Origin of the sequence: Solidesulfovibrio aerotolerans (assembly GCF_009856865.1) — a bacterium.
GTDB classification, from domain to species: Bacteria; Desulfobacterota; Desulfovibrionia; order Desulfovibrionales; family Desulfovibrionaceae; genus Solidesulfovibrio; species Solidesulfovibrio aerotolerans.
Map to the genome: position 1 here is coordinate 1 of NZ_WVUD01000031.1, position 44,503 is coordinate 44,503.

42 protein-coding genes are annotated in these 44,503 nt (G+C 64.0%); 14 read left to right on the forward strand and 28 right to left on the reverse strand.

Annotated features, from left to right (window positions below):
- Positions 1-886: OmpA family protein (locus tag GTA51_RS14705; RefSeq protein WP_160962351.1), on the reverse strand; the 886-nt coding region annotated here is incomplete at its 3' end.
- 153 nt (positions 887-1,039) lie between these two features.
- Here GTA51_RS14705 and pabB point away from each other — a divergent pair.
- The 3 genes from pabB (at position 1,040) to GTA51_RS14720 (ending at position 4,378) form a co-directional block, all read left to right on the forward strand.
- Positions 1,040-2,794, forward strand: a complete 1,755-nt coding sequence (pabB, locus tag GTA51_RS14710) for an aminodeoxychorismate synthase component I (protein WP_160962353.1) — start codon at positions 1,040-1,042, stop codon at positions 2,792-2,794.
- 127 nt (positions 2,795-2,921) lie between these two features.
- On the forward strand, positions 2,922-3,779 hold the full coding sequence (gene dapF, locus GTA51_RS14715) for a diaminopimelate epimerase (RefSeq protein ID WP_160962355.1): 858 nt from the start codon (positions 2,922-2,924) through the stop codon (positions 3,777-3,779).
- Positions 3,780-3,799: 20 nt separating this feature from the next.
- Entirely contained in the window at positions 3,800-4,378 is a 579-nt protein-coding gene (locus GTA51_RS14720; protein WP_160962357.1) for a VOC family protein, read from the forward strand.
- Between the two features lie 8 nt (positions 4,379-4,386).
- Here the strand turns inward: GTA51_RS14720 and GTA51_RS14725 are convergent, their stop codons facing one another.
- The 7 genes from GTA51_RS14725 to GTA51_RS14755 form a co-directional block, all read right to left on the reverse strand.
- Positions 4,387-4,764 carry a hypothetical protein gene (locus GTA51_RS14725; RefSeq protein ID WP_160962359.1) on the reverse strand — a complete coding sequence of 126 codons (378 nt, stop codon included), beginning with the start codon at positions 4,762-4,764 and terminating at the stop codon, positions 4,387-4,389.
- A 662-nt stretch (positions 4,765-5,426) separates the two neighbouring features.
- Positions 5,427-6,620: a sulfate reduction electron transfer complex DsrMKJOP subunit DsrP gene (gene dsrP / locus GTA51_RS14730; protein ID WP_160962361.1), complete on the reverse strand. Its 1,194-nt coding sequence runs from the start codon at positions 6,618-6,620 to the stop codon at positions 5,427-5,429.
- A gap of 8 nt (positions 6,621-6,628) precedes the next feature.
- The gene (gene dsrO / locus GTA51_RS14735; RefSeq protein WP_160962363.1) at positions 6,629-7,405 is read right to left on the reverse strand and encodes a sulfate reduction electron transfer complex DsrMKJOP subunit DsrO; all 777 of its coding nucleotides are present in this window, start codon (positions 7,403-7,405) and stop codon (positions 6,629-6,631) included.
- A 42-nt stretch (positions 7,406-7,447) separates the two neighbouring features.
- On the reverse strand, positions 7,448-7,864 hold the full coding sequence (dsrJ, locus tag GTA51_RS14740; protein ID WP_160962366.1) for a sulfate reduction electron transfer complex DsrMKJOP subunit DsrJ: 417 nt from the start codon (positions 7,862-7,864) through the stop codon (positions 7,448-7,450).
- A gap of 3 nt (positions 7,865-7,867) precedes the next feature.
- Positions 7,868-9,481, reverse strand: a complete 1,614-nt coding sequence (dsrK, locus tag GTA51_RS14745; protein ID WP_160962368.1) for a sulfate reduction electron transfer complex DsrMKJOP subunit DsrK — start codon at positions 9,479-9,481, stop codon at positions 7,868-7,870.
- A gap of 44 nt (positions 9,482-9,525) precedes the next feature.
- Positions 9,526-10,527 (reverse strand): sulfate reduction electron transfer complex DsrMKJOP subunit DsrM, encoded by a 1,002-nt coding sequence (dsrM, locus tag GTA51_RS14750; protein WP_160962370.1) that lies wholly within the window; start codon positions 10,525-10,527, stop codon positions 9,526-9,528.
- A 36-nt stretch (positions 10,528-10,563) separates the two neighbouring features.
- Positions 10,564-11,106, reverse strand: a complete 543-nt coding sequence (locus GTA51_RS14755; RefSeq protein WP_160962372.1) for an RsbRD N-terminal domain-containing protein — start codon at positions 11,104-11,106, stop codon at positions 10,564-10,566.
- 168 nt (positions 11,107-11,274) lie between these two features.
- On the opposite strand from GTA51_RS14755, the gene GTA51_RS14760 reads away from it, so the two are divergent.
- Positions 11,275-11,787, forward strand: a complete 513-nt coding sequence (locus tag GTA51_RS14760) for a hypothetical protein (protein WP_160962374.1) — start codon at positions 11,275-11,277, stop codon at positions 11,785-11,787.
- On the opposite strand, the gene GTA51_RS14765 is transcribed toward GTA51_RS14760, so the two are convergent.
- Together GTA51_RS14765 and GTA51_RS14770 are read right to left on the reverse strand one after the other, a co-directional pair.
- Positions 11,784-12,041, reverse strand: a complete 258-nt coding sequence (locus tag GTA51_RS14765) for an amphi-Trp domain-containing protein (RefSeq protein WP_160962376.1) — start codon at positions 12,039-12,041, stop codon at positions 11,784-11,786. The two genes, GTA51_RS14760 and GTA51_RS14765, sit on opposite strands and share 4 nt — an antisense overlap.
- A 164-nt stretch (positions 12,042-12,205) precedes the next feature.
- Entirely contained in the window at positions 12,206-12,709 is a 504-nt protein-coding gene (locus tag GTA51_RS14770; RefSeq protein WP_160962378.1) for a CinA family protein, read from the reverse strand.
- A gap of 189 nt (positions 12,710-12,898) precedes the next feature.
- On the opposite strand from GTA51_RS14770, the gene serS reads away from it, so the two are divergent.
- Both serS and GTA51_RS14780 read left to right on the forward strand, forming a co-directional pair.
- Complete coding sequence (gene serS / locus GTA51_RS14775) at positions 12,899-14,188, forward strand: serine--tRNA ligase (RefSeq protein WP_160962380.1); 1,290 nt, start codon at positions 12,899-12,901, stop codon at positions 14,186-14,188.
- Entirely contained in the window at positions 14,185-14,373 is a 189-nt protein-coding gene (locus tag GTA51_RS14780; protein ID WP_160962382.1) for a hypothetical protein, read from the forward strand. Before serS ends, GTA51_RS14780 begins: the two co-directional genes overlap by 4 nt.
- Before the next feature lie 110 nt (positions 14,374-14,483).
- Here GTA51_RS14780 and GTA51_RS14785 read toward each other — a convergent pair whose 3' ends face one another.
- Positions 14,484-16,100: a TolC family protein gene (locus tag GTA51_RS14785; protein WP_160962384.1), complete on the reverse strand. Its 1,617-nt coding sequence runs from the start codon at positions 16,098-16,100 to the stop codon at positions 14,484-14,486.
- 244 nt (positions 16,101-16,344) lie between these two features.
- Between GTA51_RS14785 and polA the strand changes: the two genes are divergently transcribed.
- Entirely contained in the window at positions 16,345-18,987 is a 2,643-nt protein-coding gene (gene polA, locus GTA51_RS14790) for a DNA polymerase I (protein ID WP_160962386.1), read from the forward strand.
- 113 nt (positions 18,988-19,100) lie between these two features.
- Positions 19,101-19,913 carry a tetratricopeptide repeat protein gene (locus tag GTA51_RS14795; RefSeq protein WP_160962388.1) on the forward strand — a complete coding sequence of 271 codons (813 nt, stop codon included), beginning with the start codon at positions 19,101-19,103 and terminating at the stop codon, positions 19,911-19,913.
- Between the two features lie 120 nt (positions 19,914-20,033).
- Here the strand turns inward: GTA51_RS14795 and GTA51_RS14800 are convergent, their stop codons facing one another.
- The 3 genes from GTA51_RS14800 to GTA51_RS14810 are packed head-to-tail and all read right to left on the reverse strand — an operon-like array spanning position 20,034 to position 22,067.
- Positions 20,034-20,672 (reverse strand): class I SAM-dependent methyltransferase, encoded by a 639-nt coding sequence (locus tag GTA51_RS14800; RefSeq protein WP_160962390.1) that lies wholly within the window; start codon positions 20,670-20,672, stop codon positions 20,034-20,036.
- Positions 20,665-21,084, reverse strand: a complete 420-nt coding sequence (locus tag GTA51_RS14805; RefSeq protein WP_160962392.1) for a response regulator — start codon at positions 21,082-21,084, stop codon at positions 20,665-20,667. Before GTA51_RS14805 ends, GTA51_RS14800 begins: the two co-directional genes overlap by 8 nt.
- Positions 21,081-22,067, reverse strand: a complete 987-nt coding sequence (locus GTA51_RS14810) for a sensor histidine kinase (protein ID WP_246198158.1) — start codon at positions 22,065-22,067, stop codon at positions 21,081-21,083. The genes GTA51_RS14805 and GTA51_RS14810 overlap by 4 nt, the downstream gene beginning before the upstream one ends.
- A 128-nt stretch (positions 22,068-22,195) precedes the next feature.
- Between GTA51_RS14810 and GTA51_RS14815 the strand changes: the two genes are divergently transcribed.
- The 6 genes from GTA51_RS14815 (at position 22,196) to tsaB (ending at position 28,375) form a co-directional block, all read left to right on the forward strand.
- On the forward strand, positions 22,196-22,687 hold the full coding sequence (locus GTA51_RS14815; RefSeq protein WP_160962396.1) for a hypothetical protein: 492 nt from the start codon (positions 22,196-22,198) through the stop codon (positions 22,685-22,687).
- Positions 22,688-22,795: 108 nt separating this feature from the next.
- Positions 22,796-23,584, forward strand: a complete 789-nt coding sequence (locus GTA51_RS14820) for a phosphatidate cytidylyltransferase (RefSeq protein ID WP_160962398.1) — start codon at positions 22,796-22,798, stop codon at positions 23,582-23,584.
- Between the two features lie 14 nt (positions 23,585-23,598).
- Positions 23,599-25,113: a hypothetical protein gene (locus tag GTA51_RS14825; RefSeq protein ID WP_160962400.1), complete on the forward strand. Its 1,515-nt coding sequence runs from the start codon at positions 23,599-23,601 to the stop codon at positions 25,111-25,113.
- Positions 25,110-26,390 carry a 1-deoxy-D-xylulose-5-phosphate reductoisomerase gene (gene dxr, locus GTA51_RS14830; protein ID WP_160962402.1) on the forward strand — a complete coding sequence of 427 codons (1,281 nt, stop codon included), beginning with the start codon at positions 25,110-25,112 and terminating at the stop codon, positions 26,388-26,390. The genes GTA51_RS14825 and dxr overlap by 4 nt, the downstream gene beginning before the upstream one ends.
- 130 nt (positions 26,391-26,520) lie before the next feature.
- Positions 26,521-27,600: an RIP metalloprotease RseP gene (gene rseP / locus GTA51_RS14835; protein ID WP_160962404.1), complete on the forward strand. Its 1,080-nt coding sequence runs from the start codon at positions 26,521-26,523 to the stop codon at positions 27,598-27,600.
- Complete coding sequence (gene tsaB / locus GTA51_RS14840) at positions 27,593-28,375, forward strand: tRNA (adenosine(37)-N6)-threonylcarbamoyltransferase complex dimerization subunit type 1 TsaB (protein WP_160962406.1); 783 nt, start codon at positions 27,593-27,595, stop codon at positions 28,373-28,375. Before rseP ends, tsaB begins: the two co-directional genes overlap by 8 nt.
- 344 nt (positions 28,376-28,719) lie before the next feature.
- Here tsaB and GTA51_RS14845 read toward each other — a convergent pair whose 3' ends face one another.
- The 14 genes from GTA51_RS14845 to GTA51_RS14910 form a co-directional block, all read right to left on the reverse strand.
- A complete protein-coding gene (locus GTA51_RS14845; protein WP_160962408.1) occupies positions 28,720-29,418 on the reverse strand; it encodes a hypothetical protein in 699 nt (232 codons plus the stop codon).
- Between the two features lie 31 nt (positions 29,419-29,449).
- On the reverse strand, positions 29,450-29,785 hold the full coding sequence (locus tag GTA51_RS14850; protein ID WP_160962410.1) for a hypothetical protein: 336 nt from the start codon (positions 29,783-29,785) through the stop codon (positions 29,450-29,452).
- Positions 29,786-29,994: 209 nt separating this feature from the next.
- Positions 29,995-31,233, reverse strand: coding sequence for a glycosyltransferase family protein (locus tag GTA51_RS14855; protein WP_160962412.1), 1,239 nt, complete (start codon positions 31,231-31,233; stop codon positions 29,995-29,997).
- A gap of 177 nt (positions 31,234-31,410) precedes the next feature.
- Entirely contained in the window at positions 31,411-32,223 is an 813-nt protein-coding gene (gene fliS / locus GTA51_RS14860) for a flagellar export chaperone FliS (RefSeq protein WP_160962414.1), read from the reverse strand.
- Positions 32,224-32,313: 90 nt separating this feature from the next.
- Positions 32,314-34,008, reverse strand: coding sequence for a flagellar filament capping protein FliD (fliD, locus tag GTA51_RS14865; protein ID WP_160962416.1), 1,695 nt, complete (start codon positions 34,006-34,008; stop codon positions 32,314-32,316).
- A gap of 118 nt (positions 34,009-34,126) precedes the next feature.
- Positions 34,127-35,020, reverse strand: a complete 894-nt coding sequence (locus GTA51_RS14870; RefSeq protein ID WP_160962418.1) for a flagellin N-terminal helical domain-containing protein — start codon at positions 35,018-35,020, stop codon at positions 34,127-34,129.
- 274 nt (positions 35,021-35,294) lie between these two features.
- Complete coding sequence (locus GTA51_RS21425) at positions 35,295-36,428, reverse strand: SPOR domain-containing protein (RefSeq protein WP_160962420.1); 1,134 nt, start codon at positions 36,426-36,428, stop codon at positions 35,295-35,297.
- A gap of 30 nt (positions 36,429-36,458) precedes the next feature.
- Positions 36,459-37,826: a tetratricopeptide repeat protein gene (locus GTA51_RS14880; protein WP_160962422.1), complete on the reverse strand. Its 1,368-nt coding sequence runs from the start codon at positions 37,824-37,826 to the stop codon at positions 36,459-36,461.
- Between the two features lie 20 nt (positions 37,827-37,846).
- The gene (locus GTA51_RS14885; RefSeq protein WP_160962424.1) at positions 37,847-39,064 is read right to left on the reverse strand and encodes an HD domain-containing phosphohydrolase; all 1,218 of its coding nucleotides are present in this window, start codon (positions 39,062-39,064) and stop codon (positions 37,847-37,849) included.
- Between the two features lie 30 nt (positions 39,065-39,094).
- Entirely contained in the window at positions 39,095-40,738 is a 1,644-nt protein-coding gene (locus GTA51_RS14890) for a PAS domain-containing protein (RefSeq protein ID WP_160962426.1), read from the reverse strand.
- On the reverse strand, positions 40,735-41,535 hold the full coding sequence (locus GTA51_RS14895; protein ID WP_160962428.1) for a cyclic di-GMP-binding domain-containing protein, MshE-related: 801 nt from the start codon (positions 41,533-41,535) through the stop codon (positions 40,735-40,737). The genes GTA51_RS14890 and GTA51_RS14895 overlap by 4 nt, the downstream gene beginning before the upstream one ends.
- A gap of 8 nt (positions 41,536-41,543) precedes the next feature.
- Positions 41,544-42,383 carry a tetratricopeptide repeat protein gene (locus tag GTA51_RS14900; protein WP_160962430.1) on the reverse strand — a complete coding sequence of 280 codons (840 nt, stop codon included), beginning with the start codon at positions 42,381-42,383 and terminating at the stop codon, positions 41,544-41,546.
- A gap of 89 nt (positions 42,384-42,472) precedes the next feature.
- Positions 42,473-43,672: an HD domain-containing phosphohydrolase gene (locus GTA51_RS14905; protein ID WP_160962432.1), complete on the reverse strand. Its 1,200-nt coding sequence runs from the start codon at positions 43,670-43,672 to the stop codon at positions 42,473-42,475.
- Positions 43,673-43,737: 65 nt separating this feature from the next.
- On the reverse strand, positions 43,738-44,301 hold the full coding sequence (locus GTA51_RS14910; RefSeq protein ID WP_246198159.1) for a hypothetical protein: 564 nt from the start codon (positions 44,299-44,301) through the stop codon (positions 43,738-43,740).
- Positions 44,302-44,503 lie beyond the last annotated feature (202 nt).

The following is a 44,503-nucleotide window of genomic DNA, read 5'->3' on the forward strand; positions in this document are numbered from 1 at the left end:
CCGACGGGGCTGCCGGCGTCGCCACAGCCGGGGGGCTGGCCGCTGGCGGGGTCGTGCCGGGTTCGCCCGCCGGCGTCACGCCGGCGTCTGGCCCGCCCGAAAGCCCGGAACCGGCCGGTGGCGCGGTCTGGCGCAACGGCTCGCCGCTTGCTCCCTCTTCCTCTTCAGCGGCCTTGTCTGGATGGCCGGGCACCGTTCCCCGCATGGACTGGGACCCGGTTTCGCCGGCCAGAAGCGGCACGTCGGCCACAATGATGTCCACACGGCGATTTTCCTGCCGGCCTTCGGGTGTGGTGTTGCTGGCCACTGGCTGGTAAAAAGCCCGGCCCATGGCGGTGAAGCGTTCCGGCGACAGGCCCGTTGCCTCGGACAGAAGGCGGATGACCGAGGAGGCCCGGGCCGAGGACAGTTCCCAGTTGGACGGGTAGAGCGCCGAATGGATGGGCATGTTGTCGGTGTGCCCGACCACATAAATGCTTTTGCCCTTGACCTTGCCCAGCACCGCTCCGACCCGGCTTAAGATATCGCGGCCCTTGGGTGTGACCTCGGCGCTGCCCGAAGCGAACAGCACCTTGTCCACGAAATTGATTTCGAGCTTTTCCCGAAACTGGCGCACCCGAATATCGCGACTGTCGACTTCGCCGCGAAGATCCGCCACCAGGGCGTCGTAAGCGGTTTGCAGTTCCTCGGTTTTGCTTTCCAAGGCTTTGGCCCGGATTTCCGCCTTGCGCTCTTCCTCCTTGGAGCGAAACAACTGCTTGGTCAAATTCTCCAGGGCCTCGGGCACCCCCTTGCGGTTATACAGCGAATTGGCCAGATAGCCGGTCAGGCCCACAGGCAGCAATACAAGGAGCACCATGAAAATTTTGAGCACGCGTCCACGCATAAAGGCCTCCCGAAAAAGCCGTGTCGCCGCCGGTCCCACGCCGACGACGTCCGGACAAGGCCGGATCGGTTGCCCGCAGCTTTACCCGCAATCAAGCCAAAAGGCCACCGCACCGCGCTTTGCCCGCTGGCTGCGGCAGGAAACGCCGCGCCTGTGATCGGCGACGCCATCTTTTGCTCCACGGCCCGCCCCGGCAGCCGCCCCGGCCTGGACTGGTCCCGCGCCTTTGCCGGACCGTGCTGGACGCGCACGGCCCTTTGCCTGGACACGGTGCTCTCAACCATTAAAGACGCCCAGGAACAGCAGCGCCAGGGACGCTGGCTGGTGCTGGCCCTGGCCTATGAAGCGGCCGCCGCCTTTGACCCATGTCTCCCGGTCCATCCCCCAAACGGCGAACCGCTGGTTTTTGCCGCGGCCTACGACGCCCCCCTTGCGGCCCTGCCGCCCAACCCGGCCGGTCCGGCTACGGCCGCCCCCTGGACGCCGCTTGTTTCACGTGAGGCCTACGACCGGGCCATCGCCGCCATCCGTTGCCAGATAGTCCTTGGCGAATACTATCAGGTCAATTTCACCTTTCCTCTGGAAACCCGTTTTGCCGGCGACCACAACGCCTGGTTTGCCGCCCTGGCCGCCCGGCAGCAGGCCGCCCTGTGCTGCCGCCTGGATATGGGCGAGGCGTCGCTGTTGTCGTTTTCCCCGGAAATTTTTTTTATGCGACACGGCGAGCGCCTCACCGTGCGGCCCATGAAAGGCACCATGGCTCGGGGCAGCACGCCCGAAGCCGATGCCGGGGAGGCCGCGGCCCTGGCCGCCTGCCCGAAAAACCAGGCGGAAAATCGCATGATCACCGATCTCATGCGCAACGACCTGGGCCGTATCGCCCGGCCCGGCAGCGTGGCCGTCAGTGACCTTTTTGCCGTGGAGCCGCTTGGCGCAGCCTGGCAGATGACCACAACCGTCACCGCCGAGGTGTCCCGCAGCCAGGATCTGCTCGCCATCCTCACCGCTCTTTTTCCGTGCGGCTCGGTCACCGGTGCCCCCAAACGCCGGGCCATGGCCGCCATACGCGAGCTGGAACCCCATCCGCGGGGCTTTTACACCGGCACCATCGGCTGGGTGGCCCCAAACGGCGACTGCCTGTTTAACGTGGCCATCCGCACCATCAGCCTCAACCACGCCGACGGGCGCGCCCGCTTTGGCGTCGGCGGCGGCATCACCCATGATTCCCACCACGCCGAGGAATACGCCGAGTGCCAGCTCAAAGCCCGGTTCCTGACCGATCCGGCACCGGATTTCGCCTTGCTGGAAACCCTGCGCCTGGATAACGGGCGCTACGCGTTTGCGGCGCAGCACCGCGCCCGGCTCATGGCCTCGGCGCGGATACTCGGATTTCCCGTCCATGAGCCGGCCATCGACGCCGCCCTGGCTGCCGCCGTCCTGGACGCGTCCGGTGCTCGCCGCCGGGTGCGGCTGCTGCTGGCCCCAAACGGCTCGGTCACCTGTGAATCCTTCCCGCTGCCGCCCCGCCTGGCCCGACCGGCCGTGCTGGGCTTTTGCCCCGAGCCGGTGAACCCCGCCGACCCGCAACTTTTCCACAAAACAACCCGGCGGGAGCGCTACGACCGCGCCCTGGCGGCCCGCCCGGACTGCGATGATGTGTTGCTGGTCAACACCGACGGCTCTGTGACCGAGAGTTGCCGGGCCAATCTCGTTGTCCGTCTGGACGGGCGGCTACTGACCCCGGCGCTTGCCTGCGGTCTGCTTCCGGGTGTGTGCCGGGGGCGTTTGCTCGCCCAAGGCATTCTCACCGAAGCGCAGCTCACCCCGGCCGATCTGGCCCGGGCCGAGGCGTTGTGGCTGATCAATTCCGTGCGGCTGTGGACCCGGGCCGTTTTGGCCGACTCTTAGGGAGGCAAGCCGGGCAGCCTTGACGCACCGGCCGGGCTGGACTCGGACCCCAACACCCCGCCCCCCCTCTCGACGGGGCAAGGCCGATCTGCTAGCCTCGCGACACTACATCCGAAAGGAGACTGGCATGGACATTGAGGCCGTTTGCGGCGCTTCCGTTCCCTTTTATAAGATGCAGGGCTGCGGCAACGATTTCGTGTGCGTGGACAACCGCGCCCTGGAAATCGATCCGGCAGCCATGCCCGAGCTTGTCATGGCCGTGTGCCGCAAGGCCTTTGGCGTCGGGGCCGATGGCATGATCTTTATCGACCACGCCCCGGCCGGGTCCGGGCTTGCCTATATCTGGCATTTTTTCAATGCCGACGGCTCCCGGGCCGAGATGTGCGGCAACGGCTCGCGCTGCGCCGCCCGGCTTGCCTGGCTGCTCGGCATCGCCCCGGCCAGACATACCTTTGGCACCGACGCCGGTCCCATCGAGGCCGAGGTTGACGAAGACTCCACCCAGGTGACGGTGCTCCTGACCCCGCCCAAGGATTTGCGGCTCAATCTGGAAATCGAGATCGAGGGCCGGCCGTTTCATCTGCACAGCGTCAATACCGGCGTGCCCCATGTGGTGGCCGTCATGGACCATATCGAGATGGTCGAAGTCTGGAAGCTCGGTCGGGCCATCCGCCAGCATCCGGCCTTTGCCCCGGCCGGGACCAACGCCAATTTCATCAGTTCCGAGGCCCATGGCTCCCTGTCGCTGCGCACCTACGAGCGCGGCGTGGAAGACGAAACCTACGCCTGCGGCACCGGGGCCGTGGCTTCGGCCATCGTTGCCCGGGAACTCGGCATGACCGGCGAGGAAACGGAAATCATCACCACCGGCGGCGAGGTGCTCGGCGTTATCCTGCGCGATGGCAAGACCTATCTGCGCGGCGCGGCCGAGCTGGTCTTTCAGGGCGTTTTTTACCCGCAAAGCCTGGGGATCGAGACCGATTGATCCACACGCGGAGTCCGTGCATGCACTACACCGGCATAAACCACCTGGCCCTGGCCACGGCCGACATGGACGCCACCATCCGCTTCTGGCGCGATCTGCTCGGAATGCGGCTGGTGGCAGGTCTTGGGCGTCCCGGCTATCGCCATTATTTTCTGGAGCTTTCCGGGACAGACATGCTGGCCTTTTTTGAGTGGCCCAATGTCACGCCCATCGAGCCCAAGGATCACGGGGTGCCGGTTGCAGGCCCGTTTGCTTTCGACCATGTCTCCATCGGCGTACGCGACCGCAACGACCTGTGGGACATCCGGGACCGCCTGGAAGCAGCTGGCTTCTGGGCGTCGGAATTGATCGACCACGGCTTTATCTTCTCGCTCTATTCGTTTGATCCCAACAATATCGCCATTGAATTCAGTTGCCCGGTGCCGGGTGTGGATATTCGCGCCCATCCGGTCATGGCCGACCGCAATCCGTCCCCGGTGGCCCGGGAAGGGTCCGAGACCCAGCCCGGCAAATGGCCCGCGCCGACGCCCACCCCTTTTTCAGAGCGGCGCATCTATCCCGGCGAAGGCCGCGAACTGGTGCAGGGCGAGGATGACTAGGAAGTCAATCACTGGTATAACTGCGTTGCATAGACCATACTTAGCAGCATACAAGACAACAAAGCGACCACTGACACAAAGGCAGCTGGTGCATACTTTGCCAAAACGTCAGTTCTGTCTTTGAATAACACCCCAGTGAGCATGGTCAAAATGGGGACAACGAACCCCAGGATACTTCCCAACAATGGAGAAGCGCTTGCGCCAACGCAGAATCCAAAAAAAACACCAAGCGATGCATATGCTCCGACAATGACAGTGCCTTCTGCAACACGTAAATCAAAAAATAATTTCAAAATCAACCCACCGAGAAACGTGACCACTGCTACTGTTGCAATTAATGGAGCAAAAACACTTAATGCCGTTATAAAATGCAATTGGCTTTCCACAGCTCCTACTCCTTTCGATTAAGTGGGATCAATCGCTTCAAACATGCTTTCGACTCTTGCTTACAAAAATCCATCTTTTGGCTGTAACTATTATTGGCTAGCCTGTAGTCTCTGATGCAGGCATTATACTCCAGCATTTTTCCGCGGTAATCCGCAAGTCGTTGCCTGTATATTTCATCGGTTATTGAGCCGTCCTTCCGGCTTATTTCCATCTCATTCCTTTCTTCATCAACGGACGCATTAAAATTTTCACACCTCCCTCTGAACGCTTCGGTTTCGCAGCGAAAATTCTCCAATTCCTGTCGTTTCCCTTCCCAACAAACCCGACACGTTTTCGCTTGATCACCACAAACAACGCTGGGGCTGGTTTCCAGTGTTTTTGCACTCGGAGCAACGGGCCAAGCCCATGCGGATCCACAGTTCCCGATGAGCATTAAGATCACAATGGCTTGCCTGTACATATTTACGCTTCCATATATTTGTGTATATCTATTAAAATCCATATATCGGAGAAAATGTCAAGCCACCTTCCTGAGTAGAGCCTTGCCTTGCATGCACATGTTTCCCGCTAGTACCGTCAGAGGCGCCCTGCCGGGTGCTCAACGCAAAAAGGCCCGCCTCCTCACGGAGACGGGCCTTTACCTTAAGCAGGTCGGCTGGCGCTATTCGGCAGCCGGGGGCGGAACCATGGACAGGTTGCCGCCTTCGACTTCGACGCGCACTTCGATGGCGATCTTCCACAACACGGTGAGGACAATGCCGCCGAGGGAAAAGATCATGAGCGAAATCATGATCTCGGGAATCGTCGGCGAATACACCGTCACCGTCTCAAACGGGTTGGGGGTGAACCCGCCGATCAAAAGGCCCAGGCCCTTGTCGATCCAGGAGGCGATGACCAGCATGATCAGTCCCGTCACCAGGGCCGGCGTCTTCTGACGTATCGGCGTGGGGATCAGGAACAGCAGGCTGCCCAGGCCCAGGACCACGGCGGTCCACATAAACGGCACCATCATGGTGTGGCCGTCGATCCCCTGAAACAGGTAGATCAGCGGGGCCATGTGGCCGGGCATGTTGCTGTAAAACGAGGTGAACACTTCAAGCAAAAAGAAGAAGATGTTCACGCACATGGCGTAGGTGATGATGACGGCCAAACGGTTGATGGCCTTCTGGCCCGGGTCAAACCCGGTCAGGCGGCGCAAAAACAGCACCAGCAGCAGCAGGATGGCCGGACCGGAACAGAACGCGGAAGCCAGGAACCGGGCGGCCATGATGGCCGTCAGGAAGTAGTGGCGTCCGGGCAGGCCGGCGTACAAAAAGGCCGTGACGGTGTGGATGGAAAAGGCCCAGATGACCGACACGATGGCCAGGATCTTGACCCACTTGGGCGGGGTCATGTCGTTTTTAAAGTACTGCAGGCTCGTCCAGCCCACGATGATGTTGAGGAACAGATAGCCGTTTAAGACCACCATATCCCAGAACAGGACCGAATGCGGCGTGGGATTGAGCAGCACGTTGAGCATGCGCTGGGGCTGACCAATGTCAACGACGATAAAGCCCAGGCACATAACCACGGCGGCAATGGCCAGGAATTCACCCAGGATGATCATCTTGGAGAATTCTTTGTAGTGGTGGAAGTAATAGGGCAGGACGAGCATGACGGCCGAGGCGGCCACGCCGACCAGATAGGTGAACTGGGCGATGTAAAAGCCCCAGGACACGTCACGGTTAAGCCCCGTAATCTGCATGCCGAAGGTCAACTGGTAGAGCCAGAAACCCAGCCCCAACAGCATGACCATGCCCAGGGCCGTCAGCGTGCCCCAGTAACGGGGACTTCCTTTGAGTGCTTTTTCCAGCATGGCTTACCTCACAGGATGTAATACACGCTCGGCGAGGTGCCGGCGTCCGGTTTGCGGCGGATGGCGAAGTTCTCGCGCAGCGCCTTGCGGATGTCGGACTGCTCGTCTGACAGGTCGCCGAACACCAGCGCGCCCTCGGCCGCTTCCACACACACAGGCAGCTTGCCGATGGCAAGGCGCTCGGCGCAGAAGTTGCATTTTTCCACAACGCCGCGCATGCGGGTGGGGAATAGGGGGTTAAACTCTTTGATAAACGGGCGCGGATCCTGGAAGTTGAAGCTGCGGGCCCCAAACGGGCAGCCGGCCATGCAGTAACGGCAACCGATGCAGCGGTGGAAGTCCATCATGACGATGCCGTCAGGGCGCTGGAAGGTCGCCTGGGTGGGGCAGACCTTGACGCACATGGGGGCTTCGCACTGGTTGCAAAGGAGCGGGAACTGGCGATGCTCAACCTTCTCGGCCATGTAGTGGCCGTGCTCGGTGGGGAAGGATTCCTCGTAGGAGGCTCCCCAGAACCACTTGATCTCTTTTTGCCCGGCAATGTCAGGCACGTTGTGTTCGGTGTGGCAGGCCGTGCGGCACTTGGCAATCAGTTCAGGCGTGAACTTGGCGGAGAAAACCGCCATGCCCCAGTGCTTGGCTTTGAGGCCCTCCTCAAAATTGGTCGCCGTGGGCAGATCGCCGGCCAAGGCCGGGGCGTCGCCCAGGAAACCGAGCCGGGCGGCACCGATTCCCATGGCGGAAACGGCGGCCAGCTTTATAAACTTTCGTCTGCTGCTTTTCATGGTATAAGTCCCCTTGAATGGAGGTGTCACCGGCGCGCCGGCCTAGTGTCCGCCCGCAGCCGCCGAGGCAACCGGGGGTATGGGCGACTTCTGGTTCGGCGAGAGATTGTGGCAATCCCAGCAATAGGGGGCCACGCCTACCGTTTCGTGGCAGCGGTCGCAGAACTTGGTCTTGTCCGGGTGGCAGGACATGCACGTGTTGGTGAGGCTTTTGACGTACTTCTGCCCCTTGGCATTGATAAAGATACGGCTACCGTCACGCACGGCTTCGTTGCGCCATTCATTTAAGAGCTGCATGTGCTTGTCGCGCATTTCCGTGGTGGGCAGCACGCACTCTTTCTGGTCCTTGGGCAGTTCCGGCTTGACCTCGAACACATGTCCCTGGTTGTAGATCACAGGAACAAAGGCGAGGGCCAGGAAGAACAGAATGCCTGGTATGATATATTTGGCATTGTACATAGGTTATTCCTCCTCGTCCTCCATCCCCGGCAGGGGGTTTTGCCTGAGATCGGTGGTACGCTTTTTCTCGCCATCGAGAATGATGGCATTGCCCACCAACTCATGCACACCGGAGACGCCGACACCGGGAGCCCAATAATCGCAAAGGGGCGGCAGGGTGGCGCGGTCGATGGCGCAGATGCAGGCCAGGTTGTTGACGCCGTGACGATCGCGCACATACTTGACGGCATTGCCCCGGGGCAGACCGCCGCGCAGACGCGTTTCAGTGAACTCTTCGTTGTTGAGACCTGCGCCGCCGCCGCAGCAAAAGGTCTGCTCGCGGATGGTGTTCTCGGGCATTTCGTAGAACTGCCGGCACACGTTTTTCATGATGTAGCGGGGTTCTTCGAGCAGACCCATGCCCCGGGCGGGGTTGCAGGAGTCGTGGAAGGTGCTGATGAAGTTGTCGTTGCGCGACGGATCGAGATTGAGCTTTTTGTTCTTGATCAGGTCGGCGGTAAACTCCGCGATGTGCAGCATCTTGGTGCCGGAGGCGGCGTCGAACTTGGTGCCGGTAATGGGCGACACCGGGGTTTCCAGGAAATCCGCCGGGCCGTTCATGGTGGACATGTACTGGTTGATCACGCGCCACATGTGGCCGCACTCGCCGCCCAGAATCCACTTGACACCCAGGCGCTTGGCCTCGTTGTACATCTTGCCGTTGATCTTCTTCATCATCTTGTCAGAGGTGAAGAGACCGAAGTTGCCGCCTTCGGACGCGTAGGTGCTCCAGGTGACATCCAGTCCGAGGTGCTCGAACAGGATCAGGTAGCCCATGTAGGTGTAGATGCCCGGATCAGCGAAGATGTCGCCCGAGGGGGTGATGAAAAGGATTTCGCAACCCTTTTTGTTCACATTGGGGCGGATGCGCTTGCCGGTGATGTCCTCGATGTCGTCACAGAGGAAATCCATCATGTCTTTGTAGGCATGGGGCTGGATGCCGAGGTGGTTGCCGGTGCGGTTGCAGTTGGCAGCCGGTTCGAGAATCCAGTTGATGTTGCAGCCGACTTCGTGGAGCAGCTCGCGGGCCATCATGGTGATTTCGGCGGTGTCGATGCCGTAGGGGCAGAAAAGCGAACACCGGCGGCATTCCGTGCACTGGTAAAAGTACAGGAACCATTCCTTGATGACGTCTTCTTCAAGCTTGCGGGCACCGGCCAGCTTGCCGAGCACCTTGGCGGCTGCCGAGAATTCGCCCCGATAGATCGAGCGCAGCAGCTCGGCGCGCAGCACCGGCATGTTCTTGGGATCGCCGCCGCCGATAAAGAAGTGGCACTTGTCCGCGCAGGCACCGCAGCGCACGCAGATGTCCATAAAGACTTTAAACGAGCGGTACTTCTTTAAAAGCGAACGGAACTTCTCCATGACGAGGCGCTGCCAGTCGGGCGGCAACTGCCAGTCGTCGTCGGTGGGGCTCCAGACGCGCGGATTGGGCATGCCCAGATACTTAAGGATATCGGGCTTGCCGGGGTAGCTGAAATTGCCGGGTTTAAACGGCGTCTTAGTGTCCATCCACGACTTGACCGGCGTGGAGTAGTTGATCTTAATGAGTTCTTCCGGTGGCGGATACTTGGCCATGATCGCTCCTCACTTCTCTCCAGAAATAGTTGATTCAGGCCCTTTTAGGCCTTTTTATCCACGGGGAGTCCGGCTTCGATCATCTTCTCGCGGAAGTCGTCCTCGTAGGCTTCATAGGAATGGGCCTTGACGGCGGGGTCGTTCCAGGGGTTCACCCACTGGGCCCGGCGGCTCATGTTGGGGAGAACGCGGGTGGGCGAGAGGAAGATGCCGCCCATGTGCATGAGCTTGGAGAAGGGAAAGTAGATGAAAAGCGCGCACACCAGGGTCAGGTGGGCGTACACCGAGGGATCGATGGGCGCCGTGGGCATGTGCGGCCGCAGCGTCACAATGCTCATGGTCAGTTCCTTGACGGCGATGACGTCAACCTTGACCACATAGCGCATCCAGACGCCGGTCAGCACGATGCCCAGCAGCAGGAACAACGGGAAGTAGTCCTGCATGAGGGTGATGTAGCGGACCTTGCCATCGAAAACGCGGCGGGCCAGCAGAAACAGCAGACCGACCATAATGAGCGCGTCGGACTGGTACATCACCGGCAGGCCGATCTGGAGGATGGAATCCAGGAATTCGGCGATACCGACCGCACCAGGGATCGGCATCAGGAAAAAGCGCAGGTGGCGCACCAGGATCAGCAGGAAGCAGTAGTGGAAGATCAAGGAGAACAACCACAGGGACTTTTCCGAACTGTAGCCGACCTTGGGGCCATCCTGCTGGAGCTTGACCGACGTGTTGCGGAAAAGCGACCGGAAGCAGAGCACTTCCAGGACCATCCGCATGAACACGCCTTTTTTGTCAACCGGATTGTCCCAAGGGCTCCATTTGATCCAGGGCAGCGATTTCTGCTGCCCGCCGGTGGTGGGTATGCAAAACGGAACCGGGCTTTTGGCCCAATCCACGATGCGCATGGTAAAACCCACCATGAAAATGATGATTGCGATGTACGGGAGTGCTATCCCGAACAGCGCGCTCATCCCCATCCCCACGCCCAGCCACGGGATGACGATAAGCGCCAATACCGCGAGAAAGGAGTAAAACGCTGCCATGTACCCTCACCTCGTTAAAGGTTTCCCCATTGACGCCTACTGGTCCTCCCCTCCCTCGGCGGAGAGGTCGCAGACGAGATTGGCCCGTTTAAGGAGCCGGTCGTACTGTTTCTTGATCTGATCGATCCGAAGGGCGGCAATCTTTTCACGGCACTGGCAGTAGATATCCAAGGCAAACAGGGCCAGTACGTCGATGGAGGATTCCAGGGCCAAAAGTTCCACGAAGAGGTTGTCCTCCGCAATCTTTGGCCACAGGACTTCCCGAATCGCTTTTTTGAGCAGAAAAACAAAAGACGTGGCCTGGGACGGCGTGAAGTCCTGGACAGCGCGAACCCGCACGATCTCATCGAGCAGCGGCGTGAACGTGGCCGCGTCGGGCACCGGGCCGCAGGTGGCCAGATTTGTCACAATGCCGCGCATCCCGGCTTCGAACCGGTGGCGCACGGGATTGGCAAAGGGGTCGTCCCGCTTTTTCCAGAGCACGGCCGTGCTCTCGGCATAGGTGCCGAGCACAAGATCGAACCAGGCGTCCAGGACGGCCTGCTGTTCGAGGACGAGATAGTCCACCAATTTGAGCATGGAAATGTACCTTTCTTCACAAATGCTTAACAGGCTGGTTCCTTACCAGAAAAGCGCAAATTGTAAAGGACGGAAATCCTCTGGCCGGGGCGGAAATCGTCAGGAATTCCCGGAGGGTTGCCGCTTTATCGCGCTTTTTGCTAGGCTCGGAAAAAAAAGGGGGACGCCATGCAGCCCACCACCGCCCAGATCAGTATCCTGCGCGCCGCCGCCGCGTTTTCCACGGTGCAGCGCTATAACGGAACCTTGCCGAAACGGCAGGCCCTGCACTACGACAAGACACAATTGGCGGTGCTTGAAGATGCCGGATTTTTGGAACGGGTCAAGCTTTCATTTCCCTGCGGCGCGGCCATAGAAGGCTGGCGGCTGACGGAACCCGGACGCCATCTCCTGGCCGACGGTGCCGCCGACCCGGCCCTGGAGCCCGAGCATCTGCGCCTGCTGTCCGACGTGTACCATTACTCCCGGCTGTCCCAGAACCGGGGCATGATGCCCAAGGAGTTGGAGAAGGCCTTTGATGCCGATGACCTGCGCGATCTCTTTGAGCACGGCTATCTGCTGCGCATCAAGCTCAAGGGCCGGGTCACCGCCAAGGGCTGGGTCGTGTCCGACAAAGGACTTACCGCCCTGCGCCGGGCTGCCGGCACCGCTGCGACGCCCCCGTGCGCCAAAAGCCACTAAAACTCGCCGCGCAGTCCCGACTCCCCAGGCTGGTGCGGACGCCACGACAGGCGCACGTCGACACCTTCCCGATCCGGCCGCTTGGTGGCTTTGATCTCCACATCGAGCATCACCGCCGGAGCCAGTTCCATGGACACCCGGCCGACCGCCACGCCGAGGCTGCCGGCCCGCAAGGCCCGGGCCATGGCCTCCAGCCGATCCGCCGCCTCCGCCACTCCCATGACCCCGCCCAGGCGGGCTGTCTGTATGGTCATCCTGCCTCCCCGGCCGCCGGCGAGGCGGCCCAGCCGCCCCCTACACGGCCAGGGTGACCAGCCGGCAACGGCCCGGTTACGACGGTATGGGAAATACGGCCCACGGCACCGGCCGGCAACACCCGGCGACCAGCCGCCACGCCCGCCACCGCCAACCACCGGGCTCATTGGGCCGGCGCGCTGCCACCGCCGGCCAGGGCCAGCACACCGGCCAGGGCTTCCCGCACGGCCAGCCGCTTGACCGCCAGCCGGTCTCCGGCAAATTCAAAGCGCGCAACCGTTGCGCCCTGCGGTCCCTCCCAGGCCATCCACACCGTGCCCACGGGCTTTTGCGGCGTGCCGCCCGTCGGTCCGGCAATGCCGCTGATGGCCACGGACACGTCGGCCCGCAGCACGCCGCGCGCGCCCTTGGCCATGGCCAGCACGGCCTCGCGGCTGACCGCCCCCTTGGCCTCGAGCAGCGCCTGGGACACCCCCAGCACGTCGCGCTTGACGGCATTGGCATACGCCACCACGCCGCCGCAGAACCAGGCCGAGGCACCGGAGGCGTCGGTCAGGACGCTGGCCAAGAGCCCCCCGGTGCAGGATTCGGCGCAGCCAAGCAGCCAGCCTTTGGCGGTCAAGGCCTGGCCCACGGCCTGGGCCAGTTGGTGCAATTGGTCTTGCATGCTGCCTCCTGGAAATACTTTCGCCCCGAGTAGCGTAATTGCCGGGGGCTGTCATTGCCCTTTCGCCCGGCCACTTTCCATAATTGTCAATTGTGGCAAGCTGATCCGACCCGCCGCTGCCAGCGGGCTTGACGCGGCAACAACCGGCCGCGTACAGGGCATGGCGACCGATACGACAAGGAGCGAGTCATGCTGGATCTTAAATTCCTGCGCCAAAACCCGGCCGCCGTGGCCGACGGCATGGCCAGACGGCGATTTCCCTTCGATATGGCTGCCTTTTTGGCCCTGGAAGAAAAACGACGGGCCTTGCTCACAGCGGTCGAGCAGAAAAAGAGCCAGCGCAACGCCGCTTCGGCCGAAGTGGCCAAGGCCAAGCGGGCCGGCAGCGACGCCGCCCATATCCTGGCCGGGCTGGGCACCCTGTCCGACGACATCAAGGCCTTAGACGAAACCGCCAAGGCCATCGACGCCGAAGTGGCCGAACTGCTGCTCGGTGTCCCCAACATCCCCCACGCCACCACGCCCGACGGGGCGGGTGAAGCCGACAATCCCACCGTGCGCACGGTCGGCACCCCCCGAGCGTTTCCCGATTTCCCCGCCCGCGAGCATCAAGACATCGGCGCGGCTCTGGGGCTGGACGCCGAACGGGCGGTCAAACTCTCCGGGGCGCGCTTTGTGGTGCTGCGGGGGCAGCTGGCCCGTTTGGAGCGCGCCCTGGCGGCCTTTATGCTCGATACGCACATAGCAGCCCACGGCTATCTTGAAGTGGCCACGCCCTACATCGTTTCGGATGAAAGCCTCATCGGCACGGGCCAGCTCCCCAAATTTGCCGACGAACTCTTTAAGATCGAAGGCGCGCCCGCCTATCTGATCCCCACCGCCGAGGTGCCGGTGACCAACCTGCACCGGGGTGAAACGCTGCCCGAGTCGGCCCTGCCCATGGGCTACGTCTGCCACACCCAGTGCTTTCGCTCCGAGGCCGGCTCCTACGGCAAGGACACCAAGGGGCTTATCCGCCTGCACCAGTTCGGCAAGGTGGAACTGGTACGCTTTGTCCATCCCGACACCTCCTACGACGAGCTGGAAAAGCTGACCAGCCACGCCGAGGCCATTTTGCAAGCCCTCGAACTGCCGTATCGGGTGGTGGCCTTGTGCGCAGGCGACCTGGGCTTTTCCTCGGCCAAGACCTACGATCTGGAGGTCTGGCTGCCCGGGCAAAACAAGTACCGCGAAATTTCCTCGTGCTCCAATTTCGAGGACTACCAGGCCCGGCGGGCTGATATCCGCTTTAAGCCCGAGGGCGGCAAGAAAACCGCCTACGTGCATACGCTCAACGGCTCAGGGCTGGCTATCGGGCGCACCATGGCCGCAGTCCTTGAGAACTTTGTCCAGGCCGACGGCTCCGTGGTTGTCCCCGGGGTGCTTGTTCCGTATATGGGTGGCATCGGCGTTTTGGAACCAGAGGGGAAACGGGCATGATGGCAGGCGGAAAACGTCAGGCCTTGTGGGCCGAGATCAAGCGCGGCCTGCTCATTGGCGGGGCTGTGGGTGTTTTGGGCGGCCTGTTTTTCATGGACATGCGCCGGGGGCTGGCCCTGGGCCTTATCGGCGGTTTTTTCGCCGTGCTGACCCGGCGCACCATCGACAGGCGCCGGGGCGAATAGCCGCCGGACGCACGCCCGGCCCCACAGGGTGCGCCCTGTGGGGCGCAATCTGCAAAAAAGGCGGCAGGCCGTTTGGCCTGCCGCCTTTTGGCGTTGCAAAATCCCGCGAACTAATTGGTCATGAGGCTTAAATTCTTCACGCCCATGGACACGTAGAGGTCGGCCAGGGCGCTCTGGTAGTCGGTGAGCGACTGGGTCAGGTTGAACTCGGCGGTGCTGACGCGGGCCTGGGCATCCAGCACGTCGGTGCTGGTGCCGACTTGCGCCTGATAGCGGGCCACGGCCATGCGAAAGCCTTCCTTGGACGCTTCCAGGGCCGTGCGGGCCACGGAGATGCGTTTGGCGGCGTCTTGCAGGTTGAGATAAAAGGTCTTGACCTGATAGCCGATGTCCAGGCGCAGCTTGGCCAGATCGGCCTGCAGCTTTTTGACCTGATCGCGCGCGGCCTGCAGGCCGAAGTAGGTCGAACCCCAGTCCCAGGCCTGCAGGGACGCCGTGATCCCCACTGTGGTGTTCTGGGGCGTGGTGGAGCCGGAATTGTCCTTCAGGTCGAGGTCCAGGGTATTGCCGCTTTTGGTGTAGGTCCCCTGGGCCTGGACTTGCGGATACAGCGGACTGGCCGCAATCTTGGCATCGCGCTCGGCGATCTGCACGGATTTGACGGCCATGTAGAGGTCGGGGCGCTGTTTGTAGGCCTGATCGAGGCAGTCCTCGATCTTCATGGTAAAGGGCAGAAAGGACAGTTCACCCAGATAGTTGGTCTGTTGGTTCAGCGGCAGGTTGAGCAGGGAGTTGAGCTGGGCGATCTGCACCAGGACGCTGTTTTCCGCCTTGAGCAGATCCTGTTCGGCCTGGGCCAGATCGGATTCGGCCTGCAACACGTCCAGGCGGGGCTTGAGACCGACGTCATAATAGGCCTGGGCAACTTTGTACTGGGATTCCAGCCGGGCCACGGAATCCTTGTTGCTGAGCACATTGGCCCGGGCCTGCAGCAAGGTCAAAAAGGCCTGCTGCACCCCTTTGACCAGGGTCAGCTCCGTGTACTTGATATTGGCTTCAGCCTGCTCTTTGGTCAGGGCGGCTTTTTGATAGGTGCTTAACAGCCGGAAACCGGTGAAAAGCGGCTGGGTGACCTGCAACTGGAGCTGGTAGAGATTTTGCCAGTAGCCTTGCCGGGTGGAGGCGGTGCGGGTCGTGCTCAGGTTGGTGCCTTTCACCGCGTTGATGATCTGGTTCCCCGGCAGGGTGAGGCTGGTCGAACCCACCGTGGTGGCGTCAGTGCGCTGGAAGGCGTAGCTGACGGTGCCCACGGGTCCGAAATTGGCCAGCGCCTGACGCCGGTATTCTTCGGAACCAGACAGGGTGGAGCGGGCCGCCTGCATCTGGGGGTTGGCATCCAGACCGCGCTGGACGCTTTGCTGCATATCAAAGGCCTGGCCCTCGGCGGTCATGGCCGCCGCAGCCTGGCCGGTGGCCTGGGCCACGGCCGGATCGGTCTGTTTCTGCTGGACGAAATCAGGCAACGGGATCTTGTCGATCTTCGTTTCCAGTCCCGGGTCCGTGGACGCCGGGGCAGCGCTGGCGGGTTGCTGGGCGGCGCTGTAGCGCTTGGCCACGCGGTCCGTGCCACTGGCGGGGGTCTGGGCGCCAACGTGTCCAGCCGTCATGCCCAGAATGAATAAACCCGCTATGATAGCCAGATAAGGCCGTTTCGCATTTGCGCTCATGCCGTGTCCTCTCCATCTCAAGAGATTACCTTGAACCAAGGTCCTCTCCGATAATACGATTAATTCAGAATGTACACTCATGTTAACAGGCATTCACCAGACTGGCGCAGGCCCGTTTCCAGCGCGTTTTTAGCCGTCTTTTCGACCCTTGTCGAGGCTCCCCGTCGTTTGGTTGCAACCGGGCGCTCCCTGCCGTACAAGCGAAAGGCAGCGTAGCGGCCGCATTGCCGCCCAAAGGAGCCCCATGACTCTGGCCCAACGACTTGGCTTGGCCAAGACCCCGCTTTTTCTCGTTGATGGCAGCGCCTACCTGTATCGGGGCTACCACGCCTTCCGGGACATCGCCCGGTCCGACGGTTTCCCCACCAGTGCGCTGTTTATGGTTTTCCGGCTTCTGTTTAAGTTGCTCAAAGAGCAGCAACCCAGCCATTTGATTTTCTTTCTTGACGGCAAGGGGCCAAATTTCCGCAGTACGATCTATGCCGACTACAAGGCCAACCGCGAAGCCATGCCCGAACCCCTGGCCCGGCAGATCGAACCCCTGCGCCAGGGGCTGGCCCTGCTCGGCGTGCCGGTCATCGTTCCCGAGGGAGCCGAGGCCGACGACGGCATCGCCAGTCTGGCCGCCCGGTTTCGCGACCAGATGCCCGTGGTCATCGTTGGCGCGGACAAGGATCTCAAGCAGTGCCTGAGCGAGCAGGTTGCCCTCTACGATCCCTCGGGCAAGGCCGAACGCCTCACCACCCTGGCCGATTTCACCGCCGACTGCGGCATAACCCCGGCTTCCTGGCCCGATTTGCAGGCCCTTGTCGGCGATACCAGCGACAACATCCCGGGCATCCCGGGTATCGGTCCCAAAACCGCCTTGGAGCTTTTGCGCCGGCTGCCCACCCTGGAAGCGGTGCGCGAGGGCCTGGAAACCGTCAAGCCCACGGTGCGCCAAAAAATCGCGCCGGCCCTGGCCGAGCTTTTCACCTACCGCGAACTGACGCGCCTTCGCACCGATATCCTGCCCGACACGACCCTGTCAGACGCCGCCCTGACCCCGCCGGACCGCGACGCCCTGCGCGCCTTTCTGGAAGGCTATGAATTTCGCACCCTGGCCCGGGAGATTCCCGGTAGCCCGCCCGAGGCCGCCCCGAAAAAAGAACCGGCCAAATCGGCCCAGCTCTCTCTTTTCGATGCGCCGGGCACAGCTGCATCCGCCCCGGCCGCACCAGCGGCCTCCGCTCCGGTTGCCGCCCAGGCCCCCCCCGCGCCGGTCGCCCTGGCCGACCTCCCGGACGCCGCCGGCCGTGCGCTCGCCCTGGTGCCGCTGGAAAACGGCTCCAGCCTGTCCTTTGGGCCGGACGAATTTTTTGTCGCCGCCGATCCGCCGGCCCTGGCCGCCTACCTAGCCCGGGCCAAACGCGTGGCCGTGCCCTCGGTCAAGGCGCTGCTGGCGGCCCATGCCGCCTTTGCCGCCCTGCCGTTGCCCCTGTGGTTCGATCTGGGGCTGGCCGCCTATCTGCTCAATCCCGAGGCCCGCTCTTATGGCTTTGACCGCTTGCGCGACAGCCTCTTTTCCGATCCGGCCGTGGACGCATCAACTATTTCCCCCAGCGATTGCGCCCGGGCCGGGGCGCTTTTGGCCGACACCCTGTCCGCCCGCCTGGAGACTGCCGGCCTGACCTCCCTGGTGGCCACCCTGGAACTGCCGCTCATCCCGGTTCTCCTCGCCATGGAACAGGCCGGTATCGGCATCGACCGCGAGGCCTTTGCCTCTTTTGCCACGGAGGTGGCCGGCAAACTGGCGGTCCTTGAGGCCGACATCGTCGCCCTGGCCGGCAAGCCGTTTAATCCCCGCTCCAGCCAGCAGCTCGGCGAGATCCTGTATACCGATCTGGGGCTAAAAGCCCACGGCAAGACCCCGGGCGGTGCCGCCTCCACCTCCCAGGAAGCCCTGGAACGCCTGGCCGGCCTCCATCCGCTGGTGGACCGCATCCTGGAATTTCGCAAGCTCGAAAAACTGCGCTCCACCTATCTCGGCCCGCTGCCGACCGTGGCCGACGGGCGCGGGCGCATCCACACGACGTTTAACAACATGGCCACGGCCACCGGCCGGCTGTCGAGCTCCAACCCCAATCTCCAAAATATCCCCATCCGGGGCGAGTTCGGCCGGCGCATGCGCGACTGCTTTATTGCCGCGCCAGGGAACAAGCTCGTGGCGGCCGATTATTCCCAGATCGAACTGCGCGTCCTGGCCCACCTGTCCCGGGAGCCGGCCCTGCTTGACGCCTTTGCCAACGGGGCCGACATCCACGCCCGCACCGCCGCCCTGCTTTTTGACAAGGAACAGGCAGCGGTGGCCCCGGATGAACGCCGTCAGGCCAAGACCATCAATTTCGGCCTGCTCTACGGCATGGGACCGCAGAAACTGTCCCGGGATCTCGGCATCAAGCTTGATGTGGCCAAGGCCTTTATCGCCCGCTATTTCGAGCGCCTGCCGGGCCTGTCGGCTTTTTACGACGGCATCGTGGAATCGGCCAAGGCCCAGGGTTTCGTCACCACCCTGGCCGGCCGGCGGCGGCTTTTGCCCGATATCCGCTCGGCCAACAGCCAGCTCGCCTCCCAGGCGAGGCGGCAGGCCATCAATACCGTGGTCCAGGGTGGAGCGGCCGACATCATCAAAATGGCCATGCTGGCCGCAGCCGGCGACCCGGAACTGGCCCGGGGGCAAGCCACGCTCGTCTTACAAATTCACGACGAATTGCTGCTGGAAACACCCGGCGAGACGGCCCAGGCTGCCGGAGAGCGGCTGGCCGGACTCATGGCCGGCGTCTATCCCCTGGCCGTGCCTCTTGAAGTCGATTGGGGAACCGGCCATACCTGGGGCGAGGCCCACTGAAGCCCGGGGCTTTTCATCGTCGCCAAAGTTCCCTACGATTCGTTTTGCCGCAATCGGCCATCCACCCTCGACGGCTCGCCGCCGCCGACAAGCGCTTACAAGGAACAGACGGCATGCCGCCAACCGGAAAATCCATCCGCGAAGACCTGGCCCGGGCCAAATCCGCCTATGCCAAAAACGACGAACTGCGGGCCGTGCAACTCGTTGCCATGGCCATGCGATCGTTTCTGTCCGTCAAACTCCCCGGCAGCGAGCGCACGACCATCGAGAGCCTCTTGCGCGAGTGCTTTGGCAACATAAGCAAACTGCCAAGCGTTAAAAAATACGTTCCCAACGGCATCCCCTACGTCAAAGGCCAGGAACAGAAACTGTCCGCCTTTGCCATGACGCTGGCCAAAAAAATCGAAAGCGATCTGGGCAGCGAAGACATCGAGGCCATGCGCCAGCGCAAATTGCGCATCGATCATGCCGTCATCAAAGGGACCAAACTCCTGGCCGAAGGCAATCTGCTGGAGGCGCAACGCCTCTTCCGGGCTGCTGTTGAAGACTATGTGGACGAAAAAGGTTTGTTCCCGCTCATTGCCTCGCGCCTGATTGAAGCCGGTCAGCCCAAGGCCGCCTTTGAATATCTCAAACGCGCCCTGGAAGAAGCCCCGGAAAATCCCAGGGTCTATGATTTCATGCTGCTGGCCGCCGGCAAGGGCGAAGAATGGGCGCTGGCCGAACGGCTGCTCCTGGAAGCCAAGGACCGGGGCGGTGCTTCAGCCCTCCACGACCAGTCCCTGGCCCTTGCCGCCGCCAAACTCGGCCACTGGGATGTGGCCCAGGCCGCTGCTGCCCAGGCGCTGGCCGCCGATCCGAAGCTGGAAGACGCCAAACGCGTGCTGGCCGCGGCCCGCAAGCATGCGGCGGCCCAGGCGCAGTGAAAAAATAGAAGTATCTCAGGAATAAAGAACGAGAATGCACCGACGGCCAAAGGGCTGCCCCTTTGGCCGCCGGAGGCCTCTTCTGCCTTCCGCCTTCTGCCTTTTCTTCCCTTCTGGCCGCTATTGTGGCTTGCGGGCGGTCATCAAAAAGACGGGGTAGGGTATGATCTGGCCGTTTTTTCCGGTTTTTTCGATGGTGGCGGCGGTGGCGGCATCGATGCCGGTAAAGCCGATGCCGGCCAGCATATCGGCCAGTTCGATGCGGTCGAAACCGTTGTGGTAGACGCCGGCCTTGTCCTCATGAAACGCGCCGCTTTCGCTGTCCAGATCGGCCAGGGCCAGATGCGCGCCGGGTTTGGCCGCGGCCCACAAGCGTTTGAGCACGACGGCCGGGTCGGGGATATGGTGCAGGGCCATGGCGCTGGCGATGAGGTCGTAGTGGTCGGGCAGGGGGTCGCCGGCGGCCAGATCGGCGGAGAGCATGGCAACGTTAGTCAGGCCGGCCCGTTCAATTTTGGTGGCAAGTTCGGCCAGCATGCCGGCAGAGGTGTCAAGCCCCGTGACCTGTTCGGCCTGTGCGGCCAGTTTCAAGGTGAGCAGGCCGGTGCCGCAGCCGAAATCCAGGGCCAGGGGGATGGGCTGGCGAAACAGGCCGGCAGCGGTCATGGCCGCAGCAATGTCGCGGGCGAGTTTTTGGCGCATGGGGTTGGCGTCCCAGGCGGCAGCCCGGGCGTCGAAGCGGGCGGTGTCGTCATCCATTACAGCATACTCCTGCGTCGCCGGCAGCACGGCCGGCGGCGGTTCGGTCCACGGCGGCTGTGATCTTGGCCAGCAGCTCGTCGATGTCGCAAGGTTTGATGAGATAATCCGCCGCCCCGGCCTCAAGGCCTTCGCGGACGGCCTCTTGGGAGCCGTGGCCGGTCAGCATGAGCACCGCCAGCCCCGGGGCCTGCTGCTTAAAATGCTGCAACACCGTGATGCCGTCCATGTCGGCCATCTTGAAATCGATGACCGCCGCGTCAAAGGCGGCCTGGGCCAAGGCCGCCAGGGCCTCGCCGCCGGACAGGGCCACGGTGACGGTAAGGCCCCGGCGGCGCAGGCGTTTGGCCAGCACTTCGGTGAATCCCGCTTCGTCGTCAACCAGCAAAAGGCGCAGGGGGGCGGCAGTCATGGCGTCTCCGTGCAGTCCGGGGCCGGCGTGGCCTGGGCGGCCGCCGGCAATAGAATGTTAAAGATCGCTCCGCCGCCGGCCGGGGAGTGGACCGAGATTTCCCCGCCAAGCTCCCGCACGATGCCGGCGCAGATGGACAGCCCCAGGCCCGTCCCCTTGCCGGCGGCCTTGGTGGTGAAAAACGGTTCAAACAGCCGCTCCATGACCGCCGGGGAAATGCCGGGGCCGGTGTCGGTCACGGTGAGCCCGACTTTGTCGCCGACCCGGCTGGTGGCGATGGCCAGTGCGCCGCCGCCCGGCTCCATGGCGTCTACGGCGTTGTTGATGCAGTTGAGCAGCACCTGCTGGAGCTGGGAGGCCGGAGCGGCCACCCGGGGAAGGTCCGCAGCCAGCGCGGTGGTCACCTGCACCCTGGCCGCCTTGGCCCGGGAACCGGACAGGGCGACCAACTGGGTGATCAGGGCGTTTAGATCGGTGTTGCTGCAGGCGTCGTCGGGCTTTCGGGCATAGGTCAGCAGCAGATGGGTGATTTCCTTGCAGCGCGCCCCCTGGACCCGGATCTGGGTCAGGGCCCGGCGCATCTCGGCCAGATTGTCCGGGGTGGCGAAATCGTCGCCGTCGAGGATATCCAGCACCCAGCCGGCTTCCTCCATCATGATGGCCACGGGGTTGTTGATTTCGTGGGCGACACCGGCGGCCTGCTCGCCCACCACCGCCAGCTTGCCCGAGGCCACGACCTGCTGGCGCAGGGCGGCCGCCTCCTGGCACAGGGCGGTCATATGCCGTGTCAGCCGTCGGGTGCGCAGCACGGCCACGGCCAGGGCGACACAGCCGCCCGCGCCGGCAACGGCCGCCACCGGGGCCAATATCTCGGGGCCAAGCCCCCACACGAGGGCCAGACAGCCGCCAAGGGGGATGACGGCCGCTGCCAGCCAGGCTGTGGCGGTTCGCGCCAGGACGGGGTCCGCGCAAGGCTCGTTCAAGCAAGGCCTCCGGCGAAAGACGGGGGAAACACAGTGGCGAAACGCATGGAAAAAGCATACGTGTCCGGGAGAGCTTTTACAAGGCGGCAACATTCGATCCTTTAAGCCTGGACCGCACGGGAGGCTTTATGACTGAAGGTGTCATCGATCTCATACGGCAGTTGCGCGACTTAAAGGCCCACGAGAAACTGGCCGGATTCTCCGGGTTTGCCCTTGATCTCGGCGACGGCGGACCGGCCAAGGACGGCGTGCTCAAAATCGCCGAATTCGTGCGGCCCGACCACTCGGGCTACATCACCCTGACTTTCCAGACCGACCCTGACCCCGAACCGGCCCGGCGCGAGGCGCTGGGGGCCGTGTTTGACCGCTTCGCCCGCTTTGCCCAGGCGGCCGACGCCGCAACCGGACAGGCCCGATTCGGCCAGGGCTTTGAATACCTTATGGTCGTCAGCGGCGGCCTGTCCGATGGCGACACCTGGTATGTGGTGGAATTCGACATCTATTACAAGCAGTTGGCCGGCCGGTTGCAGGCCCTTGTCGAAGGTTCGGTGCTGCCGGGGCTGTCAGGCGTTATGCCCGTGACCTTTGAGCCGGTGAACTGGTGGGAGGGCGCCGCCTGAGGCCGCACAAGGCCCGGTTCGCGGGGCCACCCGCAGGCGTTGCCCTGGCCGGGCAAATGGCCTAAGGAAACGCAGTGCGCCCCGCCAAGGCTGCCAGAAAACCACACTATGCAAGCCCTATCGCAAAAAAAACGTGTCCTGACCGCCGCTGTCGGTCTGCCGGTCCTGGCTTTGGCCCTGGGCCTTGGCGGCTGGCCGCTGACCATCCTTATCGGGGCAGCCGCTCTGTGCGGCATGCGCGAATTTTTCGCCCTGGCCGGTCGGCCCGGGCTGGTCCTTGAAGGTGTGGGCTACGGGCTTGGCCTGGCCTGCATCGTCTGCGTGCGCCTGGGCTTGTGGCCGGCCGTGGTGGGCCTGCTCGCCGGGGCGCTGTGGCTTGAGCAATTCGCTTTTCTGCGCCGCTTTGCCGCTTTGGGCGCGCAAGAGCCGCCGCGCGGGCTGCTGGCCGCCGCCATTCTCTATGTGGCCGTGCCACTGGGGCTGCTGACCGTTTTTGCCCCCCTGGAGACGGTTTTTATCCTGGCCGTGGTCATGGCTGCCGACACCGGGGCCTATTACGGCGGCCATGCCGTGGGCGGGGCCAAAGTCTGGCCGGCGGTGAGTCCGGGTAAAACCTGGGCCGGCACCGTCAGCGGACTGGTGGCCGCTGCTGGCGTGGCCGCTTTATTCGCCCTGTTCACGCCACCCGGTGCCGCCGCTTTGGCTTTGGTCGGCGTCGTGATGGCCCTGGTTTCCCAGTTCGGCGATTTTTTCGAGTCGGCGCTTAAGCGTGTCGCCGGGGTCAAGGACTCCGGCGCGATTCTGCCCGGCCACGGCGGCCTGCTCGACCGCGTGGACGGCTTGCTCCCTGCCATTTTGGTATACGCCGTCGGCCGGTCCCTGCTCGGACTGGGTTAAAGGAGCTGCCAGCCATGGACGATGCATCCCCATTGGACCGGGACGGCCGTTTTGCCGCCTGCCTGGAGCGACTTGAGGAACTCAAAGCCGTCAAAGCCCGCCGGGAAGTGCTGGAAGAGCGGGTGTTCCTGGAATTTTTGCGGGCCAATCGCGGCCGCATCAACGAGTTTCCTTTGCTTGAAACCGAGCAGCAAAGTCTCATGGACATGCTGCTGCGCCGGGCCGAGGGCCTGCACCCCGGCCATAGTTTTATCAAAGACCGGTTTTCGGCCTACCTGCTTGAACTCAACCACTACGGCAAGGCCAAGGCCGTGGGCGACGCCGCGGCCCAGGAAAAACTGGCCAAGCGCCTGGAACGCCAGGAAACCGTCCTGGCCAAGTGCCTGCAAGGCGCGGTCTATGCCTCGAGCCTGATCAAGGATAATTTCAGCGACGCCGTCATCCGCCATTTCGGCGAGGATTCCCTGGGCAAGATCGAGGAAATCACCGCCACCATGGTCTTTGACGAGCTGTACTGGCGCGCCTACATCGACCGCTTCATCAAGGAAGAGGTCCGCGGGGCCTACGATGACATCCTGACCGAGCGGCGCTACCGGCTGTTGCGCGAAGGCCAGCTCCTTATCGTGGTCTATCCCTTCGACGCCGTCCTTTCCAAGCTCAAAGGCACCACCAAGGCCATCTCCAAGACCCGCGTCCAGACCACCTTCGAGGGCACCGTCGATTCCGGGGAGGGCCGGGCCACGGCCGAAGCCGCCCTGGCGCTTTGTCTGCGGGCCGACCTGGGGGATGGCGACAAGCGCCTGGAACGCGACGAACTGCAATTCGCCGCCCAGGTGGCCGCCATGGACCCCTTGATGGGCGAGTATCAGGCCGCCCTGGCCGATGACAGCCCTGAGGCCGAGGCCCAGCGCGAAGCCCTGGCCGACGCCGTGGTGGCCCTGTGTTTTGGGGCCATGGTGTCGCTGCGGGTGGTGCGCGAAGATTTTTCCCGGGCCTTGCGGGATTTCTCCACCCGGGAAATCGCCGTCCTCGTCCATGTGGCCGGCTTTTTTGAGGCCAAGCGGCTGGGCAACGTTCTGGAACAGATCATGGAACTCGACTTGGCCCATCTGCTGCGCGAAAAAGGCGCGGCCGACGCCGCCCGCATCCAGATCAAGTCCGTGCGTGCCCGCCGGGCCGGCAAGGCCGATGTGGACGCCCTGGCTGAAGCCGGGTTCAATAAAATCCGGCGCAAACAGTTTTTCGAGGACGACCCGGATCAGCCCGAGATGCTGTTGTGGCGGGTCAAAAACGCCGCCGAATTTGAAGAGAAATTGCGGCTGCTGCAAATCGAGCCGGAACTGACCCGGGCTCTGGCCGGTTTGTGGGAATACGCCGGCTACAAGGTCGAGCTGTATCTGTGCATCAATCTGGCGGCGCTCGGAAAGGTGGCCACCAACCTCTCCGCCCGCGTTGCCGAAATTCTCGGCCGTTACGGTATTGCCCCGCCCGGGGCCGCCGATCCGGCAAAGGCGCGACGCGACGCATGACCCCGATTTCCGCCGATCATCCGGCTACCCCGGCAAACGTCCCCGGCCTGCCTGGGGCCGGTTATATTTCAAGCCTCACCGTGCCTGATGGCGGCCCTGCCAGCGGCCGGCCCCGGCGGCTGGCTGTGCTTGGTGCCACCGGTTCCATTGGCGTCAGCACGCTCAACGTTGCGGCCCAACATCCGGACCAGTATCAGGTCGTGGCCCTGGCCGGCGCGACCAACGTCACCCGGCTGGCCGGGCAGGCCGCCGCGTTTCGCCCGCCGCTGCTGGCCGTTTTGACCGAAGAGCACGCCGCCGCCCTGGCCGGACTGCTGCCGGCCGGCTACCACCCGGAGATCCTTGTCGGACCGGCCGGGTATGCCGTCCTGGCGGCCCTGCCCGAGGTCGATCTGGTCGTTTCGGCCATTGTCGGCGCGGCCGGGCTGGTTCCGACCCTGGCCGCCGTGGCCGCCGGCAAGATCGTGGCCCTGGCCAACAAGGAATCCCTGGTTCTGGCCGGCGATCTCATCCGGGCGGCGGCCGCGCGGTCCGGGGCCGTCATTTTGCCGGTCGATTCCGAACACAACGCGCTTTTCCAAGCCCTTGGCGGCGTAGATCTGCCCGATCTGCCCCTGGTCGAGCGGCTGGTGCTGACCGCTTCGGGGGGGCCGTTTCGCGCGGCCTCGCGGCAGTCCCTGGAGTCAGTGACGCCGCAGATGGCGCTCAATCACCCCAACTGGTCCATGGGGCCTAAAATCAGCGTGGACTCGGCTACGCTTATGAACAAGGGCCTGGAGGTCATCGAGGCCTGCCGGCTCTACGGCCTGCCCGTTTCCCAGGTGGAGGTGGTGGTCCATCCCCAAAGCATCGTCCACTCCCTGGCCCAGCTCCACGACGGCTCCCTTTTGGCCCACCTCGGCCCCCCGGACATGCGCGTGGCCATCGCCTACTGTCTGGGCTATCCGCGCCGGCTGTCCCTGGACGTGCCCCGGGTGGATCTGGTCAAGCTGGCCTCGCTCACCTTCGAAGCGCCCCGTGAAGACGATTTTCCCTGCCTGGGACTGGCCCGGCAGGCCCTTGACTGCGGCCCCAGCCACACCGTGGCCCTTAACGCCGCCAATGAGGTGGCTGTGGACCTGTTTTTAAAAGGCCGGCTGCGCTTTTTGGGCATTGCCGCCGCCATTGCCGCCACCCTTGACGCCCATGCCGGCGAACCCCTGGCCGATGCCGCCGCCGTCATGGACCTCGATGTCCGGGTGCGCCAAGAGGTCGCGGACTGGGTGATGGCGCGGTAAGCATGTTGCTTTTTCGCCGTTGCCGCTTATTTACGCATAACGACAGGCCTTGCCGCGGATTTCCCGACCGCTCGGCCGTCGTCGAAACACCACGCCCGGACCTCCCGTCCCCCGGCGTTTGCGAGTGCCCATGATCGAAAGTATCCTTGCCGTGGCTCTGGTCCTTGGGGGCCTCATCTTTTTCCACGAACTGGGACATTTTATCGCTGCCCGGGCCTTTGGCATGGGCGTCACCACGTTCTCTCTGGGATTCGGGCCGAAACTCCTCGGTTTCACGCGCGGCAAGACCCGCTACATCCTCTCGGCCATTCCCCTGGGCGGCTATGTTCAGCTCGTGGCCCAGGACCCCGACGATGTCGCCCCGGACGATTTCCCGCCCGAAACGCATTTCCGCCTGCGCCCGGCCTGGCAGCGGATGATCGTCGTGGCCGCCGGCCCGCTTTTTAACTTCTTTCTGGCCTGGCTGCTCTTCTGGGGCCTGCTGGCCGCCGAGGGCCGCTTCGAAATGCTGCCTGTCGTCGGACAGGTGCAGGCCGACAGCCCGGCCGCCGTGGCCGGTCTGGCTCCCGGCGATACGGTCCTGACCATCGACGGCGCGCCCGTGCCCAACTGGGACACGCTGGCCACGGCCATCCGCGGCAGCAACGGCAAGGCCGTCACCCTGACCGTCAACCGCGACGGTAAGGACGCCGTCTTCACGCTCACGCCCACGCTGCGCACGGTTAAAAACCTGTTTGGCGAAGAGGAAAGCGTCCCGCTGGTCGGCATCGTGGCCTCGGGCAAAACCCGGACCGTGCCCCTTGGCCCGGGTTCGGCCGCTTCCGAGGCCGTCAAACAGACCTGGAACGTTGTTGTCGTCACCTACACGGGACTTTTAAAGCTCATCGAGCGCGTGGTGCCCCTGGACAGCATCGGCGGTCCCATCATGATCGCCCAGATGGTCAGCAAACAGGCCGGCGAGGGCCTGGGCAACGTTGTCGCCCTGGCCGCGCTCATAAGCGTCAACCTCGGCGTGCTCAATCTCCTGCCCATCCCGGTCCTCGACGGCGGCCATCTGCTCTTTTACGCCCTGGAAATCATCATGCGAAAGCCCGTCAGCCCGCGCATGCGCCAGCTGAGCACCAAGATCGGACTGGCCTTTCTCCTGGGGCTTATGATCCTGGCCACGGTCAACGACATCCGGCGGCAATTGAGCGTCTTAAATGGTTGATGCCGGCTCCCCGCCCGGTGCCGGGCCGCTGCTCGTCATTGACGGGGTGACCCCGCAACTCGGCATCACCCTCGGCCGGCCCGGCGAAGCCTTCCTGCATCGCCGGGCCGCCACCTCGGGCAGCAGCGCCGAAACGCTGGTGCCGCGCATCGCCGACATGCTGGCCGAAGCCGGCGTCGCCCCCGCCGCACTCGGCGGCATCGCCTGCGTGCGCGGTCCCGGCAGCTTCACCGGCATCCGCGTGGCCCTGGCCACCGTCCTTGGCCTGTCGCGCGGCTGCGGCGTGCCCATGGCCGGCCTGGACTACCTGCCACTTTTGGCCGCAACCGCCGCCCGCCAGGCCACCGGCGTCGTCGTGGCCATCACCTACGCCCGCACCGGGCAGGTCTATCTGCAAACGTTTCTCGCCGACGGCGAACCGCTGCCCATGGGACCGCCCGTGGCCCTGACCGTGGCCGCTGCCGCCGTGGCCGTGGCTGATGCCGCCGCTGTCGGCCCGCTGTGGCTGGTGGGCGAAGGAGCCCAGCGCTCCCGGGATGCCTTCCTGGCCGCCGCCTCCCTGGCCACCATCCTCGGTCCCGAAACCCACGATCCCGCTCCCGAAATCCTCCTGGCTGCCGCCGCCCGCGCCCGCTACAGCCACACACCCATCGAACCGCTGTATCTGCGACCCTGCGACGCCGAAGAAAACCTCGCCGCCTTCGCCGCCCTGCGCGGCCTAAGTCCCTCGGAAGCCGAAGCCCGCGTCCGCGACGCTACCAGCACGCTGGCGTGACTGGGGCTTTGCCCCAGACCCCGCCGGGACGCTGTCCCGGACCCTACCAGGGCTTTGCCCTGGACCCACCGGGGGGATGATCCCCCCGGACCCCCCGGCGGGGTGGGTGGGAATAGGGGGAGCGGTTGGGGGATAATTTGTTGCGTGGACGAACGAAAATGGGGGTCGCAATTGGGGGTGCTGGCTCCGCCGGGCTTTGACGGCGGAGCCAGCACCCCCAATTGCGACCCCCAAGTCGCCAGCGGCCCTCGGGGTTTTGCGCAATCAAAGCCTTGCGCGAAACCCCGAGGGCCGCATTTCGTTGGAGCCAGATCCGTTATGAAGCCAAGGCGTCGCCCCGTTGGTTATGAGCCTGCCGGCGCAGGGGCCGGCGGTGCCGGGTTGGGGCCGGCCGGGGGCGGGGCTTTGTAGCCGTAGTTCCAGTTGGTGATGGGGCCGCCCATATCCATGGCCAGGGTGGCGGTGACGGCCGAGACGGGTTCGGGGGGCATGCGGTTTTTCTTGGAAAAGATGATGTAATCTTCCGTGAGTCCGGTTTCCATCATGCCGGAGTGGGCCATGGACCAGAGGCGTTCGCCGCTGCGGGCGTCGATGACGTCGAAAGTGAACGACACGCCGGTATCGCCCCGGGTGCCGCCGGACATGACGTAGGTGATTTTGCCGACCACCACGACATCGATGCCCATTTTCCGGGCCAGGGCCACGGCTTGGGGGGTGGAGGCGGTTTTGAGGTTGGCTTCGTAGAGGAGTTTGGGGAAAACGCGGTCCCGGGTCCAGGTCTGCCAGACGACGCGGGTGAGTTGCTCGCCGAGATCCTGGGCGTAGGGGATGTCCTGGGTGACCTGGAAGGGCACGATGAGCGCCGAAACAGGCACGGGCGGCGCTTTCATGGGTTCGACGTAGACTTCTGGATTGTTGCGTTTGGTCCAGGCATCGACATAGACGGCGGTCTTGTCGCTCATTTTCGGTTGCACGGCGCAGCCGACGAGAACCAGGGCGGCAACGAGGGCGGCCAGAAGGCCGGATTGTGTGGCAAGACGCATGGAAACCTCCAGCCTGGGCGCGGGTGGCCCGTTATTGGCGCGTGGTGGTGACCACGGGCGCTTCGGAGAGGGTCTTGAGCAGTTGCCTGCGGGAACTCAGCAGGCTTTCACGCAGTTCCTGGCGTTTTTTTGGCGTGAGCAGGCGGAATTCCGGCCGTGCGGTCATTTCCTGCAGATCAAGCATCTCCTGGCGGATATGCCGGATCTTGAGCAGAAAGGCTTGTTCCTCCGGGCGTATCTTGGCGGCCACTGCGGCCATCTCAGCCAATTCGCCGGCCATGGCCCGGAAGGTCTCGGGATGCAACTCCCGGGCCTTTTGTCGCCAATCCGCCACGGCGCGCCATTTCGCCCGTATCCACATCCACATGGACCACCCCGTTGTCGCTGTTATGGCCCGTGCCGGTGGGTAAGCCGGTCGGCCAAGCCGTCCTTTAACACATTTGCACTGTGGCGCTTCATCCCCGCCGCGTCAAGGGTGGGGGCGGCAACCGGGCCGGAGAATGCCTCTGGGCCGGTTGGTTGCGGTCGTGAGGCTGGCCCGGCTCAGGCCGCGGTCGGTTGGCGCGCTAGGCCGCGTCACTCGGCCGGCCCCGGCAAGAGCAGCAGTCTGCCCTGGCTGGCTGGCGGGGCCAGGGCCGTGAAAAATTCCAGGGGCAGGGTGGGATAGTCGGCGCTCAGGCAATGGGAGGCCGCCCCGGGCAGGCGGCTAAACGCCGCCAGTTTCTCCGACACGGCGGCCGGATCGGCCACCAGCCGGTTGCGGTGCAGGATGGGGGCGTTAAGGGCCAGCCCGGTGCTGCCGGTGGTGCCTTCCAGGCGTTCGTGCAGGGCGCGCACATACCGCAGGCTGCCCGGGGGGCCGGTGCGATACAGGCGCAGTTGCCAGTCCGGCCACAAACCATGGCCCACTTTGGCCCGGGTCTGGTCCGGGTACAGGGTCAGCCGTGGAAAATAGGCTGCGCCAAGACCGGGGGTGGCCATGAGGCGGGCGAGGCTGGCGGCAAAGCCCGGTCCGGGGCGTTCGTCGGGGTCCAGGGAGAGCACCCAGCCGGGCGGACAGGCCGCCAGCATGACGTTGCGTTGGGCCGCAAAATCGTTGCCCAGGGGCCGGGCCAGATGGCGCACCGGCACCCCGAGGGCCTGGGCCTGTCCGGCGGTGTCGGGAACGGCTGCGGCGTCCCAGACAATGACCGCCTGTCCGGCCAGGCCGCGAACGGCTGTGAAGAAAGCGTCGAGCTGGGGTTCGTCCGGTCGGGCGAGCAAGGCCAGGGTCAGCCCCGCTGGCGGCAACGGTGCGTCCGGCCGTTCCGGGAGGGGGGCCAGGCGGCTGGCGGTCAGCAAACGGCGCACGAAGGCCAGCCCCGGTTTCTCCCCGGGGTCACCCGGTTCGGGATTGACCGTCACCAGGGCGTTTTGGGAAGAAAAGCCCAGGGAAAAGAGCAGTTGGCAGACGGCCTGGGGTGACGTGTCGGCCAACAGCCGGCAGGGACTGTCCGGGCCAAACCAGGGTAGCCGCCCGGCGGCAAGGAGGCTGCGGGCAGACTCAGGTGCCAGCGAAACGACGGTCAGCGGCATGCCCGCCGGCTGGCGGGCGGCCAGTGCGGCGGCCAGATCACCGCTGCCAAGGCCAAGCAGGATGATCTCGCAACGGCCGGTGCCGGCTCGCAGGATGCGTCCGACCCGGGCCTGGGTCTGCTGCGGCGTCGGGGCACAGGTTGGTGGCGGGCTGTCAGGGCGGCCGAGTCGCCAGGACAGCACCTCGGCGGTATAGGCGAAAAAGGGGTGGACCGGCGGGCCGGACACGGAGGCAACCATGGCTGTTGGTACCTCGGGTGGCCCGTCGGAACAAGGGGCCGGATCGTGACAGTCGGTTCCGGGCTCCGGGAGTCCCGTATCGAGCCGGCAAATACCGGGCCGGCAGCTTCGCGACGCACGCAACGCAAGGCGCCGCTATTTTGAAAACAGATGCAGCCAAGGCCGCACGATTGCACCCTACCCGTTGGGGCGGCTGGCACCGTAGGCGGCCATGACCCGGCGCACCGGGGAAACAGTGGGACGCGACGCCTGGGCGGCTTCCAGCGACAACGCTTCGTCCGGCTCGTCGGCAAGTTCTGCAATCTGCGGCGGTATGGCCGAGGCAACCGGCAGTTCCTGCCGGGCGGCGGGGGCCTGGGCGGTCAGATCGGCTGCTGGGGCTGCGGCGATGACCGGCGCGGCCGCTGGCTGGGCTGTGGGCATGGCCGCCGGTCGGGTTGTGGGCGTGGCGGCCGGTCGGGTTGTGGGCGCGGCAGCATAGCGGCCGGCCACCGTCTGGGGGGCCAGACCGCCAATGGGCATCGTGGCTGTCGAGCCGCCCACATGGCTGAGGCCCAGGGCGGCACTCGCGGAGACGCCGGTCCGGGTGGCCTGGGTGGCTGTTGTGGGCACGGCTTTGGTGGTCACCAGGGTGTTGGCTTCGCTAAACGCCTCGCGCAGGCCCGACAGGATGCCGACCACTTCGTCGATCTTGGTAATATCCATCTTGAGGTTGGCGGTCAGCAGACGTGAACTGCAGAAAAAATAGAGCTTTTGCAGGCGGTCAGCCAGTTCGCCACCCTTGTTGATATTGAGCGAGCCCTGAAGTTCAGCAAGAATATCCAAGGCCTTGGAGATGAGGATGCCCTTTTGGGCGTAGTTTTTCTCGACGATTTTTTCCTTGGCCTGATGCAGATATTTGAGCGCCGCATCGAACAGCATGATGACAAGATCGCCCTGGGTGGTGGTGCTGACCTGGGTCTGGATATAGTTCTTGACAGCGCTTTGCATGTCGCTCTCCCTTTTGGAGCTCTTATCGGACGAACTGGAAAAACTTGAGGAGGGCTGAGCAACTTTGAGCTCAAATCGGACGATAATGGATTAATCGTCGTTGAGTTTGGCGATGGCCGAAGTCAGCTGGGTTTGCATATTGTTGTAGGTGCCGAGCAGGGCATCGGTCTTGGCAAACCGCTTGCGCAAGCTTGAGGCATAGTTGTTAATGCGGCGTTCTTCAAAAGCAATTTTCTTGTCGATCATGGCCGTGATGTCGTCGTAATTATTGTCCAGGATGTGCAGGGGGCCGTCGGTTTCGTCGGTGAGCTCGCCGAGCAGATCGTTTAACTGGCCGGCCTTGCCCTGCTTGAGCGACACCTGCCCGGTGTGGACGCCGGCAGAGGTGTCGATGGCCCGGATGACCAGACCGGCTTCCGGGTAGCCGTACTTGCCGGTGATCGTGTTGGAATTGCTATTAAAAGCTGTAGGATTGCCATTAATTGTGGCCGCTGTGATCTTGCCGCTGGCATCGGTGGTGTAGGACAGTTCGTAGGTGCCAAAGCCGGTGGTGCCACTGATGTAGGAACCAATGGAAAAATCCGAAGAACTGGTGCGCCCGGTGTACCGCGCGGCGAAAAGCTGACCCACGGCGTCGGCATTGGAGGTCAGCCTGGCATCTAAAATGGTGTCATCGATGACGAGCAGCCCTTGCGTTTCGGAACCTTCTTCGGCGTCGGTGAGGATGCCGATCTGGGACAAGGTGGCATACTTGTCTGCGTCGTAATCAAAGCCCAGGCCGATTTCAGCCACAGCACTTTTGAGGTTGGAGCCGATGAGCTGTATGCCGTAGTTGCCGGTCAGGATGGACGCCTGCTTGGTGCTGCTGTCAACGTTGGTGATCTCTTTGATTGTCGTGCGCACGGCGTTCATTTGCTCGACAAAAGTGCTGATATGTTCCTTGATGGTCTCGGTATCGGTGGCCGTGGTGGTGGTGACTGTGCCGGCGCTCTTGAGATTGAGAGTAATGCCCGCGAGGAGATCCGTAATGCTGTTGGTCTCCCGGGTTATATAGGCGTTAGAGGCTGTCGGCCAACCGTCCAGCTTGAGCTGGGCGCTTTGATTGGTGGAAATAGTGCTGAAATTGGCGGCGCTGAAACCCGACAGTGTGGTGGCTGTGTCGTCGATGACCAGACTGGCGCTGTCGCCGGTGTCCAGGCCGCGCAGTTGCAGGTAGTAGTTGGTTCCATCGGAGGTCACACTGGCCTTGACGCCGGGATTATTGGCATCGTTGTTGATGAGGCTGGCCAGGTCGGTCAGCGTACCGTTGGCACCGATGCTGTTGGAGTAGGTGGTGCCCTTGTAGGTATAGGCGAAGGTCTGGCTGCTGCCGGACGAATTGATGGCTGTGGTGGCGCTGGCATAGCCGGTGGTGGTGACCATGGCTTTGGACGTGGCCAGGCGGTTGACTTCGATCACGTGGGAGCCGTTTTCGGCTCCGGCGGTGGCAGTGGCCGTCAACACGGAGGAATCGGTGGTGTCCGTGGTCTTGGCCATGAACTCGTCCATGGTGTCCATGCCGCTCAAGGTCGTCTTAAGCGAGAGCATCTGCGTATTAAGCGTCTGAAAGGCGGTTTGCTTGGTGGTCCAGGATTTCTTCCAGGTTTGCAGGGAGGTTATGCGGGACTGTTCGACCTGGACGAGCTTTGTAATCAACGAGTCGAAATCGGTGCCGTTGCCCAGGCCCGTATAGGTGATCTGCCCGGAGGTGGAAGCCGGGGTGTAACTGCTGATGGTGCTCGTCATAATGCTCCCCTGGCGGAAAAAAATTCCTGGTGCCAGAACCTGTCCGCTTCAGAGCAAGGGGAATGCCAATGCAAGGTCGGACCGCTTTTGAAGCGGTCCGACCGGAGTATGCGACGCGTTAACCCTGGATCAGCTGCATGGCCATTCTGGGCATGGAGTTGGCCTGGGAGAGCATGGCCACAGCCGACTGGGTGAGAATCTGGTTACGCACGAACTGGGTCATTTCCGTGGCCACATCGACGTCGGAGATCTGCGATTCGGCCGCCTGCAGGTTTTCGCTCTGGACCTGCAGGTTGGAGATGGTGTTCTCCAGCCGGTTTTGCAGGGCACCGAGGTTGGCCCGGATCTTATCCTTGGACACAATGGCGGTCTTTAAGGCGTCCAGGGCCTTCTGGGCCAGTTCCTGGGTGGAAATGCTCTTGCCGGCGGCACCGGCGGCGGCACCGACGCCGACACCCAGAGCCGAGGCCGTGGAAGTGCCGATCTGGACGTAGTAGTAGTCCTCGGACGAACTGTTGCCGGAACCAAAGTGGACCTTGAGCTTGCCGGAGGAGTTGATGCCGGCACCGCTATGCGTGTCACCTGACAGGTTGCCGTTGAGCAGATAGATGCCGTTGAAGTCGGTGGCGTTGGCGATTCGGGTGATTTCCGAAGCCATGGCCTGGTATTCGGAATCGATGATCAGACGCTGATCCGAGGTGTAGGTACCGGTGGAAGCCTGTTCGGCCAGTTCCTTCATGCGGATGAGCTTTTCATCGACGACCTGGAGCGCGCCGTCCGCCGTCTGAATCATGGAGATGGCGTCGTTGGCGTTGCGCACTCCCTGGTTGATGGAGGAAATGTCAGCCCGCATCAATTCACGAATGGCCAGACCGGCGGCGTCGTCGGCGGCGGTGTTGATGCGCAGGCCCGAAGACAAACGCTGGGTCGACACGGACAGGGCGCTATACGAGTTGTTCAGATTGCGGGCCGCGGTAGCGGCCATCATATTGTGGTTGATAACGAGCGACATGGTTGTTTCCTCCGTGAATGCTGCGGGCGTCCTTGCCCTTTGATAATTCGGTCCCGGTCGTGGGCCCTCGAGTACGGTTCCGAATTGTGCCTCTTTGATTTCATATCGACTCCGCCCAAGCCGTTCTTTAGCCTCCCCCGTGGGGCGGCAGGCAAAAAAACGCCGCCGGGGCAAGACGGCAGGCGTGCGGTGCATCAGAGGCAACGGGGAAGGAGGGGCGGGGGGGCGTCCTGGGGGCGCCGCCAGACCGAAGGGGTGTCGGGGCTTTTTGCGGCTACCGGCAGCGCAGCCGGGCAACTTCGGCCGCGTCAACGGCATAGAGGAGGGGGGACAGGCCCAGGATGGCCGTCACGGCCGCCCGGGCCTCCCCGGCCGCCCGTTTGTCGCCGAACCGGCCGGCCAGCACCCGATAGCGCCGTTTGCCCGCAGTTTCGGTGACAGCCACGCAGGCCGGCATACCCCGGGCGCGCAGCTTGGCGGCCTGGACAGCGGCGTTGTCGGCGTCGGTGAAAAGGCCCGTTTGCAGGGCCACGTACCCGGCCGGGGCAGCCGCTTTGGCTGTGGTTTGGGCGACGGTTTGGCCTGTGCCCGTGGCTGCGGGCTTGGCCGGGGCCGGGGCGGGCGCTTTGGCCGGGGGCGGGTCGGCAGGCTTGGCCTTGGCCGCAGCGGCCGGTTGGGTCTTGGCCGGGGCGACCTGGGGCATGGCAGCGGCCGGGGGCGAAAGGGGTGCCTCGGCTCTGCGGGCAGCCGAGGCCGGCGACCCGGCGGCCGGGGCGGACGCAATGGCGGCAGCCTCCGGTGCCGCAACGGTTGGGGCCGTTGCCTCGCCAACCAGGGGCGGTGGCAAGGGCGTTACGGTCTGGACCGTCACCGGGGTCGTCTTCGGGGCCGGCAGCGGCGGCCCGGCGGCCGCTGGCAGAGCCGACCCCGCCAATCCCGCCGCTTCCGGCTCGCCCACCGGGGCTGGCGCGTCAAAACGGGCCGTTACCGGCCCGGCCCCGTCTGCCGTCAGGGTCAGGCTCCAGGGGCCGGCGGCCACCGGCTGGCCAGGGGCAAAGCCGTAGACCGCCGCAGCTGCCTCGCCCCGGCGCACCGGCACGAACCAGTGGTCGTCCACCGGCGCGCCGCCAGGCCCGGGCCGGGTCAGCCGGACGGTCACCACGACCGCTGCCCCGGCCGGCTCCCCGGTCAGGGTGAAACGGCAGCCCAGTCCCTTGTCGCCGGGCAACAGCGTCCCGCCCGGGCGCACGGCTTTGCCCCCGGGCCAGGGGTCGCCCAGACCCGGTTGGCGCAGCAAGGCCCCGCAGGCGTTAAAAACCAGCGTTGCGTCCCCGGCGGCCAGGGCCGGGCGACCGGCCCCGGGCCACAGCAGGGCCGCTGCCAGACACAGCGGGACAAGGCGTTGCACGAAAGGGAAAAGGGCCGGCATGGGTACGGGCTATTGGGCCAGAGAGCCAAGCAGGCGGCGGGCCGGTTCGTAGCCGGGGTCCAGCTCCAGGGAGAGCTGGCAAAATTGGCGGGCGGCCTCCAGGTTGCGGCAGCGGTGGTAGGCGGTGGCCATATTGTAGCCCACGGTCGGCCCCTGCCGGATCAGGTCCGGGGCCAGGGCCAGGGCGGCTTCGAAATGGTCCAGGGCTGTGGCATAGTCCTTGCCCTCGGCATGGGCCACGCCGAGGTTGTAGCGCACGCCGGCGTCGTCCGGGGCCACGGCCAGGGCTTTGCGGTAGTTTTCCGCCGCCTCCTGCCAGTTGCCTTGCCGACGCAGCAGGATACCGCGATTGTTAAACATCCAGAGGTCTGCGCGGGTTATGGCCTCGCCCTTGGCGGCAATGGCCTCGGTGACGAAGCGCAGGGCCATCTCCGGGTCGCGCTCGCCGATCTTGCGGGCCATGTCCATGAGCGATTCGCTGACCATATCCACCGCCACCTTGCCCACCACCCGCCGGGCTTCCTCGAAAAAAATCTTGGCCTGCTCGGTGTCGCCCCGATCCAGATAGGCCTCGCCGATGGCCGCCTTGCGCTCGTAATTGAGCGGCGACAAAGCGTCCAGGCGGGTGAGGCAGGACAGGCGTTTTTCCGCGTTGCCGCTGGCCTCGTAGAGATCGACCAGGCGCTTGAGCGGCTCAATAAAGAGCTTCTCGGCCTTGACCGCCTCGGTGTAATGCCGCTCGGCCAGACCGTGGTCCCCCCGGCGCAAGGCCACATCGCCCAGGAGCAGATGGGCCTTTAAGCTGCCGGGCTTGAGCTCGAAAGCCTTGGTCGCCACCCGCTGGGCCTGATCCAGATCACCCTGGGCAATGAGCGCGGCCGCCCGGTCCAGCAACACCCCAAGCTGGGTGTTGGGCCGGATGGCGAAGGCAATTTTTTCGATCAGCGCATTGGCCGAAATGGGCTTGGTGATAAAGCTGTCGGCCCCGACCTCGTGGGTGAGAATCATCTCATCGCGCGAGAGTTCGGTGCTTATGACCACCAGACGCACCTTGTCGCTGTAAAATTTTTTAAGCGTTTTGACGGTTTTCAGGCATGTGGTCTTGTGCAGGCGGCGTTCGAGAAAAACGAGCAGGGGGCTGGCCAACCGCTCCACGGTCTTGGCGGCCAGGGTGGCAACCTCGTCGAAGTCGGCGGTTTCGCGCAGGACGGTTTTGACGTCGATGCGCAGGGTGCTCAGGGCATATTTGAGCTGGCGGGTAAAACTTTCGTCGTCGGAACACACGACGACCAGCCCCGTTTCCGCGAAATACTCGGCCACGATGCGTTCGTAGTTTTTGGTGGCCTGTTCGGCTTTGATCCGCTGGACAGTGGACATGGGCAGGGCAATCCTTGGGATCAGGCCGACGGGGCGGCGTTTTTGACCAGACGCAACAGGGCCAGCAAGTCGGGGTCGGCCAGACTCGACGATGCCGCCTCGTCTGCCGGTGGGGTCGCCACCCGGCAGGACGCTTGCGGGACGGCTTCGGCCAGCCGGGTCAGGAGGACGGCGTCAACCATCTGCCCGGCCGTGGCGGCGCAGGTTCCGTCCGGCAAGGGGATATCTTCTTCCAGGACCATGCCCGGGGTCAACGCCGAAACCGGAACCACCGCCCGGCAGGAGCCCTCCCGCTCGCCGGCCAGCAGCCCCACCAGCTCCAGCACCCGGGGATCGTAGAGTCCCTCCCGGCCGGCCATGACGGCCAGGGCCTCGGTGCGGCCCGTCCCCGAAGTCAGCAGCCGGTCAAAGTCCAAAGCGGCCTTTAAAAGCCTTGCGCCCAGGGGAATGTCCGTGCCCCGGGGGCCGCTCCCGCCGCCGGTCGTGGCGGCGTAGGGCATCTCCTGGCAGCGGATGATGGCGGCGACTTCCTGGAGTTTGGGGATGTTGTCCAGCAGATCGGCGGCAATGGCCGGATGGCGGAGAAAAAGCCGGGCTTCGTCGCCGCCAAGGGTTCCGGTCTGGCGCAGCCGGGCGAACAGGGATTCGGGCATGACCAGGGCTCCGATCTGGGACAGGGACACGGCCAGGTCGATGCGCCAGGCGTCGGGGGCTTCCAGATAACGGGCCATGTCCATGACCAGCCGGCGCACCCGCAGGCCCCGGGCGTGGGCCTCGGGATTGGTCAGGGCCAGCAGATCGACGAACACCTTGATGATGCCGCGAAGCGCCCCTTTTAAAAAATCGCGTTCGGCCGTGGCCTGCTGGTAGAGTGCCGCCCCGGCGGCCAGGGCTTCGGCCAGTTCTTCCTCGGCGCAGGGCTTGGCCAGGAAGCGGAACACATGGCCGGTATTGACGGCGGCCATGGCGGCGCGCAGATCGGCGTAGCCCGTCAGCATGATGCGCACGGTGTCCGGGCAGGTCTTTTTGAGTTTGGTAAAAAATTCGTGGCCGTCAAGGCCGGGCATGCGCAGATCCGACACCACCACGGCATACGGTCCCCGTTCGGCCACCGCTTCCAGGCCGCGGATAGGGCCAAGAGCCGTGTCCACCACAAAACGGCGGCGCAGGGTGCGCCGGAAAGCCGCCAATATTTCCGGATCGTCATCGACGAAGAGTATTTTAGCCTTGCCGCCCATGGGCCTGCCACACCTGCCGTTTGCCGGGCGTTACGTCGCCTCGTGTCGTGTCTTGCCGCCGTCTTCCAGAGGAAAACGAAGAAAGAAGGTGGTCCCCTCCCCAAGCCTTGTGCTGCAATCAATGCTGCCGCCGTGCCGGGCCATGACGGCCTGGCTGATGGCCAGCCCCTGTCCGGTGCCTTTGCCCACGGCCTTGGTGGTGAAAAACGGGTCGAACATCCGGCTGCTGACCGTCTCGTCCATGCCTGGTCCGTTGTCGGACACCGTCACTTCCAGCATCCCGGGTATGAGGCGGGAGCCGACGACGATGCGTCCCCGCTGCCACGGTTCCCGGATCACGCGTTCCTCAACGGCCTGGGCGGCGTTGAGGACCACGTTTAATAAAACCTGGGACACCTCATGGGGCAGACCATACACCATGGGAAGCTCAGGGGAAAGCTCCAGGGCGACATCCGCCACATGTTTCCAGGCGTTGCGAGTGATGACGACAATATCGCGCACGCTGGCGTTGATGTCAAAAAAGAGCATTTCGCCTGTCCCCGGGTGGGACATCTGGCGCATGGCCCGCACGATGTCGGCCACCTGGCCGATGCCTTTGCGGGTGTTGGCGATGGCCGAGGGGATTTCCTGGCGCAGATAGTCCAGGTCTGCCGCTTCGGCCAACTGCGCCGCTGCGGCCTCGGCTTCGGCCATGGCGGCGGCGTCGCCGCCACGCACGGCCTGGGCCAGCCGGCCGTAGCCGTCCAGGAGGGCCAGGACGTCGGTGAAGGCTTCGTCGAGGAAGCCGGCATTGTAGCCCACGTACTGCACGGGGGTATTGATCTCGTGGGCGATGCCCGCGGCCAAGTGGCCGATGGCCTGCATACGGCGTTCGTGGACGGCTTTGAGCTCCCGGGCTTTGATTTCGGCCAGGTCCTGGCCGAGGATGAGGACGCCGACGGCCTCGCCGTCGGCAGCAGGCACGGGATTGACGGTGAGGCCGAGCAGCCGCTCGGCCTTGCCCGGCGTGCGGCAACGCACCTCGTCCAGGCGCACCGGGGCCTGGCTGCGGCGGCTTTGGGCCACGGCGTCTTGCAGCAGGTGATCGTCCCAGCCAAGGCCCACGTCAAAAAAATCCCGGCCGGTCACGGCCCCGGCGGCCAGATCAAAGGCCGCCTCGGCGCTGGCATTGAAACGGCGGATGCGGTTTTGGCCGTCCAGACTGACCAAAATGGCCCGGATGGAGGCCAAAAGCATCTCAATGTCCTGGGTGGCCAGGGCCATCTCGCGTTCGCCCCTCTCGCGTCGGGACACGTCGCGTACGATTTCGGCCACGCCGAAAATCGTTCCGGCAGCGTCGGCCAGGGGGTGGCACACGGCTTCGAGATGGCGCTGGGAACCGTCCGGGGCTGTCTCCGCCGCCCGGCGGGTGACGGAGCGTCCGGTTGCCAGGGCCTCGGCCGCAGGGCAGCGGCCGCACAGCCCGCACGAGGGGTCAAGAGCAGTCAGACAGGTTCCCGGAGCCTCGAAATCTTTGCTGGCGATCAGCCGACGCATGGCCGCGTTGGCCGCCACCACCTGGCGGTTATGGTCCAGGAAACACAGCCCTTCGTCGAGGGCGGCAAAAAAGGCCTCCAGAAACGGCAGGAGCGGATCGGCCGCAGGACAGGCGGCCTTGGTGCGGGGCTTGCTCATGCCGGGGCCTGGGCCAGCCAAAAGACCAGGAGCAGGCCACCCGTGGGGGTATGCGCCTGCACGGTCAGGCAGTCTTCGCAGCCGGCCGGGGGCAGCCCGCCACGGATGATCCGGCTCGATTCCAGGAGCAGGGCGGCGTCGCGCAGCATGTCGCCGAAATAGTGCAGCACTGTTTCGTAAAAGGCCGGCAGACTGCCCAGCCGCGCCGCCAGTGGGGTTGTGAGGCCAATGGCAGCCGAAAAACGTCGTCCGTCGAGGACTGTGCCTTCAAAGAGGGCCTTTTCGGGGTAATCGGCCGGGGTATACGCCTTGCCCAGGCTGACGATGGCCGTTTCTTCCTGGCTGGTGCGGGAAACGGCCCGGGTCAGGGCTGCAAACAGGCACTCGACCACCCGGTTTTCCGCGAAAAACTCTTGCAGATAGCGCAGGCTCACCCGCCCTTTGTCGCGCAGGGTGTAATGGCGGCCCATCAGCTCCTGGTAGCGCGCCCGGTCGATGTGGCCCAGGACAAGCAGGGCCTCGCCGAGGTAGGTGTGCTGGATTTTTTGGAAAAAGAGCAGATTGTCCAGGTTGCTTCGGGACAATTGGCGCTCGCCCACGGCAATGTCGCCAAAAAGGCGCGGGTCATCGTCCTGCCGGCCCCGGATGACATCGACCTGGTCCGGGGTGAGCATGCCCCGCTCCACGGCCACCTCGCCGATGCGGCGGTTTTGTTCGTGCTGATAGCGCAGGCCGTCGGCCAACTGCGCTTCGGTGACGGCACCCTGTTCCACCAGAAAGCGTCCGAGAAAGCTCATGCCGGTCCTCATTGGGCGGCCGGGCCGCCGGGTTCGTCGTCAAGGCGGGAGCGCTGGTACTCCTCCCCGGCCGCAGGCGCTTCCCCGGCCTTGCGTTCGATGGCCCGCAAAAGGGTCGCGGCCTCGGGAAAGCTCGGGTTTATGGCTTGGGCCATGGCCAGAAATTTCAAAGCAATGGCAAATTTGCCGCGTTCGAAATAGGTTCTGGCAATGTTGTACAGGAGGTGGTCATCGGTTTTGCTCAGTCGAAAGGCCCTGAAATAATAACGCAGGGCCAGTTCGTACATGGCGTGCTTGCGCATCTTGATGCCGAATTCGTTAAACAGGTGCTTGTGTTCCTGGCCAAAGGCCGCTTCCAGGGTGATGATGCGACGGCACACCAGCTTGGCGTTGGCCAATTCCCCCCGGTCCAGGTAGGTCAGCCCCAGCCCGAAGGTGGCCCGGATGTGTTCTTCGTCCACGCGCAGGGCGTTTTTGTATTCGAATTCGGCCGAGATGAGTTCGCCCTCGGCGCGGTGGGCGTCGCCGACATCCACGTTCTCGCGCACCCGGCGCATCATGGGCGCGACTTTGTTCATATACAGGTCGGGTTCGGGCAGGTACTCGGCGAGCAGTTGGTCCTTGGTGATGACGCGGACCTTGCCGGAGGGGACGGAATGCTTGTTAAGCGTGCGTACGGCGTAGGTGCCGTCGGCTTGCTCCTCGGCAAAAACATTGATGCTCTGCTTGACCTTGCGTTTGGTGGCCCCGAAACCGATGACAGACTGGGTCTGCGTGGAAAAGGCCCCGCGAAACGGTTCGGCGGGCTGGGGCGGAGGGGTGTTCGGGGCGGGGGGTACTGCTTGCATGGGGTCGCCGGTTTGGGGGTGTCACTTGTGCCCCGGGGGCCGGACACGCGGTTGTCAGCACGCTTCAATCTTTATTGGCGCAAAACCGTCTAGCCATCAAGCATCATGGCAAAGGCGAGCTGTTCCGGCGGCGGCGTCAGCACCCGCCAGCGTCCCTTGGTTCCCCGGTCGGCGTCGAGACGGGCCAGGCGGCGGATGGCCACGGCGTTGAGCTCGAGCCCCCGGCCCAGGGCCAGGTTGCCGCCCAGGTCGGCCACGTCCTGATCGAGGAGCATGCCGGCGGTCAGTTCTTCGGTGGGCATGAGCCTGGGCTGGTAGCCATCGGGCAGGGTGGCCAGGGATTCCAGGGCGTCCAGCACCTCGGGATCGTACCAGCCGCTGCGGTCGCGCATGCGGGCCAGGGCAGCGGCCACGGGATTGTCCGAGCGGCGCTTGCTGTCATAGTGGACCTGCAGGGTGTCGAAGTCCAGGGCCACCTTGAGAATGCGCGCGCCCATGGGAATACTCCCGCCGGCCAGGGCATCCGGGGGGAGGCCGCCGCCGTCGAAGCGTTTTTCCTGATAGGCGATGATTTCCGAGACCTCGCGCAGCCGGGGGATGTTGGCCACCAGCTCGGCCGCAATTTTGGGATGCATGGCAAATTCAAAGGCCTTGTCCCCGGGGACCGGCTCGCCCCGGTAGGCCCGGCGCAAGGTTTCGGCCGGCATGGCGGCACAGCCGATCTGGGACAGCATGGCGGCCAGTTCCACCTGCCAGGCCTCGGCCACGCCGAGATAGGCGCCGAGGTCCACGGCCAGCCGCTTGACCCGCGAGGATTTGCCGAAGGCCTCGGGGTTGACCATTTCCAGCAGGTTGGTCAGCAGTTTTATGGTGCCGCGCACGGTGCCGCGCAACAGCTCCTTCTCGGCGGCCTGGAGCTGGTATTGGCGCAGGGCGGCGGCCAGGGCCTCTTCCAGGTCTGCCTCGGGGCAGGGTTTGGTCAGAAAGCTGAAAATCTTGCTTTTATTGACAGCGGCAATGGCGACGCCGATGTCGGCAAAGCCGGTCAGGATGATGCGCACGGCCTCGGGGCGCGCTTCCCGGACCTTGCCGAGAAATTCCACCCCGTCCATGCCCGGCATGCGCAGATCCGAGACGACGACCGCCACCTCAGCCAGGGCGGCCAACCGCTCCAGGCCCACAACCGGCCCGGCCGCCGTCTCCACACGATAGCGCTTGCGCAAGGCGCGGACATAGGCGGCCAGTATTTCTTCATCATCGTCAACAAACAGGATGCAGGGCTTGTCCATTGGGGGGCCTCGGGAAGGGCTGGGGTAACCGGCCGGCCGGCAGGTCGCCTTTGTCCGAGGGTAGGTCATTTTGCGGCGCTGCTCAAGGAAGGGTTGCCACACTGCGGCCACACGATCCCGTCCCGGGCAGCCAGGACGCCGGTCGGATCGGTGGCCTCGGACACGGCTTTTTTCCCGGCCAGGCGGGCGCGCTCCACCAGCCGGCCAAAGGTGCGCCACTTTTCGGCTGCAGCCACGACGGCCATGGCCACTTCCCCGGCCGATGCGGCGGTGATGCCGATTTCATTAAAGATGTCCGGGTACTCGCCTTCGGTCGGGGTGGCGTCTTGCAGGAGCGCCCGGGCCTGTCGTTCCTTCTCCTGATAGGCGGCCATCTGGCCTGAGCCGGGGGTCAGGACGACGCTGCGCAATGCCTCGGCCCGGTCGTCAATGGCGGTGCAGGTGCCCGCTTGGGCGAGCGCCAGCCCGACCGCCGCCATCTGCTCCCCAGTCGGCCTCTCTCCCAGCACAGCCTCATCCCACCGAGCAAGATGCGGCTCTCCTCCCGGCTCGGCACAGACGAAATAAGGGCCGTCGAAGGTGTGGGGGACGCCAGTGATACGGGCCAGGATTGCGGAGAGGTCTACCATTGCACAACCTCCTGCACAGACAGATAGGGATATGGCAGCAACAACGTGTTAACTGCCGCTCCAGAATTATGTAATATCATTACTGTCCGGCTAAGAAAAGGCTTGACGCCTGAAAGCGACAACTGGTGCAAGCTCATGATGCCTTTCCACTTAGGCGATCAATTTTGAAAAAATGGCATAAATTGCCATGACATCAAGTTCA

Coding starts and splice junctions, on each gene's coding strand:
- dapF (WP_160962355.1), top strand. CDS start 2,922: ATGGACATTGAGGCCGTTTGCGGCGCTTCCGTTCCCTTTTATAAGATG.
- GTA51_RS14720 (WP_160962357.1), top strand. CDS start 3,800: ATGCACTACACCGGCATAAACCACCTGGCCCTGGCCACGGCCGACATG.
- dsrP (WP_160962361.1), bottom strand. CDS start 6,620: ATGCTGGAAAAAGCACTCAAAGGAAGTCCCCGTTACTGGGGCACGCTG.
- dsrO (WP_160962363.1), bottom strand. CDS start 7,405: ATGAAAAGCAGCAGACGAAAGTTTATAAAGCTGGCCGCCGTTTCCGCC.
- dsrJ (WP_160962366.1), bottom strand. CDS start 7,864: ATGTACAATGCCAAATATATCATACCAGGCATTCTGTTCTTCCTGGCC.
- dsrK (WP_160962368.1), bottom strand. CDS start 9,481: ATGGCCAAGTATCCGCCACCGGAAGAACTCATTAAGATCAACTACTCC.
- dsrM (WP_160962370.1), bottom strand. CDS start 10,527: ATGGCAGCGTTTTACTCCTTTCTCGCGGTATTGGCGCTTATCGTCATC.
- GTA51_RS14755 (WP_160962372.1), bottom strand. CDS start 11,106: ATGCTCAAATTGGTGGACTATCTCGTCCTCGAACAGCAGGCCGTCCTG.
- GTA51_RS14760 (WP_160962374.1), top strand. CDS start 11,275: ATGCAGCCCACCACCGCCCAGATCAGTATCCTGCGCGCCGCCGCCGCG.
- GTA51_RS14765 (WP_160962376.1), bottom strand. CDS start 12,041: ATGACCATACAGACAGCCCGCCTGGGCGGGGTCATGGGAGTGGCGGAG.
- GTA51_RS14770 (WP_160962378.1), bottom strand. CDS start 12,709: ATGCAAGACCAATTGCACCAACTGGCCCAGGCCGTGGGCCAGGCCTTG.
- serS (WP_160962380.1), top strand. CDS start 12,899: ATGCTGGATCTTAAATTCCTGCGCCAAAACCCGGCCGCCGTGGCCGAC.
- GTA51_RS14780 (WP_160962382.1), top strand. CDS start 14,185: ATGATGGCAGGCGGAAAACGTCAGGCCTTGTGGGCCGAGATCAAGCGC.
- GTA51_RS14785 (WP_160962384.1), bottom strand. CDS start 16,100: ATGAGCGCAAATGCGAAACGGCCTTATCTGGCTATCATAGCGGGTTTA.
- polA (WP_160962386.1), top strand. CDS start 16,345: ATGACTCTGGCCCAACGACTTGGCTTGGCCAAGACCCCGCTTTTTCTC.
- GTA51_RS14795 (WP_160962388.1), top strand. CDS start 19,101: ATGCCGCCAACCGGAAAATCCATCCGCGAAGACCTGGCCCGGGCCAAA.
- GTA51_RS14800 (WP_160962390.1), bottom strand. CDS start 20,672: ATGGATGACGACACCGCCCGCTTCGACGCCCGGGCTGCCGCCTGGGAC.
- GTA51_RS14805 (WP_160962392.1), bottom strand. CDS start 21,084: ATGACTGCCGCCCCCCTGCGCCTTTTGCTGGTTGACGACGAAGCGGGA.
- GTA51_RS14815 (WP_160962396.1), top strand. CDS start 22,196: ATGACTGAAGGTGTCATCGATCTCATACGGCAGTTGCGCGACTTAAAG.
- GTA51_RS14820 (WP_160962398.1), top strand. CDS start 22,796: ATGCAAGCCCTATCGCAAAAAAAACGTGTCCTGACCGCCGCTGTCGGT.
- GTA51_RS14825 (WP_160962400.1), top strand. CDS start 23,599: ATGGACGATGCATCCCCATTGGACCGGGACGGCCGTTTTGCCGCCTGC.
- dxr (WP_160962402.1), top strand. CDS start 25,110: ATGACCCCGATTTCCGCCGATCATCCGGCTACCCCGGCAAACGTCCCC.
- rseP (WP_160962404.1), top strand. CDS start 26,521: ATGATCGAAAGTATCCTTGCCGTGGCTCTGGTCCTTGGGGGCCTCATC.
- tsaB (WP_160962406.1), top strand. CDS start 27,593: ATGGTTGATGCCGGCTCCCCGCCCGGTGCCGGGCCGCTGCTCGTCATT.
- GTA51_RS14845 (WP_160962408.1), bottom strand. CDS start 29,418: ATGCGTCTTGCCACACAATCCGGCCTTCTGGCCGCCCTCGTTGCCGCC.
- GTA51_RS14850 (WP_160962410.1), bottom strand. CDS start 29,785: ATGTGGATGTGGATACGGGCGAAATGGCGCGCCGTGGCGGATTGGCGA.
- GTA51_RS14855 (WP_160962412.1), bottom strand. CDS start 31,233: ATGGTTGCCTCCGTGTCCGGCCCGCCGGTCCACCCCTTTTTCGCCTAT.
- fliS (WP_160962414.1), bottom strand. CDS start 32,223: ATGCAAAGCGCTGTCAAGAACTATATCCAGACCCAGGTCAGCACCACC.
- fliD (WP_160962416.1), bottom strand. CDS start 34,008: ATGACGAGCACCATCAGCAGTTACACCCCGGCTTCCACCTCCGGGCAG.
- GTA51_RS14870 (WP_160962418.1), bottom strand. CDS start 35,020: ATGTCGCTCGTTATCAACCACAATATGATGGCCGCTACCGCGGCCCGC.
- GTA51_RS14880 (WP_160962422.1), bottom strand. CDS start 37,826: ATGTCCACTGTCCAGCGGATCAAAGCCGAACAGGCCACCAAAAACTAC.
- GTA51_RS14885 (WP_160962424.1), bottom strand. CDS start 39,064: ATGGGCGGCAAGGCTAAAATACTCTTCGTCGATGACGATCCGGAAATA.
- GTA51_RS14890 (WP_160962426.1), bottom strand. CDS start 40,738: ATGAGCAAGCCCCGCACCAAGGCCGCCTGTCCTGCGGCCGATCCGCTC.
- GTA51_RS14895 (WP_160962428.1), bottom strand. CDS start 41,535: ATGAGCTTTCTCGGACGCTTTCTGGTGGAACAGGGTGCCGTCACCGAA.
- GTA51_RS14900 (WP_160962430.1), bottom strand. CDS start 42,383: ATGCAAGCAGTACCCCCCGCCCCGAACACCCCTCCGCCCCAGCCCGCC.
- GTA51_RS14905 (WP_160962432.1), bottom strand. CDS start 43,672: ATGGACAAGCCCTGCATCCTGTTTGTTGACGATGATGAAGAAATACTG.
- GTA51_RS14910 (WP_246198159.1), bottom strand. CDS start 44,301: ATGGTAGACCTCTCCGCAATCCTGGCCCGTATCACTGGCGTCCCCCAC.